This window comes from Massilia sp. TWP1-3-3 (genome assembly GCF_049897805.1).
In the GTDB taxonomy this organism is placed as follows: Bacteria; Pseudomonadota; Gammaproteobacteria; order Burkholderiales; family Burkholderiaceae_D; genus Telluria_A.
The window spans coordinates 1-57671 of record NZ_JAFCWX010000013.1 but is presented as its reverse complement, the minus strand read 5'-3'; the positions used below and the strand labels follow the sequence as shown (position 1 = coordinate 57671).

46 protein-coding genes and 1 tRNA gene (1 of these 47 running past the window's edge) are annotated in these 57671 nt (G+C 61.3%); 33 read left to right on the top strand and 14 right to left on the bottom strand.

Translation table 11 applies throughout. The annotated features are described in order from the left end of the window. The 6 genes from asd to trpA all read left to right on the top strand — a co-directional run. On the top strand, positions 1-949 hold the 3' portion of the coding sequence (gene asd / locus ACP7D4_RS14960) for an aspartate-semialdehyde dehydrogenase (protein ID WP_426105094.1). It extends 179 nt beyond the left edge of the window; only the last 949 of its 1128 coding nucleotides appear in the window; its start codon lies off the left edge, out of view; it ends in the stop codon at positions 947-949. Positions 950-1163: 214 nt separating this feature from the next. After that, the gene (locus tag ACP7D4_RS14955; RefSeq protein ID WP_426209847.1) at positions 1164-3968 is read left to right on the top strand and encodes a FimV/HubP family polar landmark protein; all 2805 of its coding nucleotides are present in this window, start codon (positions 1164-1166) and stop codon (positions 3966-3968) included. A gap of 24 nt (positions 3969-3992) precedes the next feature. Beyond that, positions 3993-4790 (top strand): tRNA pseudouridine(38-40) synthase TruA, encoded by a 798-nt coding sequence (truA, locus tag ACP7D4_RS14950; protein ID WP_426209845.1) that lies wholly within the window; start codon positions 3993-3995, stop codon positions 4788-4790. Between the two features lie 2 nt (positions 4791-4792). Continuing rightward, a complete protein-coding gene (locus ACP7D4_RS14945) occupies positions 4793-5485 on the top strand; it encodes a phosphoribosylanthranilate isomerase (RefSeq protein ID WP_426209844.1) in 693 nt (230 codons plus the stop codon). Next, a complete protein-coding gene (trpB, locus tag ACP7D4_RS14940; RefSeq protein ID WP_426209842.1) occupies positions 5469-6716 on the top strand; it encodes a tryptophan synthase subunit beta in 1248 nt (415 codons plus the stop codon). Before ACP7D4_RS14945 ends, trpB begins: the two co-directional genes overlap by 17 nt. 178 nt (positions 6717-6894) lie before the next feature. Then, entirely contained in the window at positions 6895-7698 is an 804-nt protein-coding gene (trpA, locus tag ACP7D4_RS14935; RefSeq protein WP_426105035.1) for a tryptophan synthase subunit alpha, read from the top strand. 93 nt (positions 7699-7791) lie between these two features. Here trpA and ACP7D4_RS14930 read toward each other — a convergent pair whose 3' ends face one another. Next, positions 7792-8013 carry a TIGR02450 family Trp-rich protein gene (locus ACP7D4_RS14930; protein ID WP_426105036.1) on the bottom strand — a complete coding sequence of 74 codons (222 nt, stop codon included), beginning with the start codon at positions 8011-8013 and terminating at the stop codon, positions 7792-7794. A 219-nt stretch (positions 8014-8232) separates the two neighbouring features. Between ACP7D4_RS14930 and accD the strand changes: the two genes are divergently transcribed. The 8 genes from accD to ACP7D4_RS14890 all read left to right on the top strand — a co-directional run bounded on the left by accD (position 8233) and on the right by ACP7D4_RS14890 (position 17123). Further along, positions 8233-9105 (top strand): acetyl-CoA carboxylase, carboxyltransferase subunit beta, encoded by an 873-nt coding sequence (gene accD / locus ACP7D4_RS14925; protein ID WP_426105037.1) that lies wholly within the window; start codon positions 8233-8235, stop codon positions 9103-9105. 136 nt (positions 9106-9241) lie between these two features. Continuing rightward, a complete protein-coding gene (gene folC / locus ACP7D4_RS14920; RefSeq protein WP_426209841.1) occupies positions 9242-10585 on the top strand; it encodes a bifunctional tetrahydrofolate synthase/dihydrofolate synthase in 1344 nt (447 codons plus the stop codon). A 10-nt stretch (positions 10586-10595) separates the two neighbouring features. Continuing rightward, positions 10596-11525: an SPOR domain-containing protein gene (locus ACP7D4_RS14915; RefSeq protein ID WP_426209839.1), complete on the top strand. Its 930-nt coding sequence runs from the start codon at positions 10596-10598 to the stop codon at positions 11523-11525. A 30-nt stretch (positions 11526-11555) separates the two neighbouring features. After that, positions 11556-12044, top strand: a complete 489-nt coding sequence (locus ACP7D4_RS14910; RefSeq protein WP_426105041.1) for a CvpA family protein — start codon at positions 11556-11558, stop codon at positions 12042-12044. Between the two features lie 35 nt (positions 12045-12079). Next, on the top strand, positions 12080-13600 hold the full coding sequence (purF, locus tag ACP7D4_RS14905; RefSeq protein WP_426105042.1) for an amidophosphoribosyltransferase: 1521 nt from the start codon (positions 12080-12082) through the stop codon (positions 13598-13600). An 8-nt stretch (positions 13601-13608) separates the two neighbouring features. After that, entirely contained in the window at positions 13609-14880 is a 1272-nt protein-coding gene (locus tag ACP7D4_RS14900) for a cystathionine gamma-synthase family protein (protein WP_426209837.1), read from the top strand. Between the two features lie 77 nt (positions 14881-14957). Continuing rightward, a complete protein-coding gene (locus ACP7D4_RS14895; protein WP_426209835.1) occupies positions 14958-16253 on the top strand; it encodes a hypothetical protein in 1296 nt (431 codons plus the stop codon). 177 nt (positions 16254-16430) lie between these two features. After that, positions 16431-17123 (top strand): tetratricopeptide repeat protein, encoded by a 693-nt coding sequence (locus ACP7D4_RS14890; RefSeq protein ID WP_426209833.1) that lies wholly within the window; start codon positions 16431-16433, stop codon positions 17121-17123. 50 nt (positions 17124-17173) lie between these two features. Here ACP7D4_RS14890 and lexA read toward each other — a convergent pair whose 3' ends face one another. Further along, a complete protein-coding gene (gene lexA / locus ACP7D4_RS14885; RefSeq protein WP_426105046.1) occupies positions 17174-17809 on the bottom strand; it encodes a transcriptional repressor LexA in 636 nt (211 codons plus the stop codon). Between the two features lie 367 nt (positions 17810-18176). Here lexA and rpsF point away from each other — a divergent pair, with 367 nt between their 5' ends. The 7 genes from rpsF to ACP7D4_RS14850 all read left to right on the top strand — a co-directional run bounded on the left by rpsF (position 18177) and on the right by ACP7D4_RS14850 (position 22951). Beyond that, positions 18177-18581 carry a 30S ribosomal protein S6 gene (gene rpsF, locus ACP7D4_RS14880; protein ID WP_426209831.1) on the top strand — a complete coding sequence of 135 codons (405 nt, stop codon included), beginning with the start codon at positions 18177-18179 and terminating at the stop codon, positions 18579-18581. A gap of 42 nt (positions 18582-18623) precedes the next feature. Next, on the top strand, positions 18624-18917 hold the full coding sequence (priB, locus tag ACP7D4_RS14875; RefSeq protein WP_426105049.1) for a primosomal replication protein N: 294 nt from the start codon (positions 18624-18626) through the stop codon (positions 18915-18917). A gap of 32 nt (positions 18918-18949) precedes the next feature. Further along, complete coding sequence (gene rpsR, locus ACP7D4_RS14870; RefSeq protein ID WP_008450941.1) at positions 18950-19240, top strand: 30S ribosomal protein S18; 291 nt, start codon at positions 18950-18952, stop codon at positions 19238-19240. A 26-nt stretch (positions 19241-19266) separates the two neighbouring features. Next, positions 19267-19719: a 50S ribosomal protein L9 gene (rplI, locus tag ACP7D4_RS14865; protein ID WP_426105051.1), complete on the top strand. Its 453-nt coding sequence runs from the start codon at positions 19267-19269 to the stop codon at positions 19717-19719. Between the two features lie 129 nt (positions 19720-19848). Beyond that, positions 19849-21234 (top strand): replicative DNA helicase, encoded by a 1386-nt coding sequence (locus ACP7D4_RS14860; protein ID WP_426105052.1) that lies wholly within the window; start codon positions 19849-19851, stop codon positions 21232-21234. A 69-nt stretch (positions 21235-21303) separates the two neighbouring features. After that, positions 21304-21930, top strand: a complete 627-nt coding sequence (locus ACP7D4_RS14855) for a DUF47 domain-containing protein (RefSeq protein WP_426105053.1) — start codon at positions 21304-21306, stop codon at positions 21928-21930. A 10-nt stretch (positions 21931-21940) separates the two neighbouring features. Beyond that, positions 21941-22951 (top strand): anion permease, encoded by a 1011-nt coding sequence (locus tag ACP7D4_RS14850; protein WP_426105054.1) that lies wholly within the window; start codon positions 21941-21943, stop codon positions 22949-22951. 152 nt (positions 22952-23103) lie between these two features. On the opposite strand, the gene ACP7D4_RS14845 is transcribed toward ACP7D4_RS14850, so the two are convergent. The 4 genes from ACP7D4_RS14845 to ACP7D4_RS14830 form a co-directional block, all read right to left on the bottom strand. Next, positions 23104-24885: a GspE/PulE family protein gene (locus ACP7D4_RS14845; RefSeq protein WP_426209829.1), complete on the bottom strand. Its 1782-nt coding sequence runs from the start codon at positions 24883-24885 to the stop codon at positions 23104-23106. 107 nt (positions 24886-24992) lie between these two features. Then, entirely contained in the window at positions 24993-25406 is a 414-nt protein-coding gene (locus ACP7D4_RS14840; RefSeq protein WP_426105058.1) for a hypothetical protein, read from the bottom strand. Between the two features lie 106 nt (positions 25407-25512). Further along, positions 25513-27861, bottom strand: coding sequence for a GspE/PulE family protein (locus ACP7D4_RS14835; RefSeq protein WP_426209828.1), 2349 nt, complete (start codon positions 27859-27861; stop codon positions 25513-25515). A 19-nt stretch (positions 27862-27880) separates the two neighbouring features. Next, a complete protein-coding gene (locus tag ACP7D4_RS14830; RefSeq protein WP_426209826.1) occupies positions 27881-28771 on the bottom strand; it encodes an MBL fold metallo-hydrolase in 891 nt (296 codons plus the stop codon). Positions 28772-28996: 225 nt separating this feature from the next. Between ACP7D4_RS14830 and ACP7D4_RS14825 the strand changes: the two genes are divergently transcribed. The 5 genes from ACP7D4_RS14825 to ACP7D4_RS14805 all read left to right on the top strand — a co-directional run bounded on the left by ACP7D4_RS14825 (position 28997) and on the right by ACP7D4_RS14805 (position 39013). Continuing rightward, positions 28997-30613, top strand: coding sequence for an HD domain-containing phosphohydrolase (locus ACP7D4_RS14825; RefSeq protein ID WP_426209824.1), 1617 nt, complete (start codon positions 28997-28999; stop codon positions 30611-30613). Positions 30614-30616: 3 nt separating this feature from the next. After that, complete coding sequence (locus ACP7D4_RS14820) at positions 30617-32893, top strand: CHASE2 domain-containing protein (RefSeq protein WP_426209822.1); 2277 nt, start codon at positions 30617-30619, stop codon at positions 32891-32893. 199 nt (positions 32894-33092) lie between these two features. Beyond that, entirely contained in the window at positions 33093-34670 is a 1578-nt protein-coding gene (locus ACP7D4_RS14815; RefSeq protein ID WP_426105066.1) for a ShlB/FhaC/HecB family hemolysin secretion/activation protein, read from the top strand. 10 nt (positions 34671-34680) lie between these two features. Beyond that, entirely contained in the window at positions 34681-38322 is a 3642-nt protein-coding gene (locus ACP7D4_RS14810) for a filamentous hemagglutinin N-terminal domain-containing protein (protein ID WP_426209820.1), read from the top strand. Beyond that, positions 38294-39013, top strand: coding sequence for a FecR family protein (locus tag ACP7D4_RS14805; protein WP_426209818.1), 720 nt, complete (start codon positions 38294-38296; stop codon positions 39011-39013). The genes ACP7D4_RS14810 and ACP7D4_RS14805 overlap by 29 nt, the downstream gene beginning before the upstream one ends. A 270-nt stretch (positions 39014-39283) precedes the next feature. Here ACP7D4_RS14805 and ACP7D4_RS14800 read toward each other — a convergent pair whose 3' ends face one another. From ACP7D4_RS14800 to ACP7D4_RS14790, 3 genes are all read right to left on the bottom strand, one after another. Then, on the bottom strand, positions 39284-41065 hold the full coding sequence (locus tag ACP7D4_RS14800) for a PhoH family protein (protein ID WP_426209816.1): 1782 nt from the start codon (positions 41063-41065) through the stop codon (positions 39284-39286). A 216-nt stretch (positions 41066-41281) separates the two neighbouring features. Further along, complete coding sequence (locus ACP7D4_RS14795) at positions 41282-41776, bottom strand: peroxiredoxin (protein WP_426209814.1); 495 nt, start codon at positions 41774-41776, stop codon at positions 41282-41284. A gap of 51 nt (positions 41777-41827) precedes the next feature. Then, the gene (locus tag ACP7D4_RS14790; protein ID WP_426105071.1) at positions 41828-42214 is read right to left on the bottom strand and encodes an Mth938-like domain-containing protein; all 387 of its coding nucleotides are present in this window, start codon (positions 42212-42214) and stop codon (positions 41828-41830) included. A gap of 201 nt (positions 42215-42415) precedes the next feature. Between ACP7D4_RS14790 and ACP7D4_RS14785 the strand changes: the two genes are divergently transcribed. Then, the gene (locus tag ACP7D4_RS14785) at positions 42416-43645 is read left to right on the top strand and encodes a pyridoxal phosphate-dependent aminotransferase (protein ID WP_426105073.1); all 1230 of its coding nucleotides are present in this window, start codon (positions 42416-42418) and stop codon (positions 43643-43645) included. Between the two features lie 20 nt (positions 43646-43665). Then, positions 43666-44988, top strand: a complete 1323-nt coding sequence (locus ACP7D4_RS14780; protein WP_426105074.1) for a homoserine dehydrogenase — start codon at positions 43666-43668, stop codon at positions 44986-44988. A 216-nt stretch (positions 44989-45204) separates the two neighbouring features. Here ACP7D4_RS14780 and ACP7D4_RS14775 read toward each other — a convergent pair whose 3' ends face one another. Together ACP7D4_RS14775 and ACP7D4_RS14770 are read right to left on the bottom strand one after the other, a co-directional pair. Then, complete coding sequence (locus ACP7D4_RS14775) at positions 45205-45987, bottom strand: DUF2145 domain-containing protein (protein ID WP_426209812.1); 783 nt, start codon at positions 45985-45987, stop codon at positions 45205-45207. A 2-nt stretch (positions 45988-45989) separates the two neighbouring features. Further along, positions 45990-46403: a hypothetical protein gene (locus ACP7D4_RS14770; protein ID WP_426105078.1), complete on the bottom strand. Its 414-nt coding sequence runs from the start codon at positions 46401-46403 to the stop codon at positions 45990-45992. A gap of 148 nt (positions 46404-46551) precedes the next feature. Between ACP7D4_RS14770 and ACP7D4_RS14765 the strand changes: the two genes are divergently transcribed. Next, positions 46552-47292 carry a helix-turn-helix domain-containing protein gene (locus ACP7D4_RS14765; protein ID WP_426105080.1) on the top strand — a complete coding sequence of 247 codons (741 nt, stop codon included), beginning with the start codon at positions 46552-46554 and terminating at the stop codon, positions 47290-47292. Positions 47293-47343: 51 nt separating this feature from the next. Then, positions 47344-49233, top strand: coding sequence for an MFS transporter (locus ACP7D4_RS14760; RefSeq protein ID WP_426209810.1), 1890 nt, complete (start codon positions 47344-47346; stop codon positions 49231-49233). Between the two features lie 22 nt (positions 49234-49255). Here ACP7D4_RS14760 and ACP7D4_RS14755 read toward each other — a convergent pair whose 3' ends face one another. Beyond that, complete coding sequence (locus ACP7D4_RS14755) at positions 49256-50791, bottom strand: hybrid sensor histidine kinase/response regulator (RefSeq protein ID WP_426209808.1); 1536 nt, start codon at positions 50789-50791, stop codon at positions 49256-49258. Between the two features lie 7 nt (positions 50792-50798). After that, a complete protein-coding gene (locus ACP7D4_RS14750) occupies positions 50799-52301 on the bottom strand; it encodes an ATPase domain-containing protein (protein ID WP_426105083.1) in 1503 nt (500 codons plus the stop codon). Between the two features lie 237 nt (positions 52302-52538). Between ACP7D4_RS14750 and ACP7D4_RS14745 the strand changes: the two genes are divergently transcribed. After that, positions 52539-52615, top strand: a tRNA-Pro gene (locus tag ACP7D4_RS14745). Positions 52616-53067: 452 nt separating this feature from the next. On the opposite strand, the gene ACP7D4_RS14740 is transcribed toward ACP7D4_RS14745, so the two are convergent. After that, positions 53068-53313: a helix-turn-helix transcriptional regulator gene (locus tag ACP7D4_RS14740; RefSeq protein WP_426209806.1), complete on the bottom strand. Its 246-nt coding sequence runs from the start codon at positions 53311-53313 to the stop codon at positions 53068-53070. 599 nt (positions 53314-53912) lie between these two features. Between ACP7D4_RS14740 and ACP7D4_RS14735 the strand changes: the two genes are divergently transcribed. Together ACP7D4_RS14735 and ACP7D4_RS14730 are read left to right on the top strand one after the other, a co-directional pair. Then, entirely contained in the window at positions 53913-56636 is a 2724-nt protein-coding gene (locus tag ACP7D4_RS14735; protein WP_426209804.1) for a type VI secretion system Vgr family protein, read from the top strand. Positions 56637-56684: 48 nt separating this feature from the next. Beyond that, positions 56685-57335 carry a phospholipase D-like domain-containing protein gene (locus tag ACP7D4_RS14730; protein ID WP_426209802.1) on the top strand — a complete coding sequence of 217 codons (651 nt, stop codon included), beginning with the start codon at positions 56685-56687 and terminating at the stop codon, positions 57333-57335. The last annotated feature ends 336 nt before the right edge of the window (positions 57336-57671 follow it).

Here is a 57671-nt window from a genome sequence, read left to right as displayed (position 1 = left end):
TACCGAGCTGTCCAAATGCGAGATCATCATCTCCTGCCAGGGCGGCGACTACACTGGCGAGGTGTTCCCCAAATTGCGCGCGGCCGGCTGGAACGGTTACTGGATCGACGCCGCCTCCACGCTGCGCATGAACGACGACGCCGTCATCGTGCTCGACCCGGTCAACCTCGACGTCATCAAGAACGCGATGACGCGCGGCGTGAAAAACTACATCGGCGGCAATTGCACCGTCTCGTGCATGCTGATGGGCCTGGGCGGCCTGTTCCAGCACAAGCTGGTCGACTGGGTCAGTTCCATGACTTACCAGGCAGCCTCCGGCGGCGGCGCCCAGCACATGCGCGAATTGCTCACCCAATTTGGCACCATCAATCAATCGGTCAAGGCGCTGCTCGACAATCCGGCCGCGGCCATCCTTGACATCGACCGCACGGTGCTGGCCACTCAGCACGGCATGTCGGCTGAAGAAACCCGCCAGTTCGGCGTGCCGCTGGCCGGCAACCTGATTCCGTGGATCGACAAGGACCTGGGCAACGGCCAGTCCAAGGAAGAATGGAAGGCCGGCGCCGAGACCAACAAGATCCTCGGCCTGGGCGCCGCCTTCGGCAGCAGCGAGATCCCGGTCGACGGCTTGTGCGTGCGCGTGGGCGCGATGCGCTGCCACTCGCAGGCCTTGACCATCAAGCTGAAAAAAGACGTGCCCCTGGATGAAATCAACGACATCATCGCCGCCAACAACCAGTGGGTGAAAGTGGTACCGAACACGCGCGAAGCGTCGATGCGCGACCTGTCGCCGGCGGCCGTCACCGGCAGCCTGACCATTCCCGTAGGCCGCTTGCGCAAGATGTCGATGGGCGGCGACTACCTGTCGGCCTTCACCGTGGGCGACCAGCTGCTGTGGGGCGCGGCCGAGCCGCTGCGTCGCATGCTTCGTATTATCCTCGACAAGTAACTTGTCAAAACCTTCCATATTCTTGTAATTTCTGCAAGCTGGCGCTGGGACCACAAGTTGTGGTCCCAGCGCGACCGAAAGCTGCAAATTGCGCGTTTACAGGCACTTAGCCCCTACTTATCATCCAAAAGCTTGCATGCTCTAAAGCATGATGATATGTTGAGACTTCCGAGAAATCAGCCTTCTCGCCAGTCAACTCATAATGCCCCCAACTATGCATTTAAACACTCGCTCCAAGATTACTTCGTTCGCGTTGAAAACACTGTCGGGCGCGGTCGCCAGCGCAGTGATACTGTCCTCGTCGGCCCATGCGGCCGGCCTGGGCAAGCTCACCGTGATGTCCGGACTTGGACAGCCATTGAACGCCGAAATTGAACTGACGTCCGTCTCCGCCGAAGAAGCGAAAGGCCTGGTCGCCAAGCTCGCGCCGGTGGACGCCTTCCGCGTCGCCAACATCGAATTCAGCCCGGCGCTGCTGTCGCTGCGGTTTGTCGTCGAGCAGCGCGGGTCGCGCCAGTTCATCAAGATCACCTCGTCGCAGCCGGTCAACGAACCGTTCGTCGACATGTTGCTTGAATTGAGCTGGAGCAGTGGCAAACTGGTGCGGGAATATACCTTCCTGCTCGATCCGGCCGAACTGCGCAGCGCCCAGGCGCCGCAAGTGGCGGCGCCCGTGGACGTGCTCTCGCAAGGTTCGCGCACCACGCCTGCGCGCCAGGGTGCATCGACCACGCGCGCCACGCCGGCCACCTCAAGCGAGCCTGCTCGACCTGCTGCGGCCCCGGCCCCGCGCCGTGAGCGCGAGCGCGCCGCCGCGCCGGCCGAAGGCGCGAGCGCCGCATCCCAATACAAGGTGCAAAAGGGCGACTCGCTGGGCAAAATCGCAGCCAACCTGAAGCCGGTTGACGTCTCGCTCGACATGATGCTCGTCGCCTTGTACCGGGCCAATCCGGATGCCTTCAACGGCAACAACATGAACCGCCTGAAGTCGGGCCAGATTCTCAATGTGCCCGACAGCGCGGCCATCAAAGGCACCAACGCCGGTGAAGCGCGCGGTGTCGTCATCGCCCACGCCGCCGACTTTAACGCTTACCGCAACAAGCTGGCCGGCCAGGTCGCCACCGCGGCGCCCGAAAAGGCGCAGGAAGCGAGCCAGAGCACCGGCGGCAAGATCACCTCGAAAGTCGAAGAGCGCCCGACCGCGGCCAATGCGTCGCAGGACAAGCTCAAGCTGTCGAAGGCCGCGGCACCGGCTGACGCCGGCAAGACCGCCGGCGCGGAAGAGCGCATCGCCAAGGAAAAAGCACTGGCCGACGCCACCGCCCGCGTCAAGGAACTCGAGCGCAACGTCAGCGAACTGGAAAAACTGGTGGTGGTGAAAAACCGCGCCGCAGCCGAAGCGCAAAAGGCGCCGGTCGCGGTGGCGCCGCCAGTGCCGGCCAAAGTGGCCACCGTGGTGCCGCCGGCGCCAGTAGCAACGGTCAAGGCGCCTGTGGTTGCCGAGCCTGCGCCAGTGGTGCAGGCTCCGGCAGAAGTAGCTGTGCCGGCTGCGCCGGCCGTGCCGCCGCGCGCCAGTCAGGTCAAGCCGAAACCGGCGGCCGAACTGAAAAAGAACAGCGACGTCGCCGAAGCGCCTGGCATCGTGGACTGGATCTTGAATAACATCCTGATGATCATCGGCGCGCTGGCGGGCCTGGGCTTGCTGGCAGCCGTCGCCCTGGGCCTGAAAAAGCGCCGCGGCAGCGACATGAAGTCGTCCAACGAACCGTCGATCCTGGGCGCGCCCACCGACCAGGCCCATTCGCTGTTCGCCGAAACGGGCGGCCAGAGCGTGGACACCAGCAACAGCGTGTTCAACTCCAGCTTTGCGCCATCGGCCAGCCAGCTCGACACCAACGAAGTCGATCCGGTGGCCGAAGCCGACGTCTACATCGCCTACGGCCGCGATGCCCAGGCCGAGGAAATTCTCAAGGAAGCGCTGCGCACCCACCCCGAGCGCTATCCGGTGCGCCTGAAACTGCTCGAGATCTACGCCGCCCGCAAGGACGCGCGCTCGTTCGAAACCCAGGCTACCGACTTGTACAGCATGAGCAAGGGCAGCGGCGACGAGTGGGCGCAGGCTGCCGCGCTCGGCCTGTCGATCGATCCGCTCAATCCGCTATACGCCAGCGCCGCGAACGCCGGTCCGTCCACCATCATTCCCGTCGCCGCTGCAGCAACGGTGGCGGCGGTGTCGCTGAACAAGCAGTCCGACGCCGACCTGGACTTGACGGCAATGCCGGCGCCGGTGGTGGTTGCACCGGGCGCCGCCCCGGAAGACAATACGCTCGACTTTGACCTGGGCGGCCTGAGTTTTGAGCCGGTCGACATGGCCAAGGCCGCGCCGACGCTTGGTACGACCAACGATATCGCCGACATGGATTTCGCCATGCCTGGTTCGGCTCCCGTAGCGCCGGTACTGGCCAAGGAAGAAGCGCCGATGGACATGGACTTCAACATGGACTTCGACACGCCCGCCAAGGTGCCGGCAAGCGTGAGCCATGCGCGGGCGATGGAAGAGATCGACACCGACCTGGCGAGCAACGACTTCACGGCCGAATACGCAGCCAAGGATGACCTGAGCGGCATGGGCGACTTGGCCAATGCTTTCAATATTTCTGCAACGCCAGTGGCGACGCCGGCCCATGCCGACCATGCGCTCGACCTGGACGCGATGAACTTCGAGCTGCCGCTGTCGACGACCAAGGCTGCGCCGCAGTTCGACATGTCGGGTATCGATCTCGATTTGCCGAACGAGGAGTCGGGCAACACGCTGCCCGATTTCGGCGACACCCTGGTGCAAAGCCCGGCCGACCTGTCGGCCATGCACATGGAGATGGAGACCAAGCTCGATCTGGCCATCGCCTACCAGGAAATCGGCGACAAGGAAGGCGCGCGCGAACTGCTCGACGAAGTGATCAAGGGCGGCAGCGGCGAGCAGATCAGCAAGGCCAACGATATGCGCGCCAAGCTGGCCTGACGCACTGAAGGTACTGGACATACATTGAAACGGATAGCACTTGGTGTCCAGTACGACGGTACCGCCTGGAATGGGTACCAGAAGCAGCCAGACAAACATACCGTGCAGGACAGGCTCGAAATCGCGCTCGAAAAGTTTGCGCGCGTTCCCCTGTCCACCACCTGTGCCGGGCGCACCGATACCGGTGTCCACGCGCTCGAACAGGTCATCCACTTCGACACGGAGCTGACGCGCGACAAGCAGTCGTGGGTCAGGGGCGTGAACGCCTTTTTGCCCGACTCGATCGCGGTGCGCTGGGCGCACGAACTGCCGGTCCTGCCGGAACATGAATTCCACGCCCGTTTTTCCGCCTTTGCGCGCACTTATCACTACGTCCTGTTTAACAACCCGGTACGTTCACCCTTGCTGGTGGGCCGCGCCGGCTGGACCTTTCGCCCGCTCGACGTGGCGCTGATGCGCGAAGCGGCGCAATGCCTGGTGGGCACCCATGATTTTTCCGCCTTTCGTTCCTCCCAATGTCAGGCCAAAACGCCGGTCAAGCAGATGCACGCGGTGGACGTCAGGCGCCATGGCGAAGTGATCGTCTTCACGGTGCGCGCCAGCGCCTTCTTGCACCACATGGTGCGCAACCTGATTGGTTCGCTCATTTATGTGGGGCAGGGGCGGCACACGCCGGCCTGGCTGCGCGACGTGCTCGAAGGGCGCGACCGCGGCGAGGCCGCGCCCACCTTCATGCCCGACGGCCTGTACCTGGCCAAAATCGATTACGATCCCAAGTGGGGACTGCCGCAAGACGCGACCAGCCCATTACCCTGGTTCTAAACATGCTACGCACACGCATCAAGATTTGCGGCCTGACCCGCCCTGAAGACGTCCGCGCCGCCGTTGCCGCAGGCGCCGACGCACTCGGCTTCGTGTTTTATCCCAAGAGCCCGCGATTCGTCACTGCCGCGCAGGCCGGCGCGCTGATGGCCGAGGTGCCGCCTTTTGTCAGCACCGTCGCCTTGTTCGTCAACGCCAGCGCCCGTGAGGTGCAGTTGGTGGCGGCTGCAGCGCCGTTTGCCCAGCTCCAGTTCCACGGCGACGAGACCGCGCAGCAGTGCGCCGACATCGCCGGCGCCGTGAGCCGGCCCTTCCTGCGCGTGTTTCGCGTCCGGCCCGACACGAGCGGCGCCGATTTGCTAGAATATGAGCAGCAGTACCGCGCCGCCAGCCGACTGTTCTCGGGCCTTTTGCTCGATACCTATGTCGATGCCTACGGTGGCGCAGGAAAGGTCTTTGATTGGTCTCTCATTCCAAAAGAACTCGCGCCTCGGGTCGTTTTAAGTGGTGGCTTGGACGTACAAAACGCGACTGACGCGGTGGTAAGCGTACGTCCCTATGCGGTCGACATCAGCAGTGGTGTCGAAGAAAGCAAGGGCATCAAATGCGCCCGTAAAATCGCCGCGTTTTCCGCGGCGGTGCGGGCTGCCGACACCATCATTAAAAGCGAGAGACACCATGAAAGAAGCACCTGAGCGCGCCCCGGCCGCACCCCTGTTCAAGACTGCCGAATACCAGTTCCCCGACGCGCGCGGCCATTTTGGCCCGTACGGCGGCGCCTTTGTCGCCGAAACGCTGAGCCACGCGCTCGCTGTACTGAGCGCGGCGTACGAGCGCTATAGCCACGACCCAGAATTTCTCGACGAATTTCGGTATGAATTGAAGCATTTCGTCGGGCGTCCCTCGCCCATCTACCACGCCAAGCGCTGGTCCGAGCAGCAGGGCGGCGCGCAAATCTTCTTCAAGCGCGAAGACCTGAACCATACCGGCGCCCACAAGATCAACAACGTGATCGGCCAGGCGCTGCTCGCACGCCGCATGGGCAAACAACGCATCATCGCCGAAACCGGTGCCGGCCAGCACGGCGTGGCCACGGCCACCATCTGCGCCCGCTTCGGGCTCGAGTGCGTGGTCTACATGGGCAGCGAGGACGTCAAGCGCCAGGCGCAAAACGTGTACCGCATGAAGCTCCTGGGCGCCACCGTGGTGCCGGTCGAATCGGGGTCCAAGACGCTCAAGGACGCGCTCAACGAAGCGATGCGCGACTGGGTCACCAATATCGAGAACACCTTCTACATCATCGGCACCGTAGCCGGGCCGCACCCGTATCCGATGATGGTGCGCGACTTCCAGTCGGTGATCGGCGAAGAATGCCTGGTGCAGATGCCGGAATTGGCGGGGCGCCAGCCGGACTACGTGATGGCCTGCATCGGCGGCGGCTCGAACGCCATGGGGATTTTTTATCCTTATCTTGACGAAAAAAATGTCAAGCTGATCGGGGTGGAAGCGGCCGGCGAAGGGCTGGAGTCGGGCAAGCATTCGGCCTCGCTCACGGCGGGCTTTCCCGGGGTTTTGCATGGCAACCGCACCTATCTGCTGCAAGATGAAAATGGGCAGATCATTGAAACGCATTCCGTGTCGGCGGGCCTGGATTATCCGGGCGTGGGGCCGGAGCATGCGTGGTTGAAGGATTCGTTCCGGGCCGAGTATGTGTCGGTGACGGATGACGAAGCCTTGCAGGCGTTTCATGACTGCTGCCACATCGAGGGGATCATCCCGGCGCTGGAGTCGTCGCACGCGCTGGCGTATGCGGCCAAATTGGCTGCCACGCTGCCCAAGGATAAGCTCATTCTGGTCAACCTGTCGGGCCGCGGCGACAAGGACATGCACACGGTGGCCGAGCGAATGGGGCTTGATTTCAGCTAGAGCCAGACGGATCACGAACCGTACAACCTTACAACCGTAGGGCGGAAAAGCGATAGGGCTAGGCGCCCCCCTTTTCCGCCATGCGTTTCGACGGCTCATGGCGAAAAAGGGGGGCGCCCAGCCCTGACGCTTTTCCGCCCTACGGATCTCTCCCCATTCATCAAGAAAGCTACTTAATATGTCCAGAATTACTCCTACCTTCGCCGCCCTCGCGTCCCAGAACAAAACCGGCCTGGTCACCTTCATCACCGCCGGCGATCCCGGCCCTGAAATGACGGTGCCCTTGATGCACGCGCTGGTCGCCGGTGGCGCCGACATCCTCGAGCTGGGCGTCCCGTTCTCGGACCCCATGGCCGAAGGCCCGGTCATCCAGCGCGCCTGCGAGCGCGCCCTGAAATTTAACATCGGCACCAAGGACGTACTCGAATACGTGCGCCAGTTCCGCGAAACCAACCAGAGCACCCCGGTGGTCCTGATGGGCTACGCCAACCCGATCGAACGCATGGGCACCGAGGCCTTCATTAAAGCTTCGCGCGCGGCCGGCGCCGACGGCGCCATCGTCGTCGACTACCCGCCCGAAGAATGCGAAGAATTCGCCGCCGCCATGCGCGCCAACGACCTTGACCTGATCTTTCTGCTGGCGCCCACGTCGACGCCCGAGCGCATTGCACAGGTGGCAAAGTTCGGCAGCGGCTTTAGTTACTACGTGTCGCTCAAGGGCGTGACGGGCGCGGGCAACATCGACACCGAAGACGTGGCGCGCCGCCTGGCGGCGATCCGCGAACACGTCAGCATTCCCATCGGCGTCGGCTTTGGCATCCGTGACGCGGCCACGGCAACGGCGGTGGCGGCCGTGGCCGACGCGGTGGTGATCGGCAGCCGCATCATTCAGGAAATCGAAGCGACGCCAAAAGAACAGGTACTCGACGCGGTCCAAAGCTTTGTGGCCGGCATTCGCAGTGCGCTCGATGCCGCGCGCTGAACGGGCGCCGAACGGGCGCTACGACGCGGGAATTGAGAAAGTCGTGGCCGCAGGTAGCATCGGTAGCTTCGGTAGCTTCGGCAGCGGCAGGCGTCAGGTCCAGCCCTGACGCCACAGCGATGCGTCGCGCAATTCGCGCCAGCCGATCCGGCGCGTGACGCCGCTGTGCACCGCTTCAAGGTCGATCCACTCCGGCGTTTGGTCTGGCTGGTCGGCCTGCACCACGGCGGTGACGATAAAGTGCTTTTCCTTGTTGTCGGGGATGACTGCCGTCCATTTCGTGCGCAGCAGTTTTTTCGGGGAGAGTATGTTCATGTCAGCAAGCTTAACGTAAGTGCGCTCAAGCCGTTCGCGGCGGATGAATGGGTGAACTGCTGGCCGGTCATGGTGTCCAACCAGCCGGTGGGGCGTATTTCGCATGGTTTAATGCGGGTATTGTTATTATAATTGCAATTTTTCCTTGCTAATGTTCGACAAGCAGGTGCTTAAAGGCTAAACTAACGACCACTGAAGATCGCCGCAGAAGGAGAATGTATGAGTTGGTTAGAAAAACTGCTGCCCCCCCGCATCCAGCGCTCCGACGCTGCCTCCCGTAAAACCATGCCGGAAGGCTTGTGGGTCAAGTGCCCATCGTGCGAAGCCGTACTGTACCGTACCGACCTCGAATCAAATCTCCATGTTTGCCCCAAATGCAGCCATCATATGCGCATCCGCGCGCGCGCGCGCCTTGACGGCTTGATGGATGAAGGCGGGCGCTACGAAATCGGCCAGGAAACGCTGCCGGTCGATACGCTCAAGTTCAAGGACAGCAAAAAATACCCTGACCGCCTCAAGGCGGCAATGGAAGCGACGGGCGAGACCGACGCCCTGATCGTCCTTGGCGGGTCCATCATGAGCCTGCCTGTCGTGGTGGCCTGCTTTGAATTCGAATTCATGGGCGGTTCCATGGGCTCCGTGGTCGGCGAGCGCTTCGTGCGCGGTGCCCAGGTCGCGCTTGAGCAAAAGGTGCCGTTCATCTGCATCACCGCCACCGGCGGCGCGCGCATGCAGGAAGGCTTGCTCTCGCTGATGCAAATGGCCAAGACGACCGCGATGCTGACCAAGCTGTCCGAGAAAAAGCTGCCTTTCATCAGCGTGCTGACCGATCCGACCATGGGCGGCGTGTCGGCCTCGTTCGCTTTCATGGGCGACGTGGTCATTGCCGAGCCAAAGGCGCTGATCGGCTTTGCCGGGCCGCGCGTGATTGAAAACACCGTGCGCGAAAAACTGCCTGAAGGCTTCCAGCGCGCCGAGTTTTTGGTCACCAAGGGCGCGGTCGACATGATCGTGGACCGGCGCAAGATGCGCGACGAAATCGCGCATTTGCTGGCGCTGCTGCAGGATCAGGCTGTTGAAGTGATCGCATAACATTCGTTTTATCCGGGCACGCATGGCGCAATGCGCTTCGCTTTTGCGCCCTACGGCCAGCAGTGCACCGTAGGGCGCAAAAGGACAAAGTCCGCATTGCGCCATGAGCCGCCAATATCTTCCTCCGGTTCTCCTCATGTCCACCACTCCCACCACTCCCACCACTCCCATCACTCCCACCACTCCCACCACTCCCACCACCTTGCCCGCCTGGCTCGCGCTGCTTGAATCGCGCCACGCCGAAGTCCATATCGACATGGGCCTTGAGCGGGTGCGCGCCGTCAAGGAACGCCTTAGCCTTGCCTTTGCCTGTCCCGTCATCATGGTGGCCGGCACCAACGGCAAAGGCTCGACCTGCGCCATGCTCGAGGCAATCTTGCTGCGCGCCGGCTACCGGGTGGGCCTGTACATCAAACCGCACTTCCTCGACTTTAACGAGCGCGCGCGCGTCAACGGCGAACTGGCCAGCGACGAAGCGCTGGTCGCCAGCTTCGACGCGGTGGAAGAAAAGCGCGGCGACATTGATCTGACGTATTTCGAATTCACCACGCTGGCCATCATGCACCTGCTGTCCAGGTCCAAGGTGGACGTGGCCATCCTTGAAGTCGGCCTGGGCGGACGGCTTGACGCAGTCAACGTGATCGACGCCGATGTCGCCATCGTCACCTCGGTCGACATCGACCACACCGACTACCTGGGCGACACGCGCGAAAAAATCGGCTTTGAAAAAGCGGGCATTTTCCGCCCCGGCAAAGCTGCCATCTGCAGCGACCCAGTCCCTCCCGCCTCGCTGGTGGCGCACGCCGAGGCGATCGGCGCCGACCTGTGGCTGCTGGGGCGCGACTTCAATTATTCGGGCGACAAGCAGCAGTGGAATTACGGCGGACGCGAGCAGCGCCGCAATTCGCTTGCCTATCCAAGCCTGCGCGGCGCCAACCAGTTGCTTAACGCCTCGGCCGCGCTGGCCGCGCTGGAAGTGCTGCGCCTGGAGCTGCCGGTCGGCGCGCAGGATATCCGCACCGGGCTGGTGGTGGTGGAGCTGCCGGGGCGCTTCCAGGTCTTGCCTGGGCGTCCCACCGTCATCCTGGACGTCGCCCACAACCCGCACGCCGCCGCGGCGCTGGCGCAAAACCTGGGCAATATGGGTTTTCATCCTTACACCTACGCGGTGTTTGGCGTCATGCAAGACAAGGACATCGACGGCGTGATCGCGCCCATGGCGCAATACGTGGACCACTGGTGCGCGGCCGATCTGCCGTCGCCCCGTTCGGCCAGCGCGGCCAGCCTGGTCGAGCGCCTCGGCCAATTGCCGCTGGGCGACGCCAAACCGGGCGAACGCACGGTCGCCGGCTTTGCCGATCCGGCCGCAGCTTTTGCAAATGCAATGAGCCGGGCCGGGGAGAATGATAGAATTGTGGTCTTTGGCTCCTTCTACACCGTCGCCGGCGTGATGGCAGCCCGAAAAACCTCACTTCATTAAAGAAAAACGCATGGGCTTGTTCTCGTTCCTCAATAAAAACAAGCAAGAAGCTGCCGACGAAGACAGCAGTTACGTCGCCCGTGACGATGACGCCGCAGCCGGGGCGCGGGCCCGTTCCAAGCGCGCTTCCAGCGCAGGCGAGCCTGCCGCCCGCCGCACCAAAGATGGCCGCGCCGCAGTTGACCCGGTGCTGCCCGAGAAAAAACGCGCGCGCCGCCGCCTGGTCGGGGCCATCGCACTGGCGCTGGCGGTCGCTGTTGGCCTGCCGATGATCCTCGACTCCGAACCCAAGCCGCTCGCCACTGACATCGATATTCGTATTCCCGCCAAGGACAGGGCGCCCGCACAACCGCTGCCGGCCCCTGTGGCCGCTGCCGAGACGCTCGACAAAAGCGAGGTGATTGTGCCGCCGCCGAATTCCTTCGTCCCCCCCGCCGATCCGGCACCGCCTGCGCGCGAGGTGGCCGAGGTGCGCCCGGTTGCGCTTAAGCCCGCCCTGAAGAGCGATCCTAAGCCCGATCTTAAGCCCGCCCTGAAGATCGATCCTAAGCCCGAGCTCAAGCCCGAAGTCAAGCCGGACCCGAAGCCGGCCCGTGTCGAACCAAGGACTGTCGACAAGCCGGCCGTCAAGCTGGCCGAAGCCAAGCCGGACGCCAGGACCGAAGACGAACGCGCCATGGCGATTTTGGAAGACAAGCCGGCCGCGCCAATCAGCCAGAAAATCGTCTGGCAAGTGGCCGCACTGGCCAGCCAGGACAAAGCCAACGAACTGCAAGCCAGACTGAAGGCGGCAGGGGTCGCCTCCTTTACCAAAAAGGGCGCTAGCCCGAATGGCGAACTGATCCGGGTGCGCGTCGGCCCGTTCAGCAAGGAAGAGGGTGACAAGATCCGCCCCAAGCTGGCCAAAATGGGCCTGTCGGCCAGCGTCGTCTCCCATTAATAACAACATGACTGACGGGAACTGCGCGGCGTGACGATTTTCGATTACCTGGTCATCTTTATCCTGGCAGCGTCGATCGTCATCAGCACCATGCGCGGTCTGGTCAAGGAAATACTGTCGCTGGTCAGCTGGATCGTCGCCTTTGTCGTTGCCAATATGTTCGGCGCGCAATTGGCTCCCCTGTTGCCGGACGTGATACCGGGCGCCGCAATGCGCTTGATTGTCGCCTTTATTGCCTTGTTCATCGGCGTGCGCCTGTTGATGGGGCTGTTGATGCTGGCGGTCGATGCCCTGATCAAGGCCAGTGGCTTGAGCCTGGCCGACCGCGGACTTGGCGGGTTGTTTGGCTTGGCGCGCGGGATTGTCATTGTGCTGGCGGCGGTAATCGTGGCCGGCATGACCGCCTTGCCCAAGCAAGATTTCTGGACCCAGGCGCTACTGAGCCCGATGGCCGAAACCGGGGCGCGCACCGTCAAACCCTTTCTTCCTGCGGCCCTGTCGCAGCACGTGAACTTTTAAGTTTTTTATCATCAGTCAGTCTCTAGGAGCGCACCATGTGTGGCATCGTCGGCGTCGTCTCGCATAATTCCGTCAACCAGCTTTTGTATGATGCCTTGCTGCTGTTGCAGCATCGCGGTCAGGATGCGGCGGGAATTGCAACCAGTCATAGCAATATGTTCTCCATGCACAAGGCCAACGGCCTCGTGCGTGACGTGTTCCGCACGCGTAATATGCGTTCGTTGCAAGGCAATTCCGGCATCGGCCACTGCCGCTATCCGACCGCCGGCTCGTCCAGCGAAGAAGAAGCGCAGCCGTTTTACGTCAATGCGCCGTTCGGCATCACGCTGGCCCACAACGGCAACCTGACCAACCAGGCCCAGTTGAAGTCCGAGATGTTCCGCAACGACCGGCGCCACATCAACACCGATTCCGATTCCGAGGTGCTGCTCAACGTGCTGGCCCACGAAATCCAGGAGTCCACCACCGGCATGACGCTCGACCCGGACAACGTCTTCAAGGCGGTCGCGGCCGTGCACCGCCGCGTGCGCGGCGCCTACGCCGTGGTTGCGCAGATCGCCGGCCACGGGCTGCTGGCGTTTCGCGATCCGTTCGGCATCCGTCCGCTGTGCATCGGTGTCAACGAGACCGAGCAGGGCAACGAATACCTGGTCGCCAGCGAGTCGGTCGCGCTCGAAGGCATCGGCTTTCGCTTCCTGCGCGACATCGCCCCGGGCGAAGCGGTCTTCATCGACAACGACGGCAAGCTCCACGAGCGCCAGTGCGCCGACAATCCATCGCTCAATCCCTGCGCGTTCGAGTATGTTTACCTGGCCCGCCCCGATTCCATTCTCGACGGCGCCTCGGTGTATGCCACGCGCCTGAAAATGGGCGAGTACCTGGCCGACAAGGTGCGCGCACAATTCCAGCACGGCGAGATCGACGTCGTCATGCCGATTCCCGACTCCTCGCGTCCGGCCGCGATCCAGCTCGCGCTCAAGCTGGGCGTCGAATACCGCGAAGGCTTCATCAAGAACCGCTACATCGGCCGCACCTTCCTGATGCCTGGTCAGGCGATTCGCAGCAAGTCGGTGCGCCAGAAGCTCAACGCTATCGCTTCCGAATTCAAGGGCAAGAACGTGCTGCTGGTGGACGACTCCATCGTGCGCGGCACCACTAGCCGCGAGATTGTGCAGATGGCCCGTGAGGCCGGCGCGCGCAATGTGTTTTTCGCTTCCGCCGCGCCGCCGGTGCTGTTCCCGAACGTGTACGGCATCGACATGCCAACGCGCGACGAATTGATCGCATATGGCCGCAGCACCGAGGAAGTCTGCCGCGAAATCACGGCCGACGCCCTGGTGTACCAAGATGTGGACGCCCTCAAGCGCTCGATCTCGGACGTCAACCCGGTACTGAAAAACTTCGAAGCTTCCTGCTTTGACGGTATTTACGTGACCGGCGACGTGACGGTGGACTACCTCAACGAGCTGGAATACGCGCGCAATCATCCGAAGGACGCGCCGCTGGAAGACGCGGCCCGCACCCAGCTGAACCTGAACCTGGCCACGGCCGAGTAAGGAGTTTCATGAGCGAGCAAAACCAGAAAAAAACCTACGGCTTTACGACCACGATTTTGCACAACGACCGGCAAAAGCCGATCGAACACGGCTCGCTACACAAGCCCGTGCATACCTCGGTCGCTTTTGGCTACACCGACGCGCGCCAGCTGGCGTCGGTTTTCCAGGGCAAGGAGCCGGGCTTTCGCTACGGCCGCCAGGGCAATCCGACCATTGCTGCTTTAGAGGACAAGGTCACGCGCATGGAAGACGGCGTGGCCACGATCTGCTTTGCCACCGGCATGGGCGCCATCGGCGCCGTATTTCAGGCGCTGCTGAAGGCGGGCGACCATGTGGTGTCGTCCGCTTTCCTGTTCGGGAACACCAACAGCCTGTGGCAGACGGCGGCGGGGCAGGGCGTGGACGTGGCCTTTGTCGACGCCACCGCCGTGGCCAACGTGCAGGCGGCGCTGACGCCGGCGACGCGCATCGTATTTGTCGAGACCATCGCCAATCCGCGCACGCAGGTGGCGGACCTGGCGCGCATCGGCGCGCTGTGCAAGGAGCGCGGCATCCTGTTCGTGGTGGATAACACCATGACCACGCCTTACCTGTTCCGCCCCAAATCGGTGGGGGCGGGCCTGGTGGTCAATGCGCTGACCAAGTCGATCGGCGGGCATGGCATCGCCCTGGGCGGCAGCCTGACCGACACCGGCGTCTATGACTGGAGCGTTTACCCGAATATCGCGGCCAATTACAAGCGCCAGCCGCAGCCGATGTGGGGCATGGTGCAATTGCGCGCCAAGGGCTTGCGCGACTTTGGGGCCTCGCTGGGGCCCGAGGCGGCGCACCACATCGCCGTGGGCGCCGAGACGCTGGCCTTGCGCATGGAGCGCGCCTCGTCCAATGCGCTGGCGCTGGCGCGCATGCTGGAAGCGGACGAGCGCGTGGCCGCCGTACATTATCCCGGCCTGGCGTCGCACCCGCAGCACGCGCTGGCCTCCAGCCTGTTCAAAGCTTATGGCGCCTTGTTCAGCTTTGAGCTGAAAGAAGGCATCGATTGCTTCGACTACCTGAACCGGCTCAAGCTTGGTATCGCCGCCAGTAACCTGGGCGACACGCGCACGCTGGTCATTCCGGTGGCGCACACGATCTTTTTCGAGATGGGCGCCGAGCGGCGCGCCAGCATGGGGATCGCCGAATCGCTGATCCGGGTGTCGGTCGGTATCGAAGATATCGACGACCTGCTGGCCGACTTTGGCGAGGCTTTGCGGGACGCGCCGTCCACCGCAGCCGCATAGGGAAAAATAGTGGCGAAATGACAGCGTCGGGGATTATTTTTTAATAAGAAAGATGTTATTCTAGGCAAGATTGTCCGTTGTCAAAGGCGGCACCTTGTCATTCCTCCCAGGAGAATATCATTCCTTTTTGCCCGAATACCGTTTTCCGTTTCGCCGCACGGCCAGTTGCCGCAGGTGTACTGGCCTTCATCGCGCTCGTTGGCGCACCGCTGGCCAACGCCGCCGATGACGATTACCTGTTCTTCCCGATCTCGGCCACCGACAATACGCGCGCGATCCACCTGACGTCGCTTGTCTTCAGCACCGACGGCTTGCTCACCTCCTCGACCCGCTATCCGCGCAGCCGCAGCGAAGGCTGGCTGCCGGACGAAGCGGGCCGCGCCGCCTACAACTACGACACGCGCCTGATCGATTGCGAGACCGGCTTTTATGCCGAAACGTCGACCGCGCTGCTCGACCAGGCCGGGGTGCAGGTCGCCTCGCGCAACAGCCCGGCGCGCCAGGTAAGCGCCCAGCTCGAGCAGCAGCTCAAGCGAGCCGACAGCGACAACTGGCCCGAGCCGAGCGACATTTTCCTCGCGTGCGCGGCCGCGTCGAGCCCTACGCTCAAGGGCCAGCGCGCTGCGCGCGCGATCAAGGCGCAATTCGTCGCCCCCGACCCGGCCAATCCGGCCCAGCTCGAAGACAGCAAGCAGCTCTTTACCATGGCGCGCATGCATTACGACTTCAGCAGCCTGGAAAAGCAGCCGCCCGCTTTCGCGCTGGCGCTGTTTGGCGAGATGCGCGGGCAGCACGCCGCGTGGCGCAAATCGATCAACAGTCCTTATTTTCCAGCGCCGAGCGACAGCGTGGCCGATGCAGCCACGCTTGCCAAGGTCAACGCCGGCATGCGCGCCGCGGGCCTGGAGCGCGTGGTTGTCAAAGGCTTGAAGGGGAGTGCCTTCGACCAGGTCTATCAGGCCGATGCCGCCCACCCGGGCATCGCGCAAAAGCAGCCGCCTGGCGCCGCATTTGCCATCGAAACAGCGCACACCGATTGCGAGAGCCGCCTGTTCATGCCGTTCGACCAGCAGATTTTCGACAATGGCGGAAAACTGATCGCCAGCGTGCAGCTCGGCGCAAAGCAGGCGCTGGCCGACATGAAGCGGCGCTACGGAGCGGACAATGATGGCGCTGCAGGATTTGATAGCGTGGCGATTGCCGCCAATGCCGGCGTGATCTGCGGGCTGGTGGAAGCGGCGCGCCATCCCAAGCCAGCGGCTGCGCCCGACGCGCTGCTGTATGGCATGGCGCCGGGCGCGCTGTCAAAGCAGCAGAGCGCGGCCGAGATGCTGCTCGCAATTCGCGCCGCGCGCCGCAACTACCGGCCCTGAGAAAGAGGTGCGGCTGATGGCCGACGCTGTGAAAGGTGCAGGCTCGCGCATGCCTGTACCGTTCGGCAGCGCGCTGCGGCGCCGGATGATGCGCGTCAATGGCGAAGCGGATTGAACTGAAAGCGCAAAACCGGTTTATCATCTTGGCTTGATCCTACTGCGCAAGACTGCTAACACATGAAGAAAACCCTGTTCTGCCTGACCCTGTTGCTGTGCGGCGCGGCGCAAGCCGATGACCTGTCGAGCGCGAACGCGCTCTTTGCCAAGAAGGATTATCCGCAAGCCTTGCAGTTATTTACCAAGGCCGCCAACGCCGGCAACGCCGAAGCACAGTTGCACGTTGGCGAAATGTATCTATACGGCGACGCCGGCAGCGTGGACCTGGTCAAGGCCGAGTCATGGTTCAAGAAGTCGGCCGCGAAGGGCAACAAGACGGCGCTTGCCGCGCTGGAGATGATGACGCGGCGCGAAGCCCACAAAGAAGAGATCGCTTACTGGATGTCGAAGTACGACGGTGCTGACTTAAAGTCAGGCAAGTACCGTTGTCCGGTGCCGCGGATCCCGGCCATGTCGAAAGTGAACGATGAAATTGCCGCCGTCGCCGCCAAAGTCCAGGCCTGGCAGCTGTGCTACAACGGCTTTGTTGAAAACATCAACGCCGCCACGCCCCTAACCAAGCGCATCCCTGCCGACATTGCCGACCTGCTCACCAAAGACGAAATGGCCACCGCCACCACGCACCTCGAAGGCGTGCAGGCGCGCATCGTCGAAGAAGCCCGCATCGCCTCCAAATTGCTGCTGGCCGACTACGCCGTCTGGCGCGACGCCACCGACGCCTACGTTGCCGAGCACAACCGCATGGTCAAGTAGCCACAGTCAAACAACATCTACCCCGGGGTAGATTGCGGGAATGGTTGCTGTTAGTGCCAGCTGCGCATCAGGCCGACGGCCAGGCCTTCGAGCGCGAAGTCGTCGGTTTCAGGGTCGACGCGGATGACCTTGAAATCGGGATTTTCGGGCAGCAGTTCAATAATGCCGTTGGTTTTCTTGTAGCGCTTGACGGTGACGTCTTCGCCGATCCGGGCAACGACAATCTGGCCGTTCTTGGCCGTATCGACCTTTTTTACGGCCAGCAAGTCGCCGTCCATGATGCCGGCGTCGCGCATCGACCACCCCCGTACCTTGAGCAAAAAGTCAGGCTTGGACGAGAACATCGCCGGGTCGACACTGTAAGTGGCTTCCACATGCTCCTGCGCCAAGATGGGCGAGCCGGCAGCGACGCGCCCGACCAGCGGCAGCGACATCATCAGCGAGGCCGGCACCAGCGGGATCACGTCCAGGCTGGCGCCGATCAGGCGGATGCCGCGCGACGTGCCCGGTGAAATTTCGATCGCACCCTTGCGCGCAAGCGCTTGCAGATGCTCCTCGGCCGCATTGGCCGACTTGAAGCCAAGTTCGTTGGCAATCTCGGCGCGGGTCGGTGGAAAGCCCGTGTTGTCGATCGCGTCCTTGATCAGGTTGAGGATTTGTTCTTGACGTGGTGTGAGCTTGATCATCGGTATAAGAGACTGTTTGTATAAACAGACTGTATTTTTGTACAGTATTTCGCTCAGCGCAAGTATTAAATGCGGTTTTGCCTGAATTATTTGCACTTTGACGTGTCAATTTCAGCGAATGAAGAAGATTTCATCAGCGAAGTAGCCCTTGCAGGCGGCCTCACGCGATCAGAGATCGGCTTTGCCGGCGGCCATGCCAGGCTGCCCAAGCCGACTTCTTGACCACGATTTCATCCCCGGACTTTGAGGGAGCAACAAGGGCATTGCCAGCCGGCGCCATCTCGCGCTATAATTGCCGGCTTTCCCTTCCCACACTCGTCTTGACGCCGAGGTGGGCATCTGTTTAAACGTCCCTAAGGAGTTATGCATGCGTCATTATGAAATCGTCTTTATCGTCCACCCGGACCAAAGCGAGCAAGTCCCGGCGATGATCGAACGCTACAAAGCCAGCGTATCCACGCGCGGTGGTTCCATTCACCGTGTTGAAGATTGGGGTCGTCGTCAGATGGCTTACTCGATCAACAAGCTGCCAAAAGCGCACTACATCTGCATGAACATCGAATGCGACAACGAGACGCTGGTTGATCTTGAGACCGCGTTCAAATTCAATGATGCGGTGCTGCGTCACCTCACCGTTCGCATGAAGAAGGCTGAAACCACGCCATCGCCGATGATGAAATCGGTACAACGTGAAGACGCAGCCAAGAGCCACCGCTCGGAAGCTCCGGCTCCTGCCGCAGCAGCTCCAGCCCCAGCTCAAGCAGCAGCGTAATTTTTTGTTTGAAAGTCCTGAACGCGAATTGATGCCACCTCGGTGAATCAACTCCAGTTCGTAGCCCTGATTGGCGAGCGCGATGTGTTGCGCTACACCCCGGCCGGCGTGCCCATCGTGTCCGCCACCCTGATGCACAGTTCGCAGCAGGTCGAAGCAGGGGTGCCCAGGCTGACCGAGTTTGAAATTGCCGCTGTTGCAGCGGGCGAGATTTCAGGCAGGTTCAGCCAGGCCGAATTAGGCGCAGCGCACCAGTTCACGGGATTTTTGGCAAAGAAGAACCGCAGCAGCAAAAGCCTGGTGTTTCACATCATTGATTTCTGTGCCGCCGCTTAAGCGACGATACATTTTAAATACAGGAGCCTCAAATGGCATTCGGTAAAAAATTCGACAAGAACAAGCTCAAGCTTAAAGAAAAACGCAAACAACAGAACCCACTGTTCAAGCGTAAGAAATTCTGCCGCTTCACGGCAGCGAACGTAGAACAGGTCGACTACAAAGACGTCGACACGCTGAAAGACTTCGTCCAGGAAAATGGCAAAATCATGCCAGCACGCCTGACCGGTACCAAGGCGCACTACCAGCGCCAGGTTGACACCGCAATCAAGCGCGCCCGCTACCTCGCGTTGCTGCCATACACCGATCTGCACCACGCTTAAGCGCTGGCAGATAAAGGAGAACTCATATGCAAATCATTCTGTTAGAAAAAGTTGTTAACGTCGGCAATCTGGGCGACGTCGTCAAAGTCAAAGACGGTTACGCACGTAACTTCCTGATCCCGCAACGCATGGCTCGTCGTGCTACCGCTTCGGCAGTGGCAGAATTCGAAGTTAAGCGCGCTGAACTGGAAAAAGCTGCCGCTGCAAAGCTGGCCGTTTCCCAGGCTGAAGGCGAAAAGCTGTCGGGCATGACCATCGCTATCGCTCAAAAAGCGGGCGTCGATGGCCGTCTGTTCGGTTCGGTCACCAACTTCGACATCGCTGAAGCGCTAACAAAGGCTGGTTTCGCGGTTGAAAAGGCACAAGTACGCATGCCTACCGGCCCATTGAAGACGACCGGCGAGCACGCTGTTGCTGTCGCTCTGCACACCGACGTGGTTGTTGAAATCACGATCGCTGTTACCGGCGAAGCTGCTTAAAGCACGAAGCGCCATCAAGCAGCAACATGCTGCTGCATTACAAAAAAAGCCGGGTTTCCCGGCTTTTTTTACGTCGAATTCTCCCCAATTATGTCAGGTGGTTGACCCTAAGCAGGTATAATTCGCGCCATGAACGCACCATCCGATCCGCAAGTCGACGCTCTTCGCATTCCGCCGCATTCCATTGAAGCAGAGCAGTCTGTTATCGGGGGATTACTGCGTGATAACGCCGCGTTCGACCGCATTGCCGACATGATGCATGCGGACGATTTTTACCGCTACGACCACCGCATCATCTTCGAACAGATCGTCAAGCTGATCAACAGCTCGCGCCCGGCCGACGTGATCACCGTGTTCGAGGCCATGTCGAATATCGGCAAGGCCGAAGACGTGGGCGGCATGCAGTACCTGAACGCGATGGCGCAAAATACGCCGTCGGCGGCGAATATCCGGCGCTACGCCGAGATCGTGCGCGACCGCGGCGTGCTGCGCAAACTGATCACCGTGGCCGATGAAATCCAGGGCAATGCGTTCAACCCGCAAGGCAAGGAAGTCAAGCAGATGCTCGACGAAGCGGAGTCCAAGATTTTTGCCATCGCCGAGCAGGGCGCGCGCGGCTCGCAAGGCTGGATCGCGGTGCAGCCGCTGCTAACGCAAGTGGTCGAGCGTATCGATGAACTGTATAGCCGTGACAACCAGAGCGAAATCACGGGCGTGCCAACCGGCTTTATTGACCTGGACCGCATGACCTCCGGCTTGCAGCCGGGCGACCTGGTGATCGTCGCCGGCCGTCCTTCGATGGGCAAGACCGCATTCTCGGTCAACATCGGCGAAAACGTCGCGATCGAGGCGGGCCTGCCGGTCGCAATTTTCTCGATGGAGATGGGCGGCACCCAGCTGGCGATGCGTATGCTCGGCTCCGTGGGGCAGCTCGACCAGCACCGCCTGCGCACCGGCCGCCTACTTGACGAAGACTGGCCGCGCCTGACGCACGCGATTCAAAAAATGAACGAAGCGCAGTTGTATATCGACGAGACGCCGGCGCTCAATCCGATCGAGCTGCGCGCGCGTGCGCGCCGCCTGTCGCGCCAGTGCGGCAAGCTTGGCCTGATCATCATCGACTACATCCAGCTCATGACGGGCAGCCAGCCGGGCGACAACCGCGCCTCGGAGATTTCCGAGATTTCGCGTAGCCTGAAGGGCCTGGCCAAGGAATTGCATTGCCCGGTGATCGCCTTGTCCCAGCTGAACCGCTCGCTGGAGCAGCGCCCCAACAAGCGCCCCATCATGTCCGACTTGCGCGAGTCGGGCGCGATCGAGCAGGATGCGGACGTCATCATTTTCCTGTACCGCGACGAGGTCTACAACCCCGATTCGCCGGACAAGGGGACGGCCGAGATCATCATCGGCAAGCAGCGTAATGGTCCGATCGGTTCCATTCGCCTGACCTGGATCGGTCAGTACACCAAGTTCGGCAATTACAGCGGTGGCCTGGCCCTTTACCAGGGTGACTAATTCAATGCGCCGTCTGGCTTTGATAGCGGCGGCCTTCAGCAGTATCAATATGCTTTAACGGAGATAGCCATGTTTGGACGTTTAATGCCCACCGAGGGCAAATTCTTTGACCTTTTCAACCAGCACGCCGATCTGTGCGTGAAGGGCGCGCAAGAAATGGTTGGTCTGATGACCAACTTCGACGACCTTGAAGTGCGCACCCACGCTATTGAAGGCATCGAAAAGCAGGCCGACAAGATCACCTACGCCACCGTCGACATGCTGCACAAGACGTTCATCACGCCGATCGACCGTGACGACATCCACAAGCTGATCACGCGCATGGACGACATCCTGGACTTGATGGAAGACGCCGCCCAGACCGTGTCGCTGTACGACTTGAAGGCCGTTACGCCGGAAGCCAAGCGCCTGGCCGAACTGTGCCTCGCATGCTGCGAAAAAGTGCAGGCCGCCGTCGCGCTGCTGCACAACATGGACAACTCGCAAAAGATCGTCGCCATCTGCGAAGAGATCGACCGCCTTGAGTCCGACGCCGACCATGTCATGCGCGCGGCCATGTCCAAGCTGTTTCGCGACGAGCCGGACGTACGCAACCTGATCAAGATGAAAGCAATCTACGAGATCCTCGAGACGGTCACCGATCGCTGCGAAGATGTCGCCAATATCATCGAAGGCATCATCGTCGAAAACGCATAAAGAACATCAGATGAATAACCTGCAGATCAGTATTTATGTGCTTGTGCTGTTGATCGGCCTGGCGCTGATTTTCGACTTCATGAATGGCTTTCACGACGCGGCCAATGCGATTGCGACCGTGGTTTCGACCGGCGTGTTAAAGCCGCAGAGCGCGGTGGCGATGGCGGCCTTTTTTAACTTCATCGCCATCTTCGTGGTGGGGCTGAAGGTCGCGTCGATGATCGGCAAGGGGATTATTCATCCCGAGATCATCGATCAGTATGTGATTTTTGGCGCGCTGGTGGGCGCCATCGTCTGGAACCTGATTACCTGGTACTACGGCATTCCTTCGTCTTCCTCGCACGCGCTGATCGGCGGGCTGGTGGGTGCAGCGGTCGCCAAGGCGGGCACGGGTGCGCTGGTATCCGGCGGCCTGGTCAAGACGGTGGTGTTCATCGTTGTGGCGCCGTTGCTGGGCTTTTTGCTCGGCTCGATCATGATGCTGATCGTCTCGTGGCTCTTCGTACGCTCCACGCCACGCAAGGTCGACACCTGGTTTCGCCGCTTGCAGCTGGTGTCGGCCGCTGCCTACAGCCTGGGCCACGGCGGCAACGATGCGCAAAAAACGCTGGGCATCATCTGGATGCTGCTGATCGCGTCCGGCCACATGAGCAAGGCCGATCTCGCGCCGCCGTACTGGGCCATCGTCGCCTGCTACACGGCGATCAGTTTCGGCACGCTGTTTGGCGGCTGGCGCATCGTCAAGACCATGGGCCAAAAGATCACCAAGCTTAAGCCCGTCGGCGGCTTTTGCGCGGAAACCGGCGGCGCGATCACCCTGTTCATGTCCAGTTTCCTGGGCGTTCCGGTATCGACCACGCACGTCATTACGGGCGCCATTGTCGGTGTCGGTTCGGCGCAGAAGATGTCCGCGGTGCGTTGGGGCGTGGCGGGCAATATCGTGTGGGCGTGGTTCCTGACGATTCCGGCGGCGGCATTCATGTCGGCAGTGGCTTGGTGGATCGGCACCAAAATCATGTAAGCAGTCAGATGCAAGAACAGCCGTTCGATGAAGATTGAACGGCTTTTTTTTCGCCTGCACCCTGCACGGCCACGCACCATGGCACGGTAGGTCGCAAAAGCGCAGCGCATTGCGACAGGCGTCAACGCGTCATATCGTGGCCCGGTGAGCTGCTACTTGATGCACACCTGCCGCACCGTTCTGAAATCAACCAGCCCTTGCAGCACCTTCTCGATCCCATCCATCTTCAAGGTCAGCATCCCGTCTTCGAGCGCCGCCGCCAGCAATTCAGCCACCCGCGCGTGCTCCTGCAGCAGCTGCTTGACCTTGTCGGTCCCGATCATCAGCTCATGCAATCCCATGCGCCCGTTGTAACCCAGATTGCACTCGGCGCAGCCCACCGCCCGGTACAGGGTAAAGCTGCCATCGGCCTGGGCATAGCGCTCGCGCCAGCTGACCAGCACTTTGGCGCGCCCGCCCTCCGGATCGCGGATGAAGGCCGCCGTGTTCACCAGTTCAGCGCAAAACTGCGTGAGCAGGTACTCGATTTCGTCGGCCCTCGGCACATAGGCCAGCTTGCAGCGCGTGCACAGGCGCTTGCACAGCCGCTGCGCCAAAATGCCGAGCAGGGCGTCGGCAAAATTGAACGGGTCCATGCCCATGTCGAGCAGGCGCACGATCGATTCGGGGGCGCTGTTGGTATGCAGCGTGGCCAGCACCAGGTGCCCCGTCAGCGACGCTTCAATGCCGATGCTGACGGTTTCCTTGTCGCGCATCTCGCCCACCATGATGATGTCCGGATCGGCCCGCAAAAATGCGCGCATCACGGTGGCGAAGTCGAGCCCCGCCTTGCGGTTGACCTGCACCTGGCGCAAGCCCTTCTGCGTGATTTCGACCGGGTCTTCCGCAGTCCAGATCTTGGTGTCGGGCGTATTCAAGTACTGGAGTACCGAGTGCAGCGTGGTGGTCTTGCCCGAGCCGGTAGGCCCGCACACGAAAAACAGGCCATACGGTTTTTCAATCGCCCCGCGCAGGCGCTCCAGGTTCTGCGGCAGCACGCCCAGATTGTCGAGCGGGATCGCGTCGCCTGCGGCCAGGATGCGCATTACCACGTCTTCCACGCCGCCGCTCGACGGAATGGTCGCCACGCGCAGCTCGATGTCGAGCGGTCCGTACTTGTTGAACTTGATCTTGCCGTCCTGCGGCTTGCGCCGCTCGGACGTGTCAAGGTCGCACATGATCTTGATGCGCGCCACCAGCGCATTGCGGTAGCTCGACGAGATGTCGATATACGGCACCAGCGAACCGTCCTTGCGAAAGCGGATGCTGGTGCGGCCATTGCCCGGCAGCGGTTCGATATGGATGTCGGACACGCCCTGGCGGTAAGCGTCCATGATCACCTTGTTGACCAGTCTGACCAGCTCCGACTCGACTTCCTCCGACACGTTCACCGTCTCTTCGGTCGTTTCCTCTTCCATCCCCGCGAGCAGCTCGCGCAGGGAACTGCCGTCGCTGCGCGCGGTGGTGCCGAAGAACTGGTCCATCGTGTGCTTGAATTCGAGCCGGGTCGTCACACAATAGGTCACGTTCGACTTGGGGAACACCTGGTTGACGATCTTGCTCGCGCGGATCCGGTCCGGGTCGAGCGCGAGCACCAGCAGGCCGTTCTTGTCTTCGTCGAGCGGGAGCCATTGGTGGTCTTCGACATACTGCGCCTTCAGGTTGCGCAGCAATACGCCCGGCTTGATGCGCGCGGGCCGCATCGGCTCGTATGGCACGCTGAAGTGGCGCGCAAGGGCCGCGCCGATCAGCGGCAGCGGCACCTTGAAGTCGCGCATCAGCACCTCTTCAATATGGAGTTGCTGCGCGCGCGCCGTGCGCACCGCCAGCTCGAGTTCGGTGAGGGAAAGGGTCGCCTCCACCACCAGGCCATCGTACTTGCTAAAGGGCACCATGCGTGTCTCGCTATCACGGACGTTGATCCTTCCATATTGTGGTAGATATGACAATTGCCTTTGATTTTGATCACCGCTTCCGGTGCGCAAAACGGGCCGGTGAGCGATTAGCCCTGGCCGAACAGGTCGTGCTCGTCGAGGATGGCGTAGACGATCTCGGGATGCTGCTCCAGGCAGCGGCGGATGGCGGCGGGGATGGCCTGGCGGGTCTTGCGGCACAGGCCGGGAAACTCGCGCACGCCGATCGCCAGTCCGCGCACGGTTTTCACTTCGCGCGCGGCGGGAGCGATGGTCAGTACGATGCCGAGCTGGTCAAGCATTAACTTGCTTACGTGCTGCAGCTGGGCGTAGCTGTCGATGCGCTCTATGCGTTCGAGCATCTTTTTTTCCTGCTCACGCGTCAGCATCAGGATGCGCTTGTCCGCCGCCGGATCGGCCAGCAATTGTTCGCGCTCGCACACGCATAGCCCGGGCGGGCATTCGATGCGCACGGGAAAGGGGAAGGGGAGTTCTTGCAGCATGGGCCACAGGTTAGCGCTGCGGGGGGAGGGTTGTCAAACGCGGCGGGCGGCAAGCCGGCGCACGACGTGGCAATACTTTGGCGCAATGCGCTGTCGCTTGCGCGCCCTACTTGATGCACACTTGGCGCACCATCTTCAGGTCGGTGATGCCGCTTAGAACCTTTTCAATGCCATCCATCTTCAGCGTCAGCATGCCGTCTTCCAGCGCGGCGGCGAGCAGCTGCGCCACCCGGCTGTGTTCCTGCAGCAGTTTTTTTACTTTGTCGGTGCCGATCATCAATTCGTGCAGGCCAACCCGCCCCTTGTAACCCTTGTTGCACTCGGCGCAGCCAACTGGCCGGTACAGCGTGAAGCGCCCGCTTGCGTCCGCGTAGCGCTGCTTCCAGCCTGCCAGCACTGCCGCGCGGCCGGCGTCGGCATCCTTGATGAAGCTTTCCGTGGCCAGCAGTTCGCTGCAAAACTCGGTCAGCATCTGTGCGACCTCGGCCTCGTCCGGGTGGTACACCTGCTTGCACGCCGCGCACAGGCGCTTGGCGAGGCGCTGCGCGAGGATGCCGAGCAGGGCGTCGGCGAAATTGAACGGGTCCATGCCCATGTCGAGCAGGCGCACGATCGACTCCGGTGCGCTGTTGGTGTGCAGCGTGGCGAACACCAGGTGGCCGGTGAGCGACGCTTCGATGCCCATGCCGACGGTCTCCTTGTCGCGCATCTCGCCCACCATGATGATGTCCGGGTCGGCGCGCAGGAAGGAGCGCATCACTGTGGCAAAGTCGAGCCCCGCCTTGCGGTTGACCTGCACCTGGCGCAAGCCTTTTTGCGTGATCTCGACCGGGTCTTCGGCGGTCCAGATCTTGGTCTCGGGGGTGTTCAGGTAATTGAGCACCGAGTGCAGCGTGGTGGTCTTGCCCGAGCCGGTCGGCCCGCACACGAAGAACAGCCCGTACGGTTTGCTGATCGTGTTGCGCAGGCGCTCCAGGTTATAGGGAAGCACGCCCAGCTTGTCGAGCGGGATCGGTTCGCCGGCCGCCAGGATGCGCATCACGATGTCTTCCACGCCGCCGGCCGACGGAATGGTCGCCACCCGTAGTTCGATGTCGAGCGGCCCGTATTTCTTGAACTTGATCTTGCCGTCCTGCGGCTTGCGTTTTTCGGAGATGTCCAGGTCGCACATGATTTTTACGCGCGCGACCATCGCATCGCGGTAGCTGGCCGGCACTTCAATGTAGGGCACCAGCGTGCCGTCCTTGCGAAAGCGGATGCCGGTCTTGCCTTTGCCCGGCAGCGGTTCGATGTGGATGTCGGACACGCCCTGGCGGTAGGCGTCGATGATGATCTTGTTAAGCAGCTTGACCAGTTCGTTTTCCACCGCTTCGGACACTTCGGCGCTCGCTTCGACGTCGTCAAATTCGCCGTCCATCCCGGAGAGCAGATCGCCCACGGAGGCGCCGTCGTCGACGGCGGCGCCGAAAAAGTGCTCGGCCGTCAGCTTGAATTCCTGGCGCGTGGTGACCCGGTAAACAATGGTCGACCTGGCGAAAATCTGGTTGACGATCTTGCTCGTGTTGACGCGCTCCGGATCAATCGCCATCACCACCAGGCCATCCTTGCCGTCTTCCAGCGGCAGCCATTCGCTTTGCTGCACGTACTGCGCCTTGATGTTGCGCAGCAGGTCGGCCGGCTTGATGCGGTCGAGCCGATATGGCTCGTAAGCGACCGAAAAAAACTTGGCCAGCGAAGCGCCGATGGCCGCCGGCTTGACCTGGAACTGCTGCACCAGCACGTCCTCGACGTCCAGGTCCTTGGCGCGCGCCGAGCGGCCCGCCATTTCCAGTTCCGGCGCCGACAGCAGCGCTTCCTCGACCAGACCGTCGTACTTGGAGCGCGCCGGCGGCGCCGGTTTCAGTCGCTGGCTAAGTGCCACCGACAGCGTCGCGCACAGCTCCTTGACGCCTTCGGCGCACACGCCCGAAAACGGACCGCCGCTGCGGTTGTTGATGAACTGGACTACGCCGAGCAGCTCGCCCGTTTGCTGCGCCACCAGCGGCGCGGCCAGCATTTCGCGCGTGCGGTAGCCGGTGCGCTGGTCCACGCCGATCAGAAAGCTCAGGTCCGGCGAATAGCGCCGCAGTTCGGCTTCGTCGTAGACGTCGGTGATGTTGATGGTGCGCCGCGTTTGCGCGACGAACCCGGCCACGCTGGACGGCGAAATGCGCAGCTTGAGGTCGCGAAACGACGTGAGCCCGGTCTTGACCTTGGCGATGATGTGCGTCTTTTCCGGCGTCGTGGCATACAGCGTGAAGCGGTCGCAATTGAGCAGGTCGCAAAAGTCCATGCCCAGGTCGAGCATGATCTCGTCGATGTTGCTGGTGGCGTGGATCTTGTTGGTCACTGCCTGCAGCTTCTGGAAGAACGCGAGGCGCGCATCGGTGTCGGACGGGTTGGCGGTGACGTTCATGGATGTTCCGGGGGTAGGGTCAGGACAGGTCAACTTCCAGGCCTTCGTAGGCGAGGCAGACTTTCAGGCCGTCGGGCAGCGGCGCGCTGCGCGCCAGCAGTTGCGCGAACACGGCTTCGAGCTCCTCGTCGCTGCGCGTCGGTTCATGGTGGGTGCAGTACAGCGCCTTGGCCCCGACCCGCAGCGCCATCGCCAGCGCTGCGTCGAACGTGCCATGGCCCCAGCCTTGCCTGGACGGGTATTCCTCGATGGTGTACGAGCAGTCGACGATCAGCGCGTCCACCCCTTGCATGGCCGCGTCGATGGCACGCCCGCGCTGTTCCATTTCGACCTGGTAGGGAGCATGGCGCGCATCGTCGTCCAGGTACAGATTGTAGAACTGTTCATGGTCGCCGGTAAAAAACACCGATTTGCCATTGCAGCTGATGCGGTAGCCCAGGTTGGTGACGGGGTGGTTCATGACGACATGGTCAACCACCGCATCGTGCACCGTGACGCAATCGCCCGCGGCCAGAGTCTGGTATTCGATGGTGGCCTTCATCTGCGCTTCGCTGACCGGGAAGTAGCTGTTTTGCAGCTGCACGCCAAGCACGTGTTCGATGCCGGAACCGCTGGCCGCGTCGGGCCCGCCGTGCAGGCGCACCACGCTGCCGCGGATGAACAGCGGCGTAAAGAAGGGCAGGCCGTGGATATGGTCCCAGTGGCTGTGGGTGATGAAGATATTTGCGCGCACCGGCTGGCGCTGCAGCAGGTCTTGCGCCAGCGCGAAAATGCCGGTGCCGGCGTCGAGAATGATCAGGGCCTCGGCGTCGGTGCGCACTTCGATGCAGGTGGTGTTGCCGCCATAGCGCGCGGTGCGCGGGCCGGGCGAAGGGATCGAGCCGCGCACACCCCAGAATCGGAATTTCATACTTGTGAACTCCCCCGTGGACCGCGGTTGGGGCGCCAATGCGCCAGCCGCGATCAGGAACGATGATAGCCGGTTTGTGTCACGCAAGCGCAAATAATGTTTCTTGGAAGCGACAGAAATGCTTTACGCGACAAATTCCCGTGCTTTCGCGAACGGCAGTGTACACGCGCTTTTTGTCGGGCTACACTCTACTTACTTTCAACACGGCAATTCTGGCGACAAGATATGCAAGCGTTGAGCCACACCCAAATTGCACAGCGGCTCGACCTGCTGATCGAAGTGAGCGTAGCGCTGGGCCACAGCCCGGACACCGGCACGCTGCTTGACCGCATCGTCAAGGTAGCCATGGCCATGACCGGCGCCGACGGCGGCACGCTGTACCGCCCCAGTGCGCAAAAAACCATGCTGCTGTTCGATATTTCGATCAACGGTACGCTGGGTCTGTACCAGGGCGGCGCCAGCGGCACGCCGATTGACATGCCCAGCGTGCCCCTGTTCGACGCGCGCGGCAACCCGAACTTGAGTTCGGTGGCGGCGTATTCGGCCAACTGCGGCAAATCGGTCAACATCGAAGACGTCTATGAAGCGCACGCCTTTAATTTTTCAAGCATGCGCAGCTTCGACGCCGCCTTTGGCTACCATTCCCAATCGTTCCTGTCGGTGCCCATGAACGACCATGAAGGGCAACTCGTCGGCGTGCTCCAGTTGATCAACGCAATCGACGCCGACAGCGGGCAAGTGCGCGCGTTTTCACTGACCGACCAGCGCTTTATCGAGGCGCTGGCGGCGCAGGCGGCGGTGGCGATCACCAACCAGCACCTGGTGCTGCAGCTCGAAGAATTGCTCGAGTCGCTGGTCAACCTGATCAACATCGGCATCGATGAAAAGTCGCCCTATACGGGCCGGCATTGCCAGTTCGTGCCCAAGCTGACGATGATGCTGGCCGAAGCGGCGCACGCCACCACCACCGGGCCGATGGCGTCGTTTCGCATGCTCGACGCCGACCGCAAGGAGCTGTGGCTGGCGGGCCTGCTGCACGATTGCGGCAAGATCACCACGCCCGTGCACGTGGTCGACAAGGCCACCAAGATGGAAACCATTTACGACCGCATCCAGACCATCGATACGCGCTTTGAAGTATTGATGCGCGAGCGCCAGATCCGCGCGCTGCTCGACAAGGCCGAAGGCGCGCACGCCGACGCGGTCGATCTGCGCCTGGCCGGGGAACTCGCTGCGCTGCGGGCCGACCGCGCCTTTTTGCGCGAGGCGAACGTGGGCAGCGAAGGCATGACGCAGGCCGCGCAAGAGCGCGTGCGCAGCATCGCGCGCTACCGCTGGCGCGACATGGACGGCGTGGAGCGCGATTTTCTCGACGAAGACGAGGTCCTGAACCTGACGATCCGCTTTGGCACGCTGACCGAGGCCGAACGCAAGATCATCAACAACCACATCGTGGTGACGATCAGGATGCTCGAAGCGCTGCCCTGGCCCAAGCACCTGGCCAATGTGCCGGAATACGCGGGTGGGCACCATGAACGGATGGATGGCAAGGGCTACCCGCGCGGCTTGACGCGCGAGCAGATGTCGGTGCCGGCGCGCCTGATGGCCATTGCCGACATTTTTGAGGCGCTCACCGCGCGCGACCGCCCCTACAAGAAGGGCAAGATGCTCAGCGAATCGCTGCGCATCCTTGGCAACTTTGCGCTGAACGGCCATATCGATCCCGACCTGTTCGACATTTTCGTGCGCAGCAAAGTCTACGCCACGTTCGCGTTGGCGAACATGGACCCGTGCCAGATCGACGTGGTCGACGAAGCGCAGATTCCCGGCTACACGCCCTAGCCGATGCGCGAGAACCGCACAAGATGGAAGCGGGCCGTGCTGCGCTACGGCGCGCGCTGGGCCCTTGGCTTGGCCTTGAGCCTGGCGGCGGTGCTGCACGCGATCGGATTCTATTCGAGCGACTCAATCGAGCGCATGGACGGCTTTTTGTCGGGCCTGCGCATGCGCATTGAAAAGCCGGTATTGGACCGGCGCGTGGTGATTGTCGACATCGACGAAAAAAGCCTGTCGCTGGTGGGCCGCTGGCCGTGGAGCCGCGATGTACAGGCCACGCTGGTGCGCCAGTTGACCGGGTTTTACGCCGTGGGCGCGGTCGGCTTTGACGTTTCTTTCCCCGAAGCGGATACCTCGTCCGGTTACGGCGTGCTGCAAAAACTGGCCGATGGCCCGCTCAAGGACGTGGCGTTGTTTCGCGAGCAGCTGGCCGCGCTAAAAGGAGAAATGGATTACGACGGCCTGTTTGCCGACGCGCTGCGCGGCCAGCCGGTGGTGCTTGGCTACAACGTGTCGGACAATATGAAAAAAGGGTTGCTGCCGGCGCCCGCGTTCACGGTCGAGCGCTTGAATGGACGCGAACTGCTGGCGCGCGAGCCGTCCGGCTATGAGGCGAACATCGCGCGATTACAAAGCGCTGCCGCCGGCGCCGGCGTGTTTACTGCTGCGCCGGACGCGGACGGTGTGATCCGCTCCTCGGTCCTGCTGTATAAAATAGGCGACGGCTACTATCCCACGCTGTCGCTGGCCACGGCGGCGGTCTACCTGAAGGCGCGCGCGATCTTTCCCGTCTTTGAAAGCAGCGTCGACGAAATGAGCGCGAACGAGCGCGCCGCCGGCGGCGTCGATTACGTGACCCTGTTTCTCCCCAAGCGCAACATCAGCATCCCGGTCGGCTACGGCATGGAAGCGTTTGTGCAGTTCCGGGGCAGGGGCGGTGCGAACGGCGGCGCCTTCCGCTACGTGTCGGCGGTCGATGTGCTGACCGGGAGCGTGGCGCCGGAGGTGCTGCGCGGCGCCCTGGTGTTGGTGGGCACCACGGCGCCGGGACTGAACGACATGCGCGTCACACCCGTCAACGCCACCTATCCGGGAGTCGAGGTGCACGCCAACATGATCAAGTCGATTCTGGACAACGACTTCAAGGCCAGGCCCGATACGGGCTGGGTGATCGAAGCGATCGAGCTGCTGGCCTTTGGCACGGTGCTCGGCTTCGCGCTGGCGGTGCTCTCGCCGCTGCGTTCGATCGCGCTGGCGGTAGCCGCCCTGGCCGGTGCCGTGGCGATCAATCTGTACCTGTATTACCAGCTTAACGCGGTCATCAATGCCGCCGCGATCTTGCTGCTGATCGTTGCGCTGTTCGTGCTCAACGTCGCCTACGGCTATTTTTTTGAAGTGCGCAAGAGCCAGGCGCTGGTGTCGCGTTTTTCGCAGTACGTGGCGCCGGAGCTAGTGGCTGAAATGGCGGACGACCCGGAGCAGTACACGATGGAGGGCGAGAGCCGCGAGCTGACGGTGCTGTTTGTCGACGTGCGCGGCTTTACCACGATCTCCGAAGGGCTGGAACCCAGAGAGCTGCGCGAATACATCAACCTGTACCTGACGGCGATGTCGGTCGATATCCGCGACAGCCACCAGGGCACGCTGGACAAGTACATTGGCGACGCCGTGATGGCGTTCTGGGGCGCGCCGGTGGCCTTTGCCGACCACGCCAGCCGCGCCGTGGCCACGTCGCTGCTGATGCAGGCCAGCGCGGCGCGCCTGAACGCCCAGTTCAGCGCGCGCGGCTGGCCGCCGCTCAAGATCGGCATCGGCATCAATACCGGGATCATGCATGTGGGGGACATGGGCTCCCAGATCCGCCAGGCCTATACCGTGATGGGCGACGCGGTGAACCTCGGTTCGCGCCTGGAGGGAATCACCAAGGTCTATGGCGTGGGGATCGCGGTGGGCGAAACCACGCGCGCGGCAGCGTGTCATTTTTTGTACCGGGAGCTGGACCGGGTGCGGGTCAAGGGCAAGAACGTGCCGGTGGCGATCTACGAGCCGCTGGGCCTGGTGGAAGCGGCCAGTGCGGCGCTGGCGGCCGAATTGGCGGCGTGGGACGCGGCCCTGGTTCTGGTGCGCGGGCGGCAGTGGAACGCGGCGCAAGCTGCCGTTATATCGCTGGCCGAGGCGCATCCGGGCTGCGCGTTGTATCAGCTTTACCTCGCGCGCCTGGCGCAGTGGCAGATCGATCCGCCCGCGCCCCACTGGGACGGCGCGACCAGTTTCGACACCAAATAGCACAAGGTTGCCGCTTCCTTATCGGACTGCTATCAGCAGACCAACAAGCGCGGCACCGGCGCAACATTTCCCGGGGTATTTACCAATTTTGCATAGAATTTCTAACGTGCAAGATAAAAGCGGCATAGACTGGTTTTGAACGCCGCCTTTGCCCCCAACGATCCTTCACACCGTAGAGCACCTTGTGACCATACACATTATGAGCATTCGTTACGCGCGCCTGATCGCCGCTTCCCTCCTTGCCGGCGCCGTGGGCGCCGCCTGCGCCGCCGAAGCCGACGCTCCCATCCGCTTCGATATCGCCCGCTTCGACATCGCCGGCAACACCTTGATCACAGGAGCTGAAGCTGCCGCCGCCGTGGCCCCGTATGCCGGCAAAAACCGCGATTTCGGCGACGTCCAGCGCGCGCTCGAGGCACTCGAAGACGTGTACCACCGGCGCGGCTACAGCGTGGTGTCGGTGCGCTTGCCGGAGCAGGAACTTAACCGCGGCGTGGTGCGCCTGATCGTGGTGCAGACCAGGATCGGGCGCGTCAAAGTAAGCGGCAACCGCTTCCACGACGAGGCCAACGTGCGCCGCAGCCTGCCTTCGCTGCAGGAAGGCACCACGCCAAGACTGACCGACGTTTCGGCCAGCCTGCGCATGGCCAACGACAACCCGGCGCGCAAGATCACACTCAAGCTGCAGAACGCCGCCGCCGACGATGAAGTCGACGCGCTGCTGGCGGTGGTGGACGAGAAGAGCTGGAAGGCGTCGCTGAATCTGGACAATTCAGGGACCGACGCCACCGGGAAAACCCATGCCGGCCTGGTGCTGCAGCACGCCAACCTGTGGGGGCGCGACCACGTCGGCACCTTTCAGTACACCACCACGCTGGAAGAACCGAGCAAGGTCAGTGTTTATGGACTGGGGTATCACGTGCCGCTCTACACGCTGGGCGACTCGGTCGACCTGTTCGCCAGCTATTCGAACATCGACTCCGGCTCGGTGGCCGCAGGTTTACTCAACCTGGCCGTGAGCGGCAAGGGCGCCGTGTATGGCGCGCGCTACAACCACACGCTGGCGCGCCGGGGCGAGCTCGATGCGCGCCTGGTCCTGGGCGCCGACGTGAAAGCGTTCAAGAATACGGTGCTGTTTGGCGGGCAGGATTTTGGCAACGACATCACGGTGCGCCCGATCAGCGTGGGCTACGTGGCCAGCCGTGTGCTGGCCGCAGGCGAAGCGAATGCTTCCGTCACGCTGGTGCACAATATCACCGGCGGCAGCCGCGGCGGCGACGCCGACTTCGAGCGCACCCGCGCCGGCGCCAAGCCAGCCTACACGATCGTGCGCTTTGCCGCCGCCGTCACGCGCGCCGTTGGCCGCGACTGGCAGGCGCGCTTGCTGCTCAACGGCCAGTTGACGGGCGATGCGCTGGTGCCCGGCGAACAGTTCGCCGCAGGCGGCGGCACCTCGGTGCGCGGCCTGGACGAGCGCGCCCTGTCGGCCGACTCCGGCGTGTTTGCCAACGCCGAACTGTACACGTCGAACCTGTGCGCGGCGGCCGCACGCTGGCAGTGCAGGGCGCTGGCGTTTTACGATGCAGCGAGCGGCACCCGCAACCATAGCCTGCCGGGCGAAGTCGAGAGCACCTCGGTCGCCAGCGCGGGCCTTGGCGCGCGCGTGGCAATGGGCGAGGCGGTCAACCTGCAGTTCGACTATGGCCACGTGATCCGGCCTGGCGCGACCACCGGCGGCAAGAACCGTCTCCATGTACGCATGGCCTTTGCCTATTAAGGGGCTCCACATGACACTCCAACACCGTTCACCGACCCTGCTCCTCACACTGGCGGCAATGCTGGTTGCTTCCTGTTTCGGCAGCGCGCAGGCGGCGCCGACAGCGCCTCTGGTGGTCCAGGGACAGGCGACGTTTTCCCAGAACGGGAACGTCTTTTCGATTACGAACACGCCCAATGCGGTGATCAACTGGCAAAGCTTTTCGGTCAACGCGGGCGAAGTGACGCGCTTTATTCAGCAAAGCGGCGACAGCGCGGTGCTCAACCGGATTGTCGGCCAGGACCCCAGCCGCATCCTGGGCGCGCTGCAGTCGAACGGCCATGTGTTCCTGATTAATCCGAACGGCATTTTGTTCGGGCGCGATTCGCGCATCGACGTCAACGGCCTGACCGCCTCCACGCTGGGCATGACCGACGCCGATTTCCTGGCAGGGAAAAAGCGGTTTGATGGCGATGCGCTGGCCGGCGCCATCGTCAACCAGGGCAGCATTACCACGCCGTCCGGCGGACAGGTGTTTTTGATCGCATCGAACGTCGACAATGCCGGCATCATCACGTCGCCCCAAGGCCAGGTGGTGCTGGCTGCGGGACATTCGGTGCAATTGGTCGATTCGGCCAATCCGAGCCTGCACGTGGTGGTGTCCGCCCCGGCCAGCGGTGCCGTGAACCTGGGCCAGATCATCGCGCAGGGCGGCAAGGTTGGCATCTACGGCGCATTGGTCAGCCAGCGCGGCGTGGTCAACGCCAACAGCGCGCAGGTGGGCGAGAACGGCAAGATCGTGCTGCGCGCCGGCGGCGACGCCATGCTGGAGCCGGGCAGCGTGACCACGGCGACCGGCGCCGGGCGCGGCGGCGACGTCACGGTCGAAGGCATGCGCGTGGCCTTGCGCGGCGACGCCCGGATCGACGCCAGCGGCGCCACCGGCGGGGGCAGCGTCATGCTGGGCGGCGGCTACCAGGGGAAAAACCCGCTCATCAAAAATGCGCAGCAAACTTTATTGGGCAAGAACGCCTCGGTGCGGGCCGACGCGATCGACTCCGGCAACGGCGGCACGGTAGTGCTGTGGAGCGAGGCGAGTACGCGCGCCAGCGGACAGATTTCTGCGCGCGGGGGCACTGCATCGGGCAACGGCGGCACGGTGGAAACGTCAGGCAAGTTCCTGGACGTGAACGGGATTGGCGTGCAGGCTGGCGCACAGGCGGGCGTACAAAACGGCGCCAACGGCGTCTGGCTGCTCGACCCATTCGATATCGAGGTGACTGACGCGCGCGCCAAGTCCGCATTGCTTGACATCGACCAGTTCGCCGATCCGGGTACGCTGGCGCAGATTGATGCCAGCACCATCTCGGCGGTTGCGCCGGGCACCAACGTGGTGCTGCAAGCGACGCACGACATCAAGTTTTCGCAGCCGATCAACCCCATGCTGGGGGGCGGCAGTCTGACGCTGGACGCAGGCAACAGCATTGTCATCAATGCCGCGATCAATACCAACGGCGGCTCGGTCAAGATGACGGCCAACCATCCGGACTACGCCGGCAAGACCGGCGCGATCCAGCTGGGCACGGGTGGTTCGCTCACTACCGGCGGGGGCAGTGTGAACCTGAACGGCTTCCAGGTCATGCTGGACGGTCCGGTGAATACCGGCAACGGCAACGTCACGATCAACGCCGCGTCGCTAGTTGGCTTCAACCAGAATATCGCGACCGGCAACGGCCACCTGACCGTCACCGGTAGCGACATTGCGTTTGGCGGCACTGGCACTTCGGCCAGCGGCGGCTTCATGCTGTTCAATACCATGGGTGGCGCTTTTACGCTGGGACCCAACTGGATGCTGGGCTCGAACAATGCGGTGGTGGTCAATGCCGACACCATGTCGCTGCTGGGCGCCATTGGACCGTACCAGGCAACGCGGCCGGTCGTGAGCCTGAGCACGTACACACCAGGGCGGCCGATTGACCTGATCAGTGGCGGCACCGGGGCGGCCCTGGCAATCGATCCGGCGGCGCTGGCGCGCTTTGATGCGGCGTCGATCAATATCGGTCACCAGGGCTATGCCGGCAATATTGGTGTGCAATCCGAATACAGCAACGGCAAGACCAACAAGCTGGTATTTCAAACGCAAGGCAACATCGCGGTCAACGCGCCCGTGACGATGCCGTCGGGTGTGGACAGCGCGCTATTGCTGCTGGTGGAAGGCGCCAATCACAAGAGCAGCATTACCACGGCGGCGGACGGCAAGCTGGCGCGGGGCGGCGCCCTGGCGGCAGACCATATCGAGCTGCGCGCCAATAATATCGGGATCGGGGCCAGCATCATGGGCACCGGCGGCAATGGCGAAGTTGCCCTGAACCCGCACATGCCGACGGGACAGATCATGATCGGCGTGGGCGCCGTCGACGGTTTCGACATGCTCGGCCTGCTTGATACGGAGTTGGCGTTCATCAAAACGCGCATCCTCGCCATCGGCGGCAATGCCGGCCAGATGGGTGGTTTGACCGTCACCGCCGGCGGCATGGATTTCAGCAGTAGTTTGCCGGCCGGGAGCAAGTTGATGTTGAATGGGGGCCTGGGCAATGTGCAGTTGAATGGCAAGCTGGTAACCATCGGCGACCTTTTCCTGCAAGGTAATGACTTGCAAACGGCGGCCGGGGCCAGCGCCAAGGCGGACCTGGTAAGGATGAAGGCCAGTTTTGGCATCGGTGGAAATACGACGCCGTTCGTGACGGAAACGTCGGGCTTGACGGCGGCAAACGATCACATCAATGGTGTGGCGCCCATCAATATTGCCAACACGGGCACGCTGATCGTGGGCGCCGTTCAACAGACAGGCAGCGGCAATGAAGGCGACATTACCATCGCCAACAAGGGCGGCATGACGCTGCTCGAGTTCGAGCCGAAGTCGGCGGTGCCGGTGTCAATTTTCACTGGCGGCAAGGGCAACATTACCCTGAAAACCATGAGCCCGCTGACGATCGACGGCGACGTCATGTCCCAGAGCGGCGCCATCATGCTGGAGGCCGGCAATGCGGGCGTGCTGACGATTGGCCCCACCGGCAGCGTGTCGGCCAGGGCCGGCAATATTGGCTTGGCAGGTGGCTCGCTGGTCAACGATGGCAGCGTCACTACCGCGAGCGGCAACATCAACATTGCTGCGGCGTCCGTTGCCGGCAGCGGCACGTTTTCCGCGCCGGGCGGGACGGTCAAGGGCTTGCCCGTCAAGGTGCCGGGCGTGGGCGATTGCCTGGCGAACGGCGCTCTTGCCGGTTGCGCGGCCGTGCTCAAGGATGCGTTTAATGCGTGCATTGTCACTCCGACGGGGGCCAATTGCCTTGCACTGCTGCCGAGCCTGGCCACATGCAGTGCCCAGCCCAACACGCCGGGCTGTTCGGTGGTGCTCCCGACCCTGGCCGCATGCGGCGCCAATCCCGACGCGGCCGGTTGCAGCGTGGTGTTGCAGCCGGTGAAGGCGACACCCGACAGCAAGCTGGAGACCGCCGTCAAGACGACCATCGATGCGCTCGACAAGTCGCGCGACGACGTCTCGCTTGCCGAGGAGGACGAGAAGAAGAAAAAGAACGCCAGCGCTGATGCCGGCGTGGAGACCAAGCCAGGGGAGAAGCGTCATGACGTCGCCAAAAATTATTGTGATTAAGGCGCTTGCCGCGCTGATGCTGGCCGGCGTGTGCGGCCTGGGTTTTGCGGGGCAGGTTGCGGGCACGGTCGTGAACCTCAGCGGCGCGCTGCTGGCGAAGAAGGCCGACGGCGCGGTGAAGGTGCTGGTGGTCAAGTCGGAGGTTGAGCAGGGCGACACGCTGGTGTCGGAAAAAAACACGTACGCGCAAATCCGGTTCGTGGACAACAGCGAGATTACACTCAAGCCCAACACCACCTTCAAGGTGGAGGCGTTCGCTTACGATGCGGGCAAGCCGGCGGGCGACAGCGCCAGTTTCAGTCTGGTGAAGGGTGGCTTGCGCTCGATTACCGGATTGCTGGGCAAACGCAACAAGGAAAAGTTCCAGCTCAAGACGCCGAGCGCGACCATCGGGATTCGGGGGACGACGTTTTCGGCGGAGTTTGTGGCCGAAGGTGTGTCGTCGGCGTTGGCGCCGGGTCTGCATGTGAACGTGACCGATGGCATGATCAATGTGAGCAATGATGGTGGTTCGCAGTTGTTTTCTGCGGGGCAGTTTGGGTTTGTGCCGTCCGTGAATATGCCGCCGGTGATTGTTCCGGCTGATGCGGGTGTGCAGTTCACGGTGCCGGCGGCGTTTTTGGAGGTGAAGGCTGACGGTGCAGGCGTTGGCGTTGGGGCGAGCGAGAAGATCAGCTGCGAAGTTCGGTAAGCATCACATCGTTCTCGCAATGGTGAAGTTTGCGAACTCGAAAACGACAACCACATCGTCCTCGCGCACGCGGGGACCTATGGAACGGTTCAATTAAGCAACTGTTCTATGGGTCCCCGCGTGCGCTAGGACGATGTGGTGGAAGCGTTTAGTTCATCGACCGTCGAGCGTATCAATTGCACCTCCGCATACGACGACGATGACCTGGCGGCATAAAAAAACCCTGTGCACCGCAGAGCGCACAGGGTTTTTTGCTGCAGCGCGTTGTGCTTACAACACTTCGCTCGCGTGGTCAGCCAGGCGCGAACGCTCGCCGCGCGCCAGCGTCACGTGCCCGCTGTGCGACCAGCCCTTGAAGCGGTCCACCACATACGTCAAGCCGCTTGAGCCTTCGGTCAGGTACGGCGTATCGATCTGCGCGATGTTACCCAAACAGAGGATCTTGGTGCCGGGACCGGCGCGCGTGACCAGCGTCTTGACCTGCTTCGGCGTCAAGTTCTGCGCCTCGTCGATGATCAGGAATTTGTTGACGAACGTACGGCCGCGCATGAAGTTGAGCGACTTGATCTTGATGCGCGAACGGATCAGGTCTTGCGTTGCCGCCCGGCCCCATTCGCCGCCGTCGGAGTCGGACTTGTTGAGCACTTCCAGGTTGTCGTCGAACGCGCCCATCCACGGCGACATTTTTTCTTCCTCGGTACCCGGCAGGAAACCGATATCCTCACCCACCGGCACCGTCACGCGGGTAACGATGATCTCGTTGTACAGCTTGGTTTCAAGCACTTGCGCCAGGCCGGCGGCAAGCGCCAGCAAGGTCTTGCCGGTACCTGCCTGGCCGAGCAAGGTGACGAAATCGCATTCCGGATTCATCAGCAAGTTCAGCGCAAAGTTTTGCTCGCGGTTGCGTGCCGTGACGCCCCAGACATTGTTCTTGTTGTGGCTAAAGTCGCGCAAGGTTTGCAGCACAGCCGTCTTGCCGTTGAGCTGCTTGACCTGGCCGTAAAAGGGCGCTTCGCCATTTTTTGGCTCCAGGTACACGAACTGATTGACCAGCAAGGTTGGAATGGTCGGGCCCGTGACGCGGTAGAACGTGGCCGAGGTACCGTTCTTGTTTTCCTGCCAGGACTCCATGTCCTTGCCGTTCTTGTTCCAGAAGTCGTCCGGCAACTGCACGATGCCCGAATACAGCAGGTCCGTGTCTTCCAGTACATGGTCGTTGAAGTAATCTTCGGCCGGCAAGCCCAGCGCGCGCGCCTTGATGCGCATGTTGATGTCTTTCGACACCAGCACGATGGCGCGGCCCGGCTGCTCGGATTCCAGGTTGCGCACGACGCCCAGGATTTGGTTGTCGGCTTTGCCTTGCGGCAGGCCTTCGGGCAGCATCGGGCCGTTTTGCAGGCGCGTCTGGAAGAACAGGCGGCCCTTGGCGTCCTTGTTGCCCAGCTTGGAGAGCGTGATGCCGTTTTCAATGGCGCCGTCTTCCAGCGTGCCGACCAGCGCGTCCAGCGTGCGCGACACCTGGCGTGCATTGCGCGCCACTTCCGACATCCCCTTTTTATGGTCGTCGAGTTCTTCCAGCGTCATCATCGGCAAGTAGACGTCGTGTTCCTCGAAACGGAACAGCGATGATGGGTCATGCATCAGCACGTTGGTATCGAGCACGAACAGCTTGGTCATGCCCGAGCGGTCGGCATTGCGGCTCGCCTTGGACTTGACCATCATTTCCACCGGCTTGTGCTTGACTGGATGGGCTTCCAGTTCCACGTGCGGCTTTTCCTTGCGGGCCGTCGGCTTGGCCGCGGGCGCTGGGGCAGGGGCAGGCGCGGCCAGTTCTGCCACCGGTGCGGCAAGTTCGGCTACGGGTGCGGCGGCCTTGGCCTTGGTCACGCGCGCCGGCTTGGCGACCGGCTCAGGCGGCGCTTCAGCGACAGCGGCCAGCTTGGGTTTGGGCGGCGCAAAGGCGGCGCCGGCAGGCTTGGTCCGATCCGCTTTAGGATAATCTTTAGCGAGCAGCAGTGCGGCAGGCTTGGAAGGGAGTTTTGGCAGTGGCATCAGGGTCTCAATCTAAAAATTTCTTGGAGGATAGCCCGGCTTCGTCGCCAAAGGCAACACAGGTGGCGACGGGGTCGATGCGATTTTGGGTACTACAGGGCGCTAAGGTGGGCCGGCATGCTTGCCTGCCCGGCCGAAGGCCAGATTGGAGTGATGCGTGGAAGCTGACTGTTTGACTCAAAATGGATGGGTTCACTCAGGTTCGAGAGCGGTTGATCACGGCTGGCCTTGAATAAATTCCAGCACTTCTTCGGCGTGATTAGGAACTTTCACGCCACGCCATTCTTTCACCAATTTGCCCTCAGCGTCAATTACAAACGTACTGCGCTCGACTCCTCGGACTTGCTTTCCATACATATTCTTCATTTTCATCACGCCGAACTGGAGACAGAGCGCTTCGTCGGGGTCGGAAATGAGTTCGAAGGGCAGGTCGAGCTTGCCTTTAAACCCGTCATGCGAGCGCAGCGAATCGCGGCTGATGCCGTAGATTTCGGTGCCGGCCGCCTGGAACTGCGGGTGCAATTCGCGAAACGCGATGCTTTCGGTGGTGCAGCCGGGGGTATTGTCCTTGGGGTAAAAATACAGCACGGTGTAGCGCGCCGGACGGCCGAGCAACTGGAACGGTGCGCCGCCGGTCATTACGGCCGAAAAATCGTTGTAGGGTGCTGCAGTTGGGCTATCCGCCACGGGTCTCTCCATTAAATTTGTCATCTGTAGTGTATACCCCGAAGCTTAACGGGGACTGAAAAAGATGGCGAAACGTCATGCCGGCTTGGCCGAGTCAATGATCAGGGCGAGCGTGACTTTGCGCCCTTCGCCCATCAGCACATTGTAGGTGCGGCATGCGGCCTTGCTGTCCATCGATTCCACGCCAATATGGCGGGCCGACAGACTGGCGATCAGCCTCGGGTGCACAAAGCGCTGGCGCTCGCCGGTGCCAAGGATCACGACGTCCGGCTTGTCCTGCTCGATCTGCTCGAAATGGGCGGCGGTAAGCGCCGCAAAATTGGGCACATTCCACGGCCGCGGCGCCGTTTCGGGCATGACGATCAGGCTGAACGCATAGCGCTCGGCGTTGATTTCGACCCCTGCGTCATCGTAACCGGTGACGGTCTGGTATTGTTTGGTAGTGCTGGCATGAAGCTTCATGGTGAATGTTTGTGAAGGGGGAGAACGCCAGCATGCCATAAAGAGCGTTAAAGCGCGAATTTTCACGATTCTGCCGTCAAAAGCGGCTGAAACAGGCTATTTCTCTGTGTTTTAAGAAACTCACCAGTTGATTAAATGCACCGGTTTGGGCAGAATGGTAATTATCGCACTGCAACATAACGCTTTTGGACAGGAAAAATTTTGCGACCGATTCTCAAATCGAACAAATTAGACGACGTGTGCTACGAGATCCGCGGCCCGGCACTGGAAAAGTGCAGGCAGATGGAAGAAGAGGGGCACAAGGTCATCAAGCTCAACATCGGCAATCTGGCCGTGTTCGGGTTCGATCCGCCCGACGAAATCGTGCACGACATGATCGTCAACATGCATGGCGCGGCCGGCTACACCGATTCGAAAGGCATGTTTGCGCCCCGCAAGGCCATCATGCACTACTCGCAAAGCAAGAACATCAGCGGCGTGACGATCGACGACATTTATCTCGGCAACGGCGCCTCCGAACTGATCGTGATGGCCATGAACGGCCTGCTCAACACCGGCGACGAAGTGCTGGTGCCGGCGCCCGACTATCCGCTGTGGACGGCCGCGGTCAGCCTGTCGGGCGGCAATCCCGTGCACTACGTGTGCGACGAGCAGGCCGGCTGGTATCCGGACATTGACGACATGCGCCGCAAGATCACGTCCAACACCAAGGCGATCGTGGTCATCAATCCGAACAATCCGACCGGGGCGCTGTATCCGCGCGAGATCCTGCTCGAGATCGTGGAGCTGGCGCGCCAGCACCAGTTGATCATCATGGCCGACGAGATTTACGACAAGGTCCTGTACGACGGCTGCCAGCACGACTCGATCGCCTCGCTGGCCGACGATGTGCTGTTCATTACCCTGAACGGCCTGTCGAAGAACTACCGCTCGTGCGGCTACCGCGCCGGCTGGATGGTGGTGTCGGGCGAGAAGCGCCATGCCAAGGATTACATCGACGGCTTGAACATGCTGGCCACGATGCGCCTGTGCGCCAACGCGCCGGGCCAGTTCGCGATCCAGACCGCGCTGGGCGGCTACCAGAGCATCAACGACCTGGTGGGGCCGGGCGGGCGCCTGCTCAAGCAGCGCGACATCGCGCACAAGCTGTTGACCGATATTCCCGGCGTTACCTGCGTCAAGCCAAAAGCGGCGCTGTACATGTTCCCCAAGCTCGACCCCGCGATGTATCCGATCGCGGACGACCAGCAGTTTGCCTATGAGCTGCTGTCCGAAGAAAAAGTCCTGATCGTGCAGGGGACGGGCTTTAACTGGATCGCGCCGGATCACTTCCGCATCGTGTTCCTTCCCAATTCCGACGATTTGCTTGACGCCTGCGGCCGCATCGCGCGTTTTCTCGACGGCTACCGTCGGCGCCACGGCCGGCTCTGAACAATAACTTATAGAACACTATGAAACCCATCAAAATCGGCCTGATCGGCCTTGGCGTTGTCGGCACCGGCACCTTTAATGTCTTGAAGCGCAACCAGGAAGAAATCCGCCGCCGCGCCGGCCGCGGGATTGAAATCGCGCTGGTCGCGGTGCGCAACGCCGAACGCGCCGAAGCGCTTGTTGCGGGCGACTGCGAGGTCGTCACCGACCCTTACCTGGTCGTGGACCATCCGGATATCGAGATCGTGGTGGAACTGATCGGCGGCTGCGACACGGCCAAGGAGCTGGTCCTGCGCGCCATCAACAACGGCAAGCACGTCGTCACCGCCAACAAGGCGCTGCTGGCGCTGCATGGCAACGAGATTTTTGCTGCGGCCCAGGCTAAGGGCGTGATGGTCGCGTTCGAGGCGGCGGTGGCCGGCGGCATCCCGATCATCAAGGCGCTGCGCGAAGGCTTGACGGCAAACCGGATTGAATCGGTGGCCGGCATCATCAACGGCACCACCAATTTTATCCTGACCGAGATGCGCGACAAGGGGCTGGACTTTGCCACCGTCTTGAAGCAGGCGCAGGCGCTCGGCTACGCCGAAGCCGATCCGACTTTCGACATCGAAGGCGTGGACGCGGCGCACAAGCTGACCATCATGTCGGCCATTGCCTTCGGCATTCCGGTGCAGTTTGACAAGGCGCACGTGGAAGGCATCAGCAGCCTGCAGGCGATCGACATTCGCTACGCCGAGCAGCTCGGTTACCGCATCAAGCTGCTGGGCATTACCAAGCGCGCGATGGTCAACGGCGCTGAAGGAATCGAGCTGCGCGTGCACCCGACGCTCATTCCCGCCAAGCGCCTGATCGCCAACGTTGAGGGCGCGATGAATGCGGTGCTGGTGCAGGCGGACGCCGTTGGCGCCTCGCTGTACTACGGCAAAGGCGCGGGCGCCGAGCCGACCGCGTCGTCGGTGATTGCGGACCTGGTCGACATCACGCGCCTGGCGACGGCCAATCCGGAGTATCGGGTGCCGCACCTGGCGTTCCAGCCGAACCAGATGACCGATGTCGAGATTTTGCCGATGTCGGAGATCACCACCAGCTACTACCTGCGCGTGTACGTGAAGGACCAGCTGGGCGTGATGGCCGATTTGACGCGCATCCTGGCCGACGCGCAGATTTCGATCGACGCCGTACTGCAGAAGGAGCCGGGCGAAGGCGAGACGCGCACCGACATCATCATGCTCACGCACCAGACGCAGGAAAAGAACATCGACGCGGCGATTGCCAAGATCGAGGCGCTGGAGACGGTGGTTGGCAAGCTGGTGAAAATCAGGCTGGAAAATTTGAGCTGAGGCTGGTCGGGCAACTGCGACGGCTACTGGTCAGATGCAAAAGGGTTGGCTATTGCGTAGCCTCGTAGGTCGGAAAAGGCCGAAGGGCCTGGGCGGCCCCCTTATCCGACAAGCGCCGTCGCGACGCATGGCGGAATGCGGGCCTTGCCCTTTTCCGCCCTACTGTAACCCGCCTAGCGCTATGCCGTCCGGTCGCCACTTTTGCGACCGTCTTCGTTACTTCACCATCATCTCGCGCGCCGCCGGATCGTTCTTTTTCACAAACCGCATCACCGACTCCACCGTCACCGTATCAATCTGCCCGGCCGCCCGGCGCCCGAACGGATGATCATCAAACTCCACGTTTGCCCTGAACATGCGCGCGCCAAGTCGCTGCGCGGTCGGCACATGCACGGTAACCGGCGCATACCCGGCCAGCTTGAGCCACTGCTGCGCGCGCGTCCGGTCGCTAATAACCATGTCGCTGGCGCTGGCCGCATACGTCTCCAGCACCCATTGATTCGAATTTTGATACTGGGTCGAAAACGCATACGCGAGCATGTTATAGCGCGGCCAATGCAAGGTGCGCGCCGCCGGTGAGGCGAGCATCGCCACGATCTTCGCCTGGCTCTGCGGCGAAGGAATCAAGATCGCCGCTTCGTGCGCGAACACGTCAAAAAAGAAGTTGCCCAGCCCTTCGTCATACAGCGCCGACTGCGCCGTGCCGCACTCGTTCAGTTCATGCACCACGAGCCAGCGCCCCTTCGGATGGTCGCGCCACACGTAGGCCATGTGCGAATAGCGCAAGCCCTGGCGCGACAAATCCTGCCCCACGCGCGCGATCAGCGCCACCTGCGCATCGCTCGCCTCCAGTACCGCCAGCGTGTTCTCGGCCAGCTTCATGCTGCTGACAAAACTCGCTACGCTGGATTGCTTCTCTTCGCAGGCCTGGCCCGCATGCGCCGTGCCCAGGCTGCACGCAACCAGGCCGCATATGAGCAGCAACAAAAAACGCTTCATGATCAATGTCCCTCCGCGCGTGAATGGTGCAGCAGCGCCTTGCCCATTTCATTGGGGATGAAGGCGATCACGGCGCCAGCCACGACCAGCGCATAACCACTGGCCATCGTCACCACGCTCACGGCGGTACCGGCCACCATTGAAGCGCCGGTCACCACCTTGCCGCTCATGGTGAGCGTCACGCGCGCCGCGTCGCTTGCACCCTTGAGCACGACCACTGTCGATTCGCCCACTTTTTCCACGCTCTCCACCACGGCAGTGCCGGAGCCGGCCAGCAGCGACATCGTGCCCGCGACTACGACGACCGAGCCAAAGGCGGACATCTCGGAAGCGTTCGAGTTGTAGGTCGGGAAGGGCGCGCGGGCGTTGGCGTTACACAAGGTGCAGGCAAGAACCAGGCAGAGAACGGTTTTCATGTGTTGGGCTTTTTTCGTCAAGTTGGACCAGATGGCATGGACGCATGATGACGTCCCATTTGACTTTTCTCAATCAAATGCTCCACGGTATCGCTTTTAAGTTGAATAAGTATTAATATCTGCTACCGATAGACGAAGGGACATTTGCATGCCGCACGCAATTACACTGGTCGACACCTTGAAGCGCTTGTTGAAGGCGCGTGGCATTACGTACGGCGAACTTGCCGTACGCATCGATATGTCGGAAGCGAGTGTCAAACGCATGTTTTCACAGAAAAACTTCACCTTGCAGCGGCTGGACGAAATTCTCAGCGCCAGCGGCATCGAGTTCGATGAACTGAGCGCAGCCCAAAGTGCGCCAACGCTCATTTCGCACCTGACGCTGGCGCAGGAGCGCGAAATCATTGGCGACTCGCGCTTGCTGGTGGTGGCGGTGTCGGCCATGAACCACATCAGCTTTGACGACATCGTCAGGCTGTACGCCCTGAGCGACGTGGAGGTGACCAAGTACCTGCTGCGGCTCGACAAGATCGGCTTTCTGGAACTGATGCCGAATAACCGCGTCAAGCTGCTCATTGCGCGCACTTTCAGCTGGATCGCCAATGGCCCGATCCAGACCTACTTCCGGCACGAGGCCGCCGCCGACTACCTCGATTCGCGCTTTGACGGCGAAGATGAAGTGCTGCGGCTGGTGAACGTGATGCTCACCAAGCAGTCTGGCGCCGCGCTGCTTGAGCGCCTGAAACAGGTGGCTTCCGAATTCGCACAGCAGCACCAGCACGAAACGCGGCTGCCGCTCGAGCAGCGCCACGCGATCAGCTTCATGGTCGCGGCGCGGCGCTGGGTGCCGCATGCATTCAAGACTTTGCTTCGCCATCCCGTCGCTTGATCCATCCTTACCTCAAATCCGACCTTACCTCAACCTCTCCGAGACCACCATATGAGTCAATCCGGCCAGTTTTCATTGTTGACGCAGCGGCGCTTTGCCCCGTTCTTCTGGACCCAGTTCTTGGGCGCGTTCAACGATAACGTGTTCAAGACAGCATTTCTGGTCGTGCTGACCTTCGATGCCGCCAACTGGGGCATTGCCGATCCGGCGATGCTGGCCACGCTGATTCCGGGCCTGTTCATTTTGCCGTACGTGGTGTTTTCGGCCACTGCCGGCCAGATCGCCGAGAAGATGGAAAAAGGGCGCCTGGCGCGCTATGTGAAGGTCATCGAAATCGTCATCATGCTCGTAGCCGGTCTTGGCTGGATGACCAAGTCGGTGCCGCTGCTGCTGGCCGCCGTGATCGGCATGGGCGTTCACTCCACGCTGTTTGGACCGGTAAAATATGCCTATCTGCCGCAGCAGCTGAAGGCGGAAGAACTGGTCGGGGGCAACGGCCTGATCGAAATGGGCACCTTTGTCGGCATCCTGCTTGGCCAAGTCATCGGCACGGCGCTGGTGCAGTACAAGCCGGGCGGGATCGGCATGGTGGCCGGCGCCACGCTGTTTTTTGCGGTCCTTGGCCTGCTTGTCAGCACCCGCATTCCGCTCTCGCCGGCGCCCGAGCCTGAACTGAAAATCAACCCGAATCCGTTTTCGGAAACCATTCGCAACCTGGCGTTTTCGCGCAAGAACCGCACCGTGTTCCTGTCCATGCTGGGTAATTCCTGGTTCTGGTTTTACGGCGCGATGATTCTGTCGCAGTTCCCGCTGTACGCCAAGGACTACCTGCACGGCGACCCGAGCGTGTTCGTGGGCCTGTTGACGGTGTTTTCGATCGGCGTGGGCGTCGGTTCCCTGCTGTGCGAAAAACTGTCCGGCCACAAGGTTGAAATCGGCCTGGTGCCTTTCGGTTCGATTGGCCTGTCGCTGTTTGGCATCGAGCTCTATTTTGCCAGCGTCGCCTATGGCGCCGGTCCGCAACTGGTCACCATGGCGGGGTTTTTCAGCAATCATGGGTCGCTGCGCATTTTGATCGACGTCGCCATGATCGGCGTGTTCGGTGGCCTGTTCATCGTGCCGCTGTTCGCGCTGATCCAGACCCGCTGCGACCCCAAGCACTTGTCGCGCACCATCGGCGGCATGAACATTCTCAATGCGCTGTTCATGATTGCCGCTGCCGGCGCTGCCATCGTCATGCACCAGTTTGGCTTGTCGATTCCCCAGATGTTCCTGGCCACGGCGGTGCTAAACGCTATCGTCGCGGTGTACATCTTCTCGCTGGTGCCCGAATTCCTGATCCGCTTCATGGCCTGGATGCTGATTCATACCATCCACCGGGTTGAAGTGGTCGATGTCGAGCGCATTCCCGCTGAAGGCGCGGCGGTCCTGGTCTGTAACCATGTGAGTTTTGTCGATGCGCTGGTGATCGGTGCGGCCAGTCCGCGCCCGATTCGTTTCGTGATGGATCACCGCATTTTCAAGACGCCCTTCATGGGCTGGTTCTTCCGCACGGCGCGCGCCATTCCCATTGCGCCGGCCAAGGAAGATCCGTGGCTGATGGAAAAGGCATACATCGACATCGCGCAGGCGCTGGCGGAAGGGGACCTGGTATGCATTTTCCCGGAAGGTAAGCTCACCAGCACCGGCGAGATGAATGAATTCCGGGGCGGTATCGTCAAGATCCTCGAACGCAGCCAGGTGCCCGTCATTCCGATGGCGCTGCGCGGGCTGTGGGGCAGCTTGCTTACGCGCGACCCGACCAACCTGTTCGGGCGCTCGTTCGCGCGCGGGCCCCGCTCGCAACTGGCGCTGGCCGTGGGCGCCCCGGTGCAACCGGCCCAGGCCACGCCCGAGTATTTGCACCAGCAGGTGAAGAGCCTGCGCGGCGACTGGAAGTAAAGCCCTGGTGCGCTAACCGGACTTAGACCACGCGCCGCAGCACGGGCGCGCGGCTTAACTGCCCGCTGGCCAGGCGCTTGATCTCATCGAAATTGACGGGCTTGATCAGGTGGTGATCAAAGCCTGCCTCAATGGTGCGCTGCCTTGCATCGCTCTGCCCCCATCCTGTCAGCGCGATCATCAGCACGTCTTGCGAGCCCGGTTTGCACCGGATGCGGCGCGCCGCTTCATAGCCGTCAATGCTCGGCATACCAAGGTCCATGACGATCATGTCGGGCATTGCCGCATCCACTGCCGCCACCGCCCCGTAGCCGTCGTAGGCCGTGGCCACGTTACAGTTTTCCATCTCGAACAGGGCCTGCAAGGAGTCGGCCGCGTCGCGGTTGTCGTCGACCACCAGCACCTTGGGCCGGTGATCGACCTTGCCAATCGGCTGGCCGGGCTGCGGCGCCTGGGTTGGCCGCGCTTCGGTCACCACCGGCAGCGTGACGACAAATTCACTGCCCTTGCCCAGGCCTTCGCTGCGCGCATGCACACTGCCGCCGTGCATTTCGGCGAACTGGCGCGACAAGCTCAGGCCGATGCCAAGGCCGCTCGTGATCTGGCCCGAAGGCGGCCGGCTTTGTTCGAACATCGCGAAAATGCGCTCCACTGCAGCCGGATCGAGCCCGATGCCGGTGTCCTTGATGTAGATCTTGATGGCGCCGCATTCGACCAGCGCGCGCACCGATATGCGGCCTTCGACCGGCGTGAACTTGACGGCGTTGGAGACTATATTGGACACGATTTGCACTACGCGCGCGTAGTCCGCGTGCAGCACCACTTCTTCGGCGGGCAAGGCCAGCTCGATCTTGATGCGGCGCGCCGCCGCCGGCCCGGAGCACAGCTCGGTGACATGGTCCATGATGGCGCCAAAGGTCGTGTAGTCGCGCTGCAGCGCGATTTTGCCGCTGTTGATACGGGCCACGTCGAGCAAGTCATCGACCAGCCGCGTCAAGTGCGTTACCTGGCGTTCGACTACCTCGCTGACCTTCTTGACGGGTGCCTGGTCCGGGTACATGTGGGTCAGCACGCCCATCGAGGTGCGGATCGGGGCCAGCGGATTGCGCAGCTCGTGGCCGAGGCTGGCCAAAAATTCATCCTTGCGGCGATCGGTCTCGCGCACCTGGTACTGTTTTTCGCGCGCGCGCAGCACCGATTGCAGCGAGGTGATGAGCGTGAGCGTGCGCACCGGCCGCTCGAGCAGCGTGACGTTGCCCAGCACGCTGATGGCCTGGCGCACGCTGAGCGAGTCCGGCCCGCGATTGGTCAGCAGGACGATGGGAATATCCGACCAGCTGGGCTGGCGCTGCACCGCCTCGCCCAGCCTCTTTAGCGCCGCGCCATTCGCCAGCGCCTCTTCCACCGTCAGCACCGCACCCACGCCGAGCGCCATTTCGGCCGCGAGCTGCGCGGCGGTAGCGGTGACCAGGTTGTCGACCTTTGCCAGCGTCAGCACCTTCGACGCCAGCATGGCGTCTTGCCCGGTCGGGGCGTAGATCAGGACACGCTTTTCCATAGGTGGCTTATGAGAGGTCGTCGTCGAACAGGACGTCGCACTGGTTTTCATCGAAGCTCGGCACGCCCGTCAGGATGCCGTGGAAGTTGGTCAGCACGTCGCCCACCGCGATGCCCTTGGCGCTCATCGAGTACAGGCGGATGGTGCGTTCGTGCAGGCCGACCCGCTTTTTAAATACCGAGATCGCCTGGTGCACTTTGCCGCGCGCCTCAAAGTAGCGCAGCATGATCACGCTGTCGGCAATGTAGCTGGCGTCCACCGACGACGACATCGCACCGCCGATCACGCCTGGCTGCACGCCGACCAGCATGGTGACCACGCCGCGCTGGCCGAGGTAGGTCAGCAGCTCGTGCATGTGGGTAGTCAGGAAGCGCTCGTCGGGCATGGCGTTGAGGTAGCCATTGAGGCTGTCGATGACGATCACGCGCGCGCCGCCGCCTTCGGCGTCGACCACGGCCTGCATGAATTCTCCGGGCGACATCTCGGCCGGGTCGATCTGCTGGATCGTCAGGTCGCCCTTGTCGAGCGCACCCTGCAAGTCGAGCCCGAGGCCGGCGCAGCGCAACAGCAGGTTGTTGGCCGCTTCTTCAAACAGGAACATGGCCGCCTTCTGGCCGCGCTGGATCGCGGCATATACATACTGGCAGCACAGCGAGGATTTGCCGGTGCCGGGCGGCCCGGAAATGAGGGTGCTGGTGCCTTCGTCAAGCCCGCCGCCGGTGAGCGCATCGAGCGCGGCGATGCCGCTCGAGAGCCGCCCGCGCGGCGCGGTCACGCGCGTTTGGGCCGCGATCAGGCGCGGGTAGACGCACAGGCCGCCGGTGAGGATCTTGTAGTCGTGCGAGCCGCCGCGAAAGGCGATACCGCGGTATTTGACGACCCGCACGCGCCGCCTTTCGGAGCCGTAGTCCTGGTTGATCAGTTCGAGCGTGATGACGCCGTGCGCCACGCTGCGCACTTGCAGGTCGCCCGAGAGCGCGGTGCGGTCGTCAAGGAAGAGGGTGGTGCAGCCTTTGCCGGACAGGTACTGTTTGAGCGCTAGCACCTGGCGGCGGTAGCGCAGCGCGCTCTCAGCGAGCAGCTGCAGCTCGGAGAGCGAATCGAGCACGACGCGGGTCGGCTTGTATTTTTCGATGGCGTCGAGGATGCGCTGGGTGGTCAGGCCCATTTCGATTTCGGACGGGTGGAAGATGGTGAACTGGTGGTCCGGGTGGAGGATGTTCTCGTTGGGGATGATATCCTCGACGTGGATGCCGTCCATCGACCAGCCGTGCGACTGCGCCACGGACGTCAATTCGACGCGCGTTTCGGCTAGCGTGATATAGATGACCGATTCGCCGCGCCGCACGCCTTCGTGCAGAAATTGCAGGGCCAGCGTGGCCTTGCCGGTTCCCGGTTCGCCTTCAATGAGGAACAGACGGTCGCTGGTGAGGCCACCGCCGAGGATGGTGTCCAGGCCGGGCACGCCGGTCGAAAGAAAACGGTTGGTTTCGCTGTTTTGATTTTCCATGGGAAAGTGCCCCTAGATCGGATTTAGATTTAGTTTTTGCAACTATTGATTTGGATACCACATGATTGGGCTAAGGCTTGCGGTTCGCTTGAGTTTGGGATTTTCCGCGAAGCAAGATGCGTTATTCGCCGGAATTGCGCGCATGTTTGTCTTATCTCCTATTGCGGGGAGGGCAAACGTGGAGCGTGAATTTCAGCGCCAAAACCGGCGCAGGCTCTGATATAATTCACAACTCGTCGGGGCGTAGCGCAGCCTGGTAGCGTACTTGCATGGGGTGCAAGGGGTCGAGTGTTCGAATCACTCCGTCCCGACCAATCGAATCAAAGACTTAGCGAAAGCCGGCCTGTGCCGGCTTTTTCTATTTGCAACGTATACATAGCGTATACACAGAATATTAAATGAAAGGCGAGACTGGGTGCGCGCAAATGCCGCGATCATCCAGACTGATCTGCGCCAAGCCATCGATGCACGCGGTGGCGACGAACTCATGCAGCGGGGGGTTCTAAGCGGACCGCGTGTTGAGAAGGCTGCGGCTGATTGGCGGCTTGCCGGGGTGGTCGTTTGGTGGCTTTGCGAACGTGGTCCGTTCTGTCGTGTGCGGACCTGCGATACCGCATGGTACGTGTTCGCTGAACGTCTGATGGTCGGCGTTCCCGGGCCTTAAAGCAGTGCAGAAACCTGGCAGGCCATCTCCCGTGTTGGCGTCGTAGCCGATGTTTAGCGGCGACCAGAAATTGCAGAAAGGCGCTTCCCGCCTTTCTGCTAGCTACTTCGTCTCACGTGCCTTGATGCGCGCCTGTGCCCATTGTTCGATTTCGCTTTTCACCCATCCTGACGAACGACCGCCCAGTTTGACGGGCCTGGGAAATTCGCCCTTCTGCATCGCTTCATAGACACTGCTTCGCGACTTGCCGCATATTGCCAGGACTTCTTTCATGCGGATGAAACGTACATCTGGTAAGCGTGAACTGGCACGTCTGTCAATCCACCCCGGTACCTGCGACTGCTCCATGCTTTGCTCCGTAAATGTCGTCGTGAGTTGATGGTTGGCCGGCAAATGACGTTGCTGCCGCGCCAGCGCTGCAGATAGTGCGCCCGTTTTAATCCGACGAGGTTAGCAGTAGCGAAGTCGCAAATTGTGTGCGAAATCAAGTTGAACTATTCGTCCGCGCAAATGTCGAGCGATCTTACTAATGATGATTTCTGATCGGAATTTACTCGCTGTTGCTAGTGCTCGACGGCACGTCTGGTACCGAACACTTAGCTCACTTTCAGCTCGTCGATATGAACCCATCGAACTGCGATTTCTGTGGTCGCGGGTAATCAAGCTGGATTCAATGTAAGTTGCAATGGGGTAAGCTCTAGTAATTTAGTGTATATTGCACATATATTATTATTGATAAAAATTAAAAAAATTGAAGAAAATACGGCCGTGAAAAGTGTTGCCGTCCGGTAAATCTTAGCAATAAAAATTGCAGCCGCGCTGCAAAACCGATTTTTGACGGGTCGCAACGTTTCATGCATTCGTAGAAAATGCCCCAGCAAAATTCGTACAATTCAGAATCATTTTTTCTCCGGACATAATTTCCCCTGTGAAAGCAAGGCAAGACCATGAGCAATATCCTCCAACGCCTCCAAGAGATTATCGGTGCCCGTCAGCACAACCGCATCCTGCGTCTGGCCTTCCCAAACAATGACGGACCGGCATGCGAACTGGTCGTCAACAAGTTGCACGCAGTCGAAAGTCTCTCCCGCGATTTTGAGTTCACCGTTGAACTTCTGTCTGACAAGGCCAACCTTGCCCTCAAAGATATGGAGGGAAAGCTGTTGAGCGTGGCGCTGGTGCAGGCGGATGGCACTCTGCGATATTTCACAGGGTATTGCTATACGTTCCGGATGAAAAAGGCGGGAAATGTTTCGTACTACGAGGCCAGTTTGGGGCCTTGGCTAAAGTATCTGGCATTGGGTAAGGACAACTACCTTTTTCACAACAAGACGCTTAGGGAGCAGACTGAGAGTATCTTCAGCGACTACGCTGCCCATGCCAATTGGGACTTGCGATTAAGTGGCGACGATCCGGCGATGACGGACGCGATGCAATTTGGTGAGAGCGACCACAACTACCTGCATCGCCGTTGGGAGGCCGCTGGCTGGCATTACTATTACAAGCATACCGACCGGGGGCACAAGCTTGTGCTGTCCGACGATTCCACTCAAGCCGATCCCATCGATGGCGACCCAGAGATCCGCTTTCACCGGCACGGAGGCTCGCTAGAGGAAGAGGCAATTAGCGAGTGGTCGTCCGCCCGCCAGATCATGCCAAGTAGCGTAACGTTGGCGGCATTCGATTTCAAACAGCCAGTTCCGCGCCATGTTTTTCTCCCGACGGCAAATCAGCAAGGGAGCGTAGCAGATACCGAAGCGTTCGAATATTCGGGTGCGTATGGTTTCAAGGATAGCGCCGATGGTGATGCGCGAGCTCGCCTTCGCATGGAGGAAATGGAAGCGTTGGCGAAGCAATTCATGGCCACGACAAACAATCGTCACGTTGGATCTGGGCATTGGTTTAGTTTCGCTGACCGCCTTGACGCGAATCCATTTGGCTACAGTAGCGACGCGAGCAGAAACCAATTTCTGATTCTTGGTGTGGAGCACGTCGCTACAAATAACTACTTGCAGGAATCAGACGAATCTCCGTATTATGAAAATCATTTAACCTGCATTCGCAAAATCATCCCATGGCGGCCAGGACGCGGTTTTAATAGCGTGGACACCAAGATGCTGGGACCACAAACTGCCATTGTGGTGGGTCCAGCTGGTGATGACAGCATCCATACCGATGAATACGGTCGAATTCGGGTGCAATTCCATTGGGACCGCGTCGGAGGCAATGACGATGGCAGCTCCGCCTACATGCGAGTGGGCACCTCTTGGGCGGGCAACCAGCTTGGCATGACCGCGATCCCGCGCGTCGGCTCCGAGGTGGTCGTCAATTGGCTCGATGGATCGCCAGATCGACCATATATCGCCAATGCCATTCATAACGAGCGCTACATGCCCTCGTGGTCCCTGCCGACCCAACAGGCGCTGACGGGGTTTCGCACGCGCGAACTAAGTCCTGGCGGTGGCGGTAATACGGCGTCGGGACGTAGCAATCATTTGATTTTGGACGATACATACAAGCAGATTCAGGTCCAGTTGAAAAGCGACCATTTACATAGCCAACTCTCGCTCGGTTCCATCACCCGAATAGAAGGCAATACGGGCCGAACCGATGCACGTGGCGAAGGCTGGGAACTGGCGACCGAGGGGTGGGGTGTGGCGCGGTCTGCGAAGGGCATGCTGATTACAACCGAGGCGCGACCGCGGGCCGCTTCGCACATCAAGGATATGGGCGAGACGGTGCAGCGCTTGACGGCCGCACGCGAACAGCACGAAGAACAGGCGGCGACCGCGCGCCGGCAAGGCGCACAGGAGCAGCAAGGCCAGCAAGCGGATGTGACTGACGCCATCAAGGCGCAGAACGACGCCATCAAGGGGACTGGCGAGAAGGGAGCTTTCCCGGAACTGGACGCGCCACATCTCGTTCTTGCCAGCCCGGCCGGCATCGAAACTACCAGTGCCCAGTCGACGCATATCGCAAGTGAAATTCACACTGCGATCACGAGTGGAAAGAATCTATCTGTCGCAACCGGAGATAGTTTTTACGCCAGCATCAGCCAAACATTTCGCCTCTTCGTCCACAAAGCCGGGATGAAGCTGATCGCGGCGGCCGGTAAGGTGACAATCCAGGCGCAGAGTGACGAGATCGAAATCATCGCCAAGAAAGTGCTTGCCTTGATCAGTGAGCAGGACTGGGTGGAAATCCGGGGCAAACTGGGCGTGCGGATATCGGGCGGCACTGATACGTTGGAGATTAGTGATACATCCCAATTTCTTACTCGTAAGCCAGTCCTTTTTCACGGTAATCTGGAGACGCTGCCGTCGCACATTGCGCCGCCAGCGCTCGACAAGTTACCCGACGTTCTCGCGACAGCGCCGGAGCCAGAGTATCTTCATCACACATTGCAATCGCACGTGGATGGCAAGCGCCACGTTGCGGTTCCCTATACTTTGTATAAAGGCGGCGCCAAGGTGGAGGACGGACTGACCGATGAGTTCGGACGCATTCTTGTTAAACACGAGACCGGTACGCCGCACTACACAGTGAAACTGCCCAACGGCGAAGAAATCGCGCTCAATGCCAATGCCAAACTTGCAGCCGTTGAACAGTCACAGTCAAACGTCGGGTTCCGCGCTCTGCACGATACCCCGGAAAGCCGCCTTCATGACTGAGCATGAGAGTCCGCCGCCACTATCAGCTCGCGATATTTAAGGAAAATTATGGCTACAGACCCAATTAGGCGCATCGAAACCACGCATATCGACGAAATGGCACGAACCGCCACTAGCACGACCCAGTGGTTTGCAGAAAACCTTCACGATACGCATCCGATCAGCCACAACAACCAGCTCAAGGTGTTTATCTGTGGGGAAGAAGGCTTTGCGGATATTTCGACGGAAATCGAAAAGGCGAAGGAAAGCATCGATATTGTCGCCTGGGGATTCGATCCTGGAATGGAGTTGAAGCGTGGGTCCGGCCATACCTGGCCGAGGGGTAAAACGTACGGTGACTTGCTAATTGAAGCGGCCGCCCGCGGCGTGAAAGTTCGACTGCTTGTCTGGCTCGACAAAATTCTTTGCGGTATCACCAAAAACATGCCCGGTCACTCGCACGGTACCCATCCTTGGCGCACGCGTGCCGATTTTCCCAATGACCGCACGATAGGCGCGCAGCACAGCCTGGCGATTCTTAAGGGGATACATAAAGATCTGCGCCAGTACATCCACGGCAACGCGAACGGTTACATCACGGCGGAAATGGTCCCCTTGGTAGCGCGTGAGGAATATTGCCATAGCTGGTATGACGCCGCTTTGCACGGGAGACTCTCCGGTATTGAAGTACGTACTCGTGAGCGCGTGCAAGATGTTTGATGGCTTGATGGTCACGATATCTGATGGTCAATCGGACGCTCTGCCGCGACGCGACCGCTCGTGACCGGCTGGCATCGTCGCAGCGGGGGCCGGCCCCGCAATGCGCTCCTGCATGTCCCCGCGAAGCGCCGGGGTACGCCCTGACCGGGCGACCTCGCATCCGCTCGGCTCGAATCGCCCCGGCCCGGCAGCTCGCCGAGCGCACCCGGTTTGGCAGGTGTTACGTTCCGCAGTATTTTAGGGGCGGCGTACCATCCTATTTGAGGTTGAATTTTCGAACTTGTCGCGATGTTTTTTCGGAGGACCTTTTCCGCCGGCGTTCATGGGGCGGGAGCA

Bases quoted from the DNA above. Each gene is read 5' to 3' on its own strand.
- ACP7D4_RS14740 (WP_426209806.1), bottom strand. From the start codon at position 53,313: ATGGAGCAGTCGCAGGTACCGGGGTGGATTGACAGACGTGCCAGTTCA.
- ACP7D4_RS14840 (WP_426105058.1), bottom strand. From the start codon at position 25,406: ATGCTGCAAGAACTCCCCTTCCCCTTTCCCGTGCGCATCGAATGCCCG.
- ACP7D4_RS14775 (WP_426209812.1), bottom strand. From the start codon at position 45,987: ATGAAGCGTTTTTTGTTGCTGCTCATATGCGGCCTGGTTGCGTGCAGC.
- ACP7D4_RS14820 (WP_426209822.1), top strand. From the start codon at position 30,617: ATGCGCGAGAACCGCACAAGATGGAAGCGGGCCGTGCTGCGCTACGGC.
- ACP7D4_RS14805 (WP_426209818.1), top strand. From the start codon at position 38,294: ATGACGTCGCCAAAAATTATTGTGATTAAGGCGCTTGCCGCGCTGATG.
- folC (WP_426209841.1), top strand. From the start codon at position 9,242: ATGTCCACCACTCCCACCACTCCCACCACTCCCATCACTCCCACCACT.
- ACP7D4_RS14765 (WP_426105080.1), top strand. From the start codon at position 46,552: ATGCCGCACGCAATTACACTGGTCGACACCTTGAAGCGCTTGTTGAAG.
- ACP7D4_RS14835 (WP_426209828.1), bottom strand. From the start codon at position 27,861: ATGAACGTCACCGCCAACCCGTCCGACACCGATGCGCGCCTCGCGTTC.
- ACP7D4_RS14945 (WP_426209844.1), top strand. From the start codon at position 4,793: ATGCTACGCACACGCATCAAGATTTGCGGCCTGACCCGCCCTGAAGAC.
- ACP7D4_RS14930 (WP_426105036.1), bottom strand. From the start codon at position 8,013: ATGAACATACTCTCCCCGAAAAAACTGCTGCGCACGAAATGGACGGCA.
- ACP7D4_RS14760 (WP_426209810.1), top strand. From the start codon at position 47,344: ATGAGTCAATCCGGCCAGTTTTCATTGTTGACGCAGCGGCGCTTTGCC.
- ACP7D4_RS14845 (WP_426209829.1), bottom strand. From the start codon at position 24,885: ATGGTGCCCTTTAGCAAGTACGATGGCCTGGTGGTGGAGGCGACCCTT.
- ACP7D4_RS14730 (WP_426209802.1), top strand. From the start codon at position 56,685: ATGGCTACAGACCCAATTAGGCGCATCGAAACCACGCATATCGACGAA.
- ACP7D4_RS14810 (WP_426209820.1), top strand. From the start codon at position 34,681: ATGACACTCCAACACCGTTCACCGACCCTGCTCCTCACACTGGCGGCA.
- ACP7D4_RS14825 (WP_426209824.1), top strand. From the start codon at position 28,997: ATGCAAGCGTTGAGCCACACCCAAATTGCACAGCGGCTCGACCTGCTG.
- ACP7D4_RS14915 (WP_426209839.1), top strand. From the start codon at position 10,596: ATGGGCTTGTTCTCGTTCCTCAATAAAAACAAGCAAGAAGCTGCCGAC.
- trpB (WP_426209842.1), top strand. From the start codon at position 5,469: ATGAAAGAAGCACCTGAGCGCGCCCCGGCCGCACCCCTGTTCAAGACT.
- ACP7D4_RS14750 (WP_426105083.1), bottom strand. From the start codon at position 52,301: ATGGAAAATCAAAACAGCGAAACCAACCGTTTTCTTTCGACCGGCGTG.
- trpA (WP_426105035.1), top strand. From the start codon at position 6,895: ATGTCCAGAATTACTCCTACCTTCGCCGCCCTCGCGTCCCAGAACAAA.
- ACP7D4_RS14790 (WP_426105071.1), bottom strand. From the start codon at position 42,214: ATGAAGCTTCATGCCAGCACTACCAAACAATACCAGACCGTCACCGGT.
- rpsR (WP_008450941.1), top strand. From the start codon at position 18,950: ATGGCATTCGGTAAAAAATTCGACAAGAACAAGCTCAAGCTTAAAGAA.
- ACP7D4_RS14735 (WP_426209804.1), top strand. From the start codon at position 53,913: ATGAGCAATATCCTCCAACGCCTCCAAGAGATTATCGGTGCCCGTCAG.
- ACP7D4_RS14860 (WP_426105052.1), top strand. From the start codon at position 19,849: ATGAACGCACCATCCGATCCGCAAGTCGACGCTCTTCGCATTCCGCCG.
- lexA (WP_426105046.1), bottom strand. From the start codon at position 17,809: ATGATCAAGCTCACACCACGTCAAGAACAAATCCTCAACCTGATCAAG.
- ACP7D4_RS14770 (WP_426105078.1), bottom strand. From the start codon at position 46,403: ATGAAAACCGTTCTCTGCCTGGTTCTTGCCTGCACCTTGTGTAACGCC.
- ACP7D4_RS14815 (WP_426105066.1), top strand. From the start codon at position 33,093: ATGAGCATTCGTTACGCGCGCCTGATCGCCGCTTCCCTCCTTGCCGGC.
- ACP7D4_RS14855 (WP_426105053.1), top strand. From the start codon at position 21,304: ATGTTTGGACGTTTAATGCCCACCGAGGGCAAATTCTTTGACCTTTTC.
- ACP7D4_RS14800 (WP_426209816.1), bottom strand. From the start codon at position 41,065: ATGCCACTGCCAAAACTCCCTTCCAAGCCTGCCGCACTGCTGCTCGCT.
- ACP7D4_RS14890 (WP_426209833.1), top strand. From the start codon at position 16,431: ATGAAGAAAACCCTGTTCTGCCTGACCCTGTTGCTGTGCGGCGCGGCG.
- ACP7D4_RS14755 (WP_426209808.1), bottom strand. From the start codon at position 50,791: ATGGAAAAGCGTGTCCTGATCTACGCCCCGACCGGGCAAGACGCCATG.
- ACP7D4_RS14830 (WP_426209826.1), bottom strand. From the start codon at position 28,771: ATGAAATTCCGATTCTGGGGTGTGCGCGGCTCGATCCCTTCGCCCGGC.
- ACP7D4_RS14900 (WP_426209837.1), top strand. From the start codon at position 13,609: ATGAGCGAGCAAAACCAGAAAAAAACCTACGGCTTTACGACCACGATT.
- rplI (WP_426105051.1), top strand. From the start codon at position 19,267: ATGCAAATCATTCTGTTAGAAAAAGTTGTTAACGTCGGCAATCTGGGC.
- ACP7D4_RS14850 (WP_426105054.1), top strand. From the start codon at position 21,941: ATGAATAACCTGCAGATCAGTATTTATGTGCTTGTGCTGTTGATCGGC.
- ACP7D4_RS14955 (WP_426209847.1), top strand. From the start codon at position 1,164: ATGCATTTAAACACTCGCTCCAAGATTACTTCGTTCGCGTTGAAAACA.
- ACP7D4_RS14780 (WP_426105074.1), top strand. From the start codon at position 43,666: ATGAAACCCATCAAAATCGGCCTGATCGGCCTTGGCGTTGTCGGCACC.
- rpsF (WP_426209831.1), top strand. From the start codon at position 18,177: ATGCGTCATTATGAAATCGTCTTTATCGTCCACCCGGACCAAAGCGAG.
- accD (WP_426105037.1), top strand. From the start codon at position 8,233: ATGAGTTGGTTAGAAAAACTGCTGCCCCCCCGCATCCAGCGCTCCGAC.
- purF (WP_426105042.1), top strand. From the start codon at position 12,080: ATGTGTGGCATCGTCGGCGTCGTCTCGCATAATTCCGTCAACCAGCTT.
- ACP7D4_RS14795 (WP_426209814.1), bottom strand. From the start codon at position 41,776: ATGACAAATTTAATGGAGAGACCCGTGGCGGATAGCCCAACTGCAGCA.